Here is a 56807-nt window from a genome sequence, read left to right on the forward strand (position 1 = left end):
TCTCTTGTCTGGACGCTGTAATGATCATCCGAAAGTTGCTCCACAACAGAGTTGATAAACGAGGTATGCCGAGGATTCTTTTCAATGGCCAGCACCTCCTTAGCCCCCCTTGAGAGTGCCTCCAGACCGATACTTCCACTACCTGCAAAGAGATCGAGAAAGCGAGTCTCCTCCCAATCAATTCGATTCTGAAGGATATTGAATAGAGCCTCCTTTGCCACTTCTGTCGTGGGTCGACCTCTAAAGTTTTTGGGAAGTTCAAAGCGACGCTTCCCATATTTCCCGCTTATAATCCGCATAGTATGTGTAATCGCTCCAAGGGGTGTACTGCCACATTATTATTTACTTCCTTACTACCGTCGGTGGAGTAGTCGTTGAGGACAATGTTTCCAAGACTTTCCTCAAGTAGCTGCTTGATACTTGGCTCGGGATTGTAGGTGAATAAGTATAGGGGCACTGCGTGAGGATCAAGCTTAAATTGTCGGTACAATGCCGTAATGTAGTATAGACAGTCTGCATCGGAGACCATCTTATAGAGATTTGCCAGTAGCAGCTCCCCCGACTTTGCTACCGCCACTTGGATGAATCCTTTGCTGATGTAAGCGGTAACGACCTGAGGGTGCTCTCGGCGAGATTTGCGTAGGGTATAGGTGATTTGTGTGGAGATATGGTGCTCAAAAGTGGGGAGGGAAAAGGACCTTTGGCAAAAGTCAAATAGCTCTCTATTGACCGAATAAATAATGTAAAGGTGCTCCTCCTCAATCGCCTTCGTCAATACTTTTCGCCCCTCTAGCTCAGTGGTCAGAGATAGCCAATTCTCTGGTGAGGCACTATCCATTAGATCCTCAGGGACAATGGCAAAAGGCGACCCATCCTCCACCAGAATAGTAGAGCTCCTGAAGGGAAGAGATAAAAGTGGATGATCCCAAAATAACTTTTGCATACCACCCTCTTCGGAGCTGGTTAAGGAAATACTCGTGGCCAAGATGGGCTTGTCGTTTTCTTGGGTTGTAGCCAAGACAAATATCATCTCGCTCCCTAGAGTAATGCGTGCATCAATGCCAAGAGCTTCATCTGCTGATAAGCTCTTATCTCCTTCACTTGCGTGGATCTCCTTTATCTCTCTCATAAGGGTTGCAAAAAAAGCACACTTCCTCAGCTATGTAGATAGAGAGGAGTGTGCTTTATGAATGAGTGGGGTATATAGCTTACTCCCAGTTACCTGCGTTGTTATTGATCTCTGTAAGCGAGCCAACCTTTAGCCCAGGATACTTACCGATCTGATTCACACGATCCTTAAGGTTGATGAGCTCAGTCTGATTGAGGTCGCCAAGATAGGTGTCGTAATCTACTTTGGCCTCGAAGATCCTAATAAAGATGTCGGAGCTAGTCTTTACACTAGCGGTATCCATCTCAAAGGTAGCACCATTGGAGAATGGGACAATACCCAGCTTGCTGGTATCATAGTCGGCACCGAAAATTGCCTCCTTAGCATTTACGAATGTGGTGTCACGAGTAAAGGATACACGCTCACCATTAACGATAGAGGATAGACCAGCCTCTTCAGCTTCCTTCCAATTGCCAGTGGCTCTTGCTTTCTTTACGATATCCCACGCCTTTTGCTCAGTCATACCATCTTGAAGCTGCTTCTCTGAGAGCTCCATCACCTTACGTACCGACCTTACATTGCCGTTCTCTAGCCAATTGCGAAGCTCCTCAAAGTTGGCAGCATGGACGTTATTCTCCTGCTTGTATGCCACCTGTGCTGTACGGATATCTATCAATTCCTTGATGACCTCCTTCTCCCTTTGGGTCTTTGTATTCTCAAAGTTAACAGGTACACGTATGCTGTTGTATACCGCCCAACCAAGTCCAATAATAGCTAGGACCAATAAAACTCTCGATAAAATTTTCATACCTTCAAATATATTTGTTATTTTGCATTCAACATTAAACGTACCAAGCTTCTTGAATATAGGTTACTTGTATGTAGTCTCTACAAAAGTAGCAACTTTTATTCAGACTGCCATACGAATCGGCGTTCAAATATAGCTATTTTCGGACAATATGAGTAATAATCGCCCTGAGATATTAGATTTTTTTGGTTTTACCCCCACTTCTAGCCAAAACGAAGTGATAAAGGAGCTACAAAACTTCTTTGCCCAAGCTCCCGAGCACTCCATCTTTTTATTGCGTGGGTACGCGGGAACGGGTAAAAGTAGTCTTGTAGGGGCTTTCTCTCACATGCTCCAAAGCTTCCTCTACCCGCAGATGTTACTTGCCCCTACCGGTCGTGCTGCTAAAGTGCTTGAGGGGTATTGTGGTTTGCCCGCCTATACCATTCACCGAACCATCTACCGGCAGAGGATTTCGGGCGATGGAGTCTCGTACGAGGTGGGGTACAATCAGCACCAGCCCGGTACCATATATATAGTAGATGAGGCCTCGATGATCAATAATGCCAATGATGGGTACGGCTCCTTTGGAAGTAATCGTTTGCTCGACGACTTAGTGGACTTCTGCTTTAGCATCGAAGGGAGCAAGCTACTACTGATCGGCGACGATGCCCAGCTTCCGCCTGTCGGTACCGAGATGAGTCCTGCACTAATGCCGGAGTATCTTGTAGGCTTTTGCTCCACACTATACCAAGGTGTCCTCAAGGATATTGTCCGTCAGGAGGAGGGCGGGGAGATTGTCTATCTTAGTTATCTCTTGCGTGGGCGGATCCTCGACCTACAGAGTGGCGAGGATTGGCACGAGCCCCTGCTCCCTCTGCCCGAGGTGAAGGGCGAGGTAGAGATCATCTCGGGCTACGACCTCCCCGAGCTGATGGAGGACTCGTATCGGAGGGTGGGGCAGGAGGAGACCTTGCTCATCACCCGCTCCAATAGAGATGCCGAGGAATATAATAAGTCGATTAGGTACCACACCCTTTACTACGACGAAGAGGTGGTGCCAGGAGAAAACCTCATGGTGGTGCGCAATAACTACCTTCACTTTCCCGTTGATGAAAAGGGGCAGGCGACAAGCACCTTCATTGCCAATGGGGAGATCCTAAAGGTGCTCAATAGCCGAAGGGAGCAGGAGCTCTATGGCTTTACCTTTAGAGATGCCGAGCTGCGTGATACCCATGGGGGCTTTGTCTCCGCCAAGGTGCTGCTTGATAGCTTATTCACGCAGGCCCCAAGTCTTACCCCAGAGCAGCGGGAGCGATTGTATCAAGGGGTGTGCCAAGACTATCCCGATTGCACCTCACGGCGGATGCTCTATCAAAAGCTACGGCAAGACCCTTATCTCAATGCCTTGCAAATAAAGTACTCTTACGCGATGACTTGCCACAAGGCACAAGGCGGACAGTGGCGGGAGGTCTACCTAAGCTTTGGTTATCTCACCCCCGAGATGATTGACCTCTCCTTTTGTCGTTGGCTCTATACCGCCATGACACGTGCTACCGAAAAGCTCTACATTATCCAACCACCGGCCTTTATTTTCGGCAATTTAGAGCTCTGAAATAGCCCCTTCATAACTATTTGATTTTCACCTAGCTATCAACCCGAAAACTGAGATGCAACTAAGCATTTGCTTTGTTGCATCTCGCCGATCGCTTAGTTGCATCTCGCCGATCGCTTAGTTGCATCTCGCCGATCGCTTAGTTGCATCTCGCCGATCGCTTAGTTGCATCTCGCCGATCGCTTAGTTGCAACTAAACTTTTGGCTACTTACACTGATGATTTTGACGGTATGTTGATCCCCTTTTTGGTTTTTCCGATCTAACCTTAATTGGCTAGGTTGTTCAACTATTTATTTGTCTTTACATTCCGCGTTTTTATTGCAGGGGTTACGCATTAGAAAGTTCTTACCGCGAGACATTCATCAGAGAGTCAATGGGTAAGGACCTCCGCGAGGAGGTCCGATTTGTCGTAGCTGTAAGTTTGCAGGTAGCCCGGGCGAGTTTATCGAGCCCGCCAAAATCAAACAAAAAAAGTTAAATTCAAATGCGTAGATAAAGGGTATATCAAAGATGAAATAGCCAGTAAAAATAGTCTAATAGCGAGACTAATGTCGTATCTTTGTTGTAGAAAGATAGCCATTAGTCGATTAGGTGAGAAACCTTAATACCGTAGCGAGGTCATAGAACCTATTGGGGGCAGTAAGGACACCTAATCACGCTGTTGGATACTATATAGATTGTTAGGATTTCACTCCTATTTACAGCTTGAGTACAAACAGCTATCGTTCGACTAATGGCTATCTAATCACTACATGTACAAAGTTATGAATAAAAAATTATTTGTGGGAATTGATTTCTCAAAAGAAACATTTGACGCAGCTATCCTCAAGGTATCTGAAGAGAGCTCTATTGATCCAAAGATCATTGGTAATGAGCAGTTCAAAAACGATGTGCCGGGTTGTAAGCGATTTGTAAAATGGCTGAATAAGACTTGTGCATTGTCTGGCGACTATTCCTCTGTTCTCGTAGGTGGAGAAGATACAGGTAACTATAGCATCACGCTGCCTAAACAGCTTTATGTGCTGGGGATTGATTGCTCCTTACAAAATGCTTATTCGATCAAATGTGGTAGTGGCAAGATTGTTCGCGACAAGACCGATAAGATAGACGCAGAAAAGATCGCTTACTACTTCTATCGCTTTCGCGATCAGATTAGGCTCTATAAGCCCCTATCTAAGGATATGGAGAGCTTAGAGAGACTTTATTCATACCGATATGGACAGGTGAGAGAAAGAGCGCGATTGAAGTGTCAGATAAAAGAGTATAAGCATATTCTTAAGTCAGAACCCAATGATGAGACGCTAAAGTTCATGATCCAACGCTTAGAGAAGCAGGAGAGGTTTCTGAAGAAAGAAATCAAAGCTATTGAGGCTAAAATGGTGGAAATCATCAAAGCCAATGAGGAGCTTAATGAGATCCATAAATGCCTACTGAGCATACCAGGTATCGGGAAGATCACAAGCCTTCTTTTGATCGTTGTTACTCGAGGGTTTACAAGGTTCGATAACCCCAAGCAACTTGCCTGCTTTTTAGGGGTCTCTCCACACCCGAATCAGTCAGGTACATCCGTCCAAAATGGCAATCATAGGAGTTGGTTTGCCGACCCTTATTTTGCAAGTCTTTTACATATGGCGGCACTCTCTGCGAGCAGATTCAACTCGAAGTTCATAGACTACAAGAAAAAGCTGAAGAGCAAAGGCAAGCCACATTTGCTCATTATGAACAACATCAAAAACAAGCTACTTACGGTTGCCTTTACAATCGCCACGAGAAGGACCAAATTCTATTCTGATTATGACGCAAAACGAGCATAGGTCGAAATAACACTTTTTAACCATATAAATTTGGTGGTGATCATAGATTGCCCCCATTCGAGGCTCGTAGAGCCGATGAAGGGGGGTAAAGAAGGCAACCAAAATTTACGACCCCTTGTGGGTCGGACAACCCCAAGGATTAATTTTTGTCTTGTCCTAGAAAAAGTTGACTCATAGATAGATTTTTATGAGTAAGTTTGTAAAAAGGAGTCAACTCCAGAAGATTTATTTTGACCGAGTTATTCACCTCTATTTTGAGGAAAACTTAGGTTACACCCAGATTTCACACCTTGTTCCTATTGGTAGGACTACGATCCTGGAGTGGGTTCATAGGTACCTAGATTCTGGGTTAGACGAAGTTATAGAGATGAAGGCGAAGAAAAAGAAGAGACAAGAAGAGCACCGCGGATATCGTAGGTATTATTATTCGGATGTGGCGTCAGGCGGGGCGTCTGAGAAAAGATCAGTTGATTTAGAAAGAAGGGTTCAAGAGCTTGAAGAACAGCTCTTTAGGCAGACTGTTTTGGCAGAAGCATTGAATGAATTAATCAATGTAGCAGAAGAGAATTTCCGCATCCAAATAAGAAAAAAAGCTGGCACCAAACGGTAGATCGCTTGCACGCACAGGACCTGAAGAAATATACAATACAGCTCCTTTGCGACCTGTTTGGTGTAAGTAAGCAAGCCTATTACAAGCGAAAAAAGTCAAAACTTCATGCCAATATGGCACTTGAAGAGATGGCTGTTGAGTACGTTCTTGAGACCCGAGAGAAAGCCCCTGGCATGGGCGGTAAGAAGCTGTGGCATATGTATAAGCGAGAGTTTAAGGAGGGGACTCCACTAGGGAGAGACCGTTTTCTTGACACTCTAGACAAGCACGGCTTGAAGCTAAGGCAACGTAAAAGAAAGCCGAGAACCACCAACTCCAATCACGGTTTTAAGCTCTATGGTAACCTCGTAAAAGATCTGATACCAGAAAGGGCTAATCAGGTATGGGTGAGCGACATAACGTATATCCCCATCCATTATGACGGAGTACATCATAAGTTTAGCTACCTATCCGTGATCTTAGACTCATACTCAAAAGAAATTGTCGGGTGGAGCCTAGGCGACAGCCTAGACACCAAGTACCCTATTGAAGCTCTAAATCAGGCACTTAAGAGACTTAAAGCGAATGGTAAAGCGAGCAATAAGCTCATTCATCACTCAGACAGAGGCTGCCAGTATGCCAGCCACCAGTATGTGGATATCCTTAAAAAGAATGACATAGATATAAGTATGACAGAAACCCCAGACCCCAAAGATAATGCACAGGCAGAGAGGATCAATAACACTATAAAGAACGAGCTCTTAAAAGGCAAACGTTTTAAAAACATCAAAGAGGCAAAGGTTGAACTAGCCTCAGTCATAGAGTTTTACAACACAAAAAGGCCTCACATGAGTCTCGACTATAAGACACCTGTTGAAGCCTCAAAGTGCAAAGGGAAAATCCCCAAGAGGTGGAAAAGCTATAGAGAGGAGGTTCATCCGACATTTCGTGTGATACGGCAGTCATGTAGTGCAAAAAGTCTAAGTTTGAAATAGTCATCATCTCTATATCCGTAAGCATTTCTCTTCATCACTTTAATTTTATTGTTTATGCCCTCCACTTTGGCCGTTGATAGCCGTCCATAATACCAAGCGAGTATTTCCTTTTTAGCAGCATTGATTGTATTTGCTAATGAGATTAGAGGTTTTGAATCTGTATCTGGTGCCATTGACACCCAGCTGTTTAATCTTTCCTCTGCCTCATTAATGGTTCGTTGATTATATATTTCTCTCAGGTCCTCCTTGAGGTAATAGGCTTGAGAGAGGGGTTCGTTCATTGCGAGTGCTTTCTGGAGCTTCGTTCTCCCTTTCTCATCAATCATCTTTTCCCCGTTGGCAAGTAGGAGGTATCTTGTTCCCTTGATTAGTTTTTTCTTTCCCTCGTCCACCTCTTTTGCCACTAACTCTCTTCGCACTTTATCAAGGGTATCATTCATTAGCTTGATGACATGAAAGTGGTCAAATACGTGTATGGCATCAGGGGTATTCTCACGTACTGATTTTGAGAAGGCTGATGACATATCTGTCGCCACATACTTTATCTGAACGTTCTTCTTCCTTACCCTTTTCCAAAACGTTGTAAGAGCATCCGCCCCCTTTCCATCGCCAACATGAAGGATTCTTCCTGAGATTAGGTCCACTACGATTGTCTTATAAACATGTCCTTTTCGGACAGCGAACTCATCAATACCTATGCACTGCACCCCTTGTAAGGAGGGCTTGCTGTAGTGTCTCTTAAGATAGGTTGTGTGAATATCCTTTACTACATCCCAACTAACACCTAGCCTTTTTGAAACCTCCTGAATAGTCATTGCCCTTAGCAAATCAACCACGTACTTGGCAAAGCGATTAGAGTACGACCTATTGCCTTTAACAAAGCTGACCCTCTCGTAATCATCGTTTCCGCATTCTTTGCATTTGTATCTTTGTACACAGAAGTTACGAAAAGAGTGTAATTTATTGGAAATGAGCGTTGGTTAATCGCTCTTGATAGTAATAGGTTACGATTTAGTTAGTTATCTACTGCATTATCCTTCTGCGCGTTGCGTAACCTTCAAAGAACTCTTCGTATGCAAAAGTAGCTATTTAATCCGAGATTTTGATATAAACTCCCAGATTTTTATCCCCTCATTCATAAGATTTTTCCGTAAAAGCGGTATTATCCGTCGGCACACCATTGCCCAAAACGAGTTTGGAACAAACGTGTGCCAACTACCGCATAGCCGGAGAAAAGGGCATTGCCTCACGCCTAAACGATGTTTAGACAGATGAAGCAATGCCCCTTTCTTTTGCGCCTATGCCAAGAGGTGCTTTTACGGGTTTTCAGATGATTTTTTTTTTTCGCTGTCCCTTTTGCCGGAAGCGGAAAGTGAATGCAGAGTGTGTCCGCCTGCCCCATGAATGAAACAGGTAGCCACACACAGCGGGCAATCCGGGAAGAATGATTGTTGTCGCCCGGCTGGACAAGTCCTGTCGGATCGGAAAACAATCATACTTCCTTTGTAGTGGTTTGCCCTTTTCACGCTTCCGGTGATGTCTTTTTCCTTTTGGTGATTCCTTTTTTACGGATTTTTCCCTGAAGTTTTTTCTACCCAATCAGCCTCTGTTTTCGTTTACCTCCATTTTTGCGCCTTTCAGTGAGCCGCATCAGGCAGTCATTTCCGTTCTGGGCGCAAAGGTAATTCCGGGATTGGACGGGAAAGCAAGGTCAAGCCTCCTGTTTTCGGTAAAAATCTCCAGCCCTGCGGGTAGTATTTTGACCGAAAAACCTTGCATTCCCTAATCCCTACCTTTTCAAGCACCCGAAACGAAAACGACCGATGCGACAGAAAGACGCATAAAAAAAATGTCGGATAAACGAGAGGCAGATAAGATAGTTTGAAACTCAACTCCCTCAGCTCTTGAATCCGCATAAAAAACAAAAAAATCAAAAACAGCGAAGATATGACAGCAACGGCAAATTTCAGACAAGTGGCGCAATACATCGGGTTGGCGATATGCGGCTTGATGATGCGCACCGCCTTCGGGGTGTTCGGCATCCTTTGGGGCATCATCAGAGAGATTGTAAACGGAGTGTTCCGAGTGGCGATAGGTGTAATCGTGGCTATCCTTTTCACCATTGCCTTCTTCGGCTTCATCCTTTGGTTATTCACCCTTTAACCCTTACCGACATGGCAAAGAGAAACTGCAAGACGGTAGCGCAGCAGTGCAAATATTACGAGGTGGACAACATCTTCGTGTATATGGTGGAAACGTACATCAACGGCAATTTTAGCACTTTCCGAAGATTGTACCACGAACTGAACAAGGACGCACGGAGGGACTTCATGGACTTCCTTCTCAGCGAGGTAGAGCCGACCTATTGGAGAGAGATACTTAAACAGACAATCTAAAAACGACAGCGATATGAAAGGAACAGACCATTTCAAAAGAACGATACAAATGTATCTGGAACAGCGGGCGGAGGAAGATACGCTCTTTGCGAAGAAGTACCGCAACCCTGCCAAAAACATAGACGAGTGTGTGACCCACATTCTGAACTATGTGCAGAAAAGCGGTTGCAGCGGCTTCACGGACGGAGAGATATTCGGGCAAGTCATCCACTACTATGAGGAAAACGAGATAGAGGTGGGCAAACCTATGAACTGCCAAGTGGTGGTGAACCATGTTGTGGAACTCACGGAAGAGGAAAAGGCGGAGGCACGTCAGAATGCAGTCCGCAGATACCAAGAGGAGGAACTCCGCAAGTTGCAGAACCGCAACAGACCGTCAGCGAGAAAAGAAACCCACCCCCAACCCTCATTATTTGATTTAGGCTTATGAAACCGAAGACCAAGATACAGAAAGAGGTGGCAAGACTTTCAGCCAACCTCCGCCCCATATCAACGACACAAATTGAATGGGCATACCGCCACTGCATTGAACATATAGGCTACCGCACCAAGAAAGGGAACATCACCTGCTCCGACTGCGGTCACGAGTGGCACAGCGACAGCGTACTGTGCGACACCCTTGAAGGTTGCACCTGCCCCAAATGCCATGCCGAACTCAAAGTGCAGGACACACGCAAACGTATCTACAAGGAAACGCAGTATTTCAGCGTGATAACCACCTGCAAAGGCTATCAGGTAATCCGTGTGGCGCAGGTCAGATGCGAGAGCAGGAAAGGCGAGCCGATGCACTTCTATTGCCACGAGGTTGTGCAGCGTTGGATTTCACCCGACGGTAAGGTTACGGACATGGCGTTGCTCCGTGGCTTCACATTCTGTTACTGCGATGTATGGGCATTGTGCAGCGCGATGGAGATAAGACCGCACAACAGCCTATACGATGATGTTGTGGCAAGAAGCTGTGCATATCCCAAAATGAGGGTATTACCCCAACTCAGACGCAACGGCTTCAAGGGCGATTTCCACGGCATTTCCCCCGTGCGTCTTTTCAAAGCCTTGCTTTCAGACCCAAGAATTGAAACCCTTATGAAAGGCGGTGAGATTGAGGTTATGAAACACTTTCTTTTCAATGCCCGTACTGCCGATGAATGCTGGGCATCATATCTGATTGCCAAGCGTCACAAGTATCTGATAGACAACTTCTCCATGTGGTGCGACTATCTGCGTATGCTCAACAAACTCGGTCAAGACCTCCGCAACCCGAAGAACATCTGCCCCGAAGATTTCATGGCGGCACACGACAACGCAACCCGAAAGATTGAAACCATACACGAGAAGGAACGAGCCGAGCAACGCCGCCGCTGGGAGATTGAAAGGCGTGAGCGTGAGCAACAGCGGCAACTGCAAAGGGAAAAAGATGCGGAGGATTTCATCGCCAACAAATCCAAATTCTTCGGATTGGTAATCACGGACGAGGAAATAATCATCAAGGTGCTTGAAAGTATAGACGAGTATTACAGCGAGGGCAAGGCACAGAACATCTGCGTGTTCGGCAGTGAATACTACAAGAAAGCCGACACCCTCATACTCTCGGCAAGGATTGGCGGTGAGATAATTGAAACCGTAGAGGTGGATTTGCGGACACTCAAGGTGGTGCAGTGCCACGGCAAGTACAACCAAGACTCCGAATACCACGAGCGCATCATAGACCTTGTGAATAAGAACGCCAACCTTATCCGTGAGCGGATGAAAGTGGCATAGCATCAACCCTAAAACAACATTGATATGGAAGTAAGAATTGAAAGCATGATTTGTGTGTGGGACGATAAAATCCCTGCATTGTTCCTTGAATTTGTAAACCTCCTCACTCTCACAACGAGTGAGGGGGAATTGAGAAAGAGCGTAAAGGAGTTTGCCGAGAAGCACGAACTTGACAAGTTCTTCCTTTACGGCTTCGGCTCACACCATTTCTACCTGCACCAACGCTACACGAGCAACCCCGAAATGGTGATGAAGAACAGAGTTCTGTCAGTACATTTTTAACCATCTAAAAAGCAACATTATGGCAACACGAATGACCATCAACGGAGTAAGTACCTGCACGGAAGCAGGTACGGAGAAATACGAGCGTTTCCAATCGGGTATCGGCAGACGCAGGCGGACACTTGTGCAATACGACTACCGCCACACGGACGGAGAATTGTTCGCTTGTGTAAAAACCACATTGGACGAGTGCCGAACCGCAAGGGACAAGTGGCTGAACGCAAAGCAGGGAAAGGAGGGCAACCGATGAACACGACCTATCAAACGCTGATAGTCAAATTCAGCGAACCTATCACGGCATTGGACGGTATCTTTGACGATGCCCAAGCGTGGGGAACTGACACCCTCAAAGGGTGGATAGATGATTACGAAAGCACACGTTTCACCGCCACCGACAGCCATACGGCAGTCATCACGAGCGAGTATAATATGGAATGTGTGAAAGAGTGGCTGCAACGGCAGACACCCATTGCCGAGATGCGAGAATTTTGAACAAGTTGGCGGTGCGGACACCGCCAACACTTAAAACCCTAAAAACAACGGTTAATGATAGCACAGACGATATTACAGCAGATAGGCGGAAGAAGATTTACCGCCATGACGGGTAGCCGTGATTTCATCGACATGGGCAACGGCTTACGGATGAGCCTTACACGGAACAAGACAAGTGCCAACCGCCTTGACATCATCTATGATGCGGGGGCAGACCTCTACAATATGCGGTTCTACCGCAGGACATTCAGCAAAAAGACTTTCGAGTGCAAGGAAAAGTACATTGCCGTACACGAGGGCATCTATTTTGATATGCTGGAAGAAATATTCACGATGGTGACGGGACTTTACACACGCTTTTGAGTTGCGGCGGCGAGAGCCGCCCTACTTTCTTTCGGTGAGCATGATGGCGGACAAAGAAAGTAGCAAAGAAACCTCTGTGCCAATCTGCGATATTATTCACAAAAACAAGTTTTTATTATGGAAACAATCAGGCAGGACGGAAAAATCATCTTGCACGGCAACGACGGCATAAGCATAAAGATGATTTTCAAAAACCTTACGGGAAAGAATTTTCAAGGTAGGGAGTATGCGGACTATATCCGTCACATCGCAATCGGGAGCATGGGATTTACACCCGGAAGCATCGAATTTTGCAGGGATGGTGACGTGATAGATACGGGTACAATCCCGAATGTATGAAAAGCGGAAAATCCGATGAAGTTGGCGGCTTCATCGGATTTTCATTTACAGTCACGGGATATACAGCAGTGCAAACTCCGCCTTTCTCCGTTTGAGCAGCATGGCGTGGCGTTTTCCTTTGTAGTTGCAGAAGGCTACATACTCCCGGTAGATGTTCCTGTCGCCAGCCTCCAGCTTCTTTATCAAGGTGCTTTTAGGGATTGTCTTGCTACCCAAAAGCCGGTATGGACCCACGTTGTAAGCAAGCGTGGCAAGTAAAAGACTATCCTTCCCGAACTGCCGGAACATCGCGCAGAACTTCCGCAGGTCTTTCCGCAGGAGCGCGTCCGCCTGCCGCTTCGTCATGGTTCGTGCCGAGTACCTTTCGCCCGGCAAAATCTTGTGACCCCAACCCACGTATGGGTGGTGCTTTTCCGAGTGCCATCCCTCAAAATACTTCGTGCATCGTACCGCCCTCTCGAATAGAGACAGCCGGTAGATTGCCGCCTGCCCGTCCGTTCCCTCTTGGCGGCTGATCTGTGCGGACACAAAACAGACCGTCAGAAGCGAACAGAGCATTGTCATGAATACACGCATCATTTTAGCAAGGGGCTGAAGTTGCCGATGGGAACGATGGTCAAACCGTCATCCTTTGCATTCCGGTTGTTGAAGTCAAATTCCAACTCGAAAGAGTTGCCGAAGTTGTCCTCCACCACCACAATAAAGTTGTGCGCCTCTTCGCCCTCCGCCGTGTAGTACAGGCGGAACTTTTCGTTCTCCAGCAGGTAGCGGTCGTTAGGCAGGAAGGTGATGCCGTTATCCATTTTCAACTTTCCTTCTCCCTCAAACTGAAAATAGCGGATGGTGTAAAGCGTGTTAGCGAAGTCGCCCTCCTTTTTCAGCTCACAGCGGATTTCCACCGTCTGCCCCTTCGTCACCTTGTTCGGCACGGGCATGACCTCCACCGTGAAGGGATAGGACTGCTGGATGTCCATGTCGTCATCGCACGACACGATGGTGAATGACACAGCGGCTATCAGGCATAACGCCACCACCTTAAAGATATTTGTTCTCTTGTTTCTGTTGTTCAGTATGTTCATTTTTCTTCGATTTTTAGATGGTTGTTTTTCTGTTTTTTCGTTGTCTGTTGCAGATACTCGTTCAAGTCCTTGCAACCGCCATAGAGGGAGGAACGGTCGGCGACATGCGCCCCATACCGTTTGGCAAGAGCGTCAAGCGTCCGCCGTCCGGCTTCGTCACGGTCAAGGAAGCATCCGATGCGCCCGTAGCCGTCCAGCAATCCCGCCGCCTTCTCCACGTTGGCGACAGAGTTCAGTACAAGGCAGTCAGCGTTACCGGTTACGCCAAGCGTCACGGCGGAGAGAAAGTCCATGAAGCCCTCAAACACGAGGCACTCGTCAGCCGGGATTTCCTTCGTCCTTGCCAAAGACACATCTTTTGGCGGGATGCACCCCTTGAAATATCGGCTTCGGACTTCATATCCACCTGCCATATTCAGGAAACCGACAGCGAAATACCGTTTTCCACGCACACTGTAGTTCAGGCGGCAACAGTGGCGGGATGCTACTCCGATTGGTATGCCTCGTTCCTCTAAATACTCCGTCAGCGGTGAACGAAACAGCGGAGCGACCTCCACATCCTCAAAGACAGGTTCGGTCGGCTTCGGGAGATAGGCGGGCTTTTCCCATCCGGCAACCGTCATATTGGCGGCTTCCGCTATGAACTTCGCTTGCTTCATGAAGTCATCGCTTTGCAGAAACTCCCCGGCAAGCGTGAAGATGTCACCGCCCTTGCCCAAACCGAAGTCGTACCAAAGCTGTTTCGCCACGTTCACACGGAAAGAGGGGGTGCGCTCGCCCCTGTACGGGGCGATATACCACAGCTCGTTACCGCTCCTTCTGACAGGCTCATGCCCCAACCGTGCGAGAAAATCCGCAAGCGGCATCCTTCTGATAGCATCTATTTCCGTCCGTTCCATGCCCGTGTCAGTTGATGATGAACTTGACGCCGACCCCGAACTGCGTGTGGAACTTCCGCGTGTCGCCACCCCACAGGCAACGCTCACGCAGGTTGGCAAGCAGGGCGATACGGTCTGTCACGTAGCACTCCACATCGAGCGTCAGCGCACCGCCGTAGATGAAGGCGTCCCGGTCGTGCAGCGTGGAGCCGTCATGCAGCACCTTATTCCCCCAATTCACCGATTCATATCCGGCGAGAGCCGAAGCCCCGGCATAGACGAACACGATTTTTCGGGCGTCCGACAGTATCTTGAAGTAATATCCGCCCTCCGCCGTGAACTGCGCCACGGGTATCTTGGTATCCTTGTAGGGATTGTTTTTCAGGAGGTATTCGCCACCGAACACCCACTTGTTCCCCCTCTTCGTGTAAGTGGAGAGAGCCGCCCCGAAACTGTACCCGCCGTCCTTGCCGCCGGGATTGAAGCCGTCCGCCATGTCCGCCCTCACCTCGATGCCCTGCATCTTCGGCAGACACCGCTGGGCGTGCGCCTGCCCTGTAAAAAGGGCAAGCGACGCGATGATTATTGCGATGTACTTTCTCATGGTCAGCGCACTTGAAGTTCGTTGATGGTACCCGCACGTACCAAATCCTCGTTCTCAATCACGAAGGACTGGTGACGGCCGCCGTTCTTCTCGTTCAGCTCCACCACGAGGCACTTGTCATCGGGGATGGTGAACTTCGCCATCGTGAAGACCGTGCGCTCGCTCTTTTTGCCCGGCACGAGGGTGGCGTAGTTCTGCGCGCGGAGCGGCAGGATGATCTGCTCCTGCACGGCGGTACGCTTCGCCACCTTCTTGTCCACGATTTTCCAAGTGATGTAGTCCACATCGAAAGGCACGTTGCTCTGGTTCTTTATCTCCGTGTGGAAATAGAGCAATCCGTTGTGCGTGTAGATGCCTTTGAGAAGATACTGGATGCCGAAACGCTTGCAGCCGATATGCTTCACCTCGCGCTTGTTCTGTTTGTGGATGGACTTCATGATAAGTCGCACCAGCATCGGGCTTTCGCTGCCCAGCTCTTTCAGATAGATTTCCTGTGCGTTATTCGGGCGGTTCACCGTGCTGCCGTCATGGATGAAGTCGCACATCTCCACATTGAGCAACAGCGGTTCGGCGGCGTACTTCACGTGTAGGCTCGGCAATGGGCGCCTTGCCACCTTTCGGTGGTAGGTTTCCCATGGCCTGCCCCCGAACCGTACGTGCAAGTCTCCCTGCATACGGCTCTCCACTGGTAATATCAGTTTATTTGTCATGGACATGAATTTTTGCATTACAATGTTTGCATACAGCCAATGTCTTACGCCATTTCTTAATCATCAGTCGGTGCCATTCAGTATCGGTATTTATACCTCTGAGCTTACGGACTTGATACATTATGGTCTTGACATTAGTTGCTCCACACAATTCACATTTGCGCTCCATAAGTCTCTCCGCAAGAGTAGGGAAAGGAAGTACAAATGTGTTAGGTAGATTATCGCAGGTTGCGTCTTTGTCCGGCTCTTGCCTCGCAAAGCCATCATTATAGAATATTCGGAACTTGGTTTCTCCTTTCTTTGCTTGATAGGGTATCGCCAAGTCATGGTCTCTTCTGTACTTTCGTATAACCTTGGCAGTTGATGAATTTAGTTTCTTTGCCAAAGTTTTGCAGAAACTATATCGCATTATGTAACCGAATTTACTTCCTGCATAAGAGATGTTGTCCGCAATCCTATAATATTGGTACAAACCTCTGATTTCAGTTGTATAGCGTGCGCAGATTGTAGCAGGGTCTTCTTTGGTCAGGTAATTGCGTGGCATGGCATACCAAATTTCCTTTCCATTGATTACCCTAAGTTCCATTGCTTTCAGTTCCAATAATTTCTTTTGGACTGTGGCAATAGGCAGAGTCAGCATTATGCGTCCGCTGAACGGTCTCTTCAACCATCCCAGCTTATTTCGCTTCATGGCCTCGGATTTTCTGATAGAGATTTCATACCCAAGAAACTTTGCAGAATCCTGTGCATTAGTGATTAAGGTCTTTTCTTCGGATAATTCAAGTTTTAGCTTGTCTCTCATGAAGTTTGTAAAGTCCTCTTTCATTCTTGCGCAATCTGCTTTACTACCAATTACACCGATTAGAAAGTCATCGGCATATCTGATATATTTAAGTCTCTTGTAGTTACTATCCATTGCCATAGATGCCGGCACTCTCCGTGTCTTTGCTTCCATCTCTTTCAGTTGTGTCAGCAATTCACGTTTCGTGTCTTCATCAGTGGCGTTTCGGATAGCCTTGCGTAATCTTACAGCCTTTCGACTATAACTTGCGTGGAGTGGGTTTTCCCGCCTTTTCTTACCCTTGTCAAAAGATTCCGCATATTCACGCATGTATTTGTCGAACTTATCAAGGTATATATTAGCCAAGATAGGACTTATTATCCCTCCTTGAGGAGTTCCCGAATACGTCTTGTGAAATGTAAAATCTTCGATATAGCCTGCCTTTAAGAATTTCCATATCAGTCGAAGAAATCTTTCATCTGATATGCGCTCACGAAGAGTTTCAATCAGAATATGGTGGTCAATATTGTCGAAGAATCCTTTGATGTCACCTTCGATAAACCAATTCGCACCAGTGAAAAGAGTTTGGATGGAACGCAAAGCCGTATGACAGCTTCTTCTTGGTCTGAATCCATGCGAGGTATTCTCAAAATGCCCCTCATAGACAGCTTCAAGAATAAGTCTAACGACCTCTTGCACCATCTTGTCTTCAATTGATGGGATGCCCAATGGTCTTTTCTTCCCATTCTTTTTAGGTATATAGACTCTTCGGGCAGGCGTTGGCATGTAACTTTCATCCTTTAGCGCAGCTATCAGATGTCCTATTCTATCAACACTCATTCCGTCAATGGTCTTGCCGTCTGAACCAGGTGTCATGTTGCCCGGTTTCGCATAAATGCGCTGGTAGGCTACATAAAACATCTGTTCATTGAATAGGATGCGGTACAACCTTTCGTACTTGTAATGCACATCTTTGCTATGTGCAGATAAACTGTTTAATATGGTCTCTGGATTTCTCATACGTCTCACACGTTATCGTTTGACAATATTAAAATTACCGAGCTGTTCCCCTTTGCCATGTACGTGGCTTTCCCACGCTCAGACTACTACGGGAACTCCGTTGCCATGCGGAGTTTTCAGAGCCTATGCTCATAGCCTTTCGGCATCTCCGTGTAGGCAATCCCCATTTAGTGGCCTTGATAACTTGGCTTGACAGACTGTCGGATGCAACGTACATCCTTTTCCGTTCTCTGACGGATATGTCGCAGTAAATTCCTTGCCCATCACTCCATTCAATAAGCGTGGGTACTGCGAGGCAACGTATGTAACTGCTTTCCGTTGCCACCTCTACATTAGTCATAGGACTATTGTTCAACCAATCAGGCTTCATCCTTGTGTCTGTCTTTTCCCATAGCAATTCAGTCGCAGTTTAGCAATTAACTGACTTATCGCATTACCGACATGCTTCACTCCCCGTTTGGTTTCCCATTCGGATAAGTCGGTATGGGATAGGTTTATAAATTGGAATACTAACCTAATCACTTGCCAAAGTGATTATTATCAAGCCCCTATTATGGGCGCACTGAAGGTGTAGAAACTGCCGTCCTCCGTGATGACGGACATATTCGTTTCGTTGGGAAAATTCCTTACGGTAGCCTTCACGCGGATGACGTTCTCCGCTCCGTCGGCTTTCCCGGCAATCAGGTCGGGCGAGCCTAAATCGACATAGCGCACCTCCGCCGGAAAAATGACGTGGACGGTCTTGTCGTAGGTCACTTCCAGACCGTGCGGCGGTATCATGCGGTCGAAGGTCAGCTTGCGCGACAGACCGTGATACAGGTCTCCGTCCGCCTCCTTCTGCGGATAGACCTCCTTCGTCAAGGTCGGCTGTTCACTTCCGTTGGTCGTTTCAACGGTTACATTCTCCTGCGCGTTGGCAGTTGCGATGCCCATAGCGAGGGCAAACATGATGATTACTTTTCTCATTACTTTTGGATTTTAGTGGTAATTTTTTTATTGATTTCAATCTTTTTCTTGGTAAAGCATGACCCTGTACCCGGCTTTCAGATGCACCTTGACGGTGCGCATCTTCCCCGCGATGTACTGGCTCGTTCCTTGTATCAGCCCCTTGCCCAAGTCGGAGGCGAGCTGCGCCCCGGCATTGGTGGAGATATTGATGCTGCTACCCAACGAACCTCCCATGTTGGCGGCGACCTCTCGGACGGCGTTCATCTCCATCGAGTTCGGGATGAAGATGCCGGGCTGTCCGTCCGTGTCATAGACCGCAAGCTCCACGGGGATAATCGTGCCGTCGTATTCCAGCGAGGTGATCCCGATGTCGAGTCGTTCACCCTGTATCTTGCCCGTGCCGACCACCACCGCACCCCGTGGGATTGTCCTGCCCGCCACCGCCATAGGCTCCAGCAGGCGAAGCCTTACCGTCTGCCCGTCCGTCACGCTCTGCGCCTCATGCACACACGCCGGGATGGTGTTCCTGTCCGATACCTCCGCCGTGCCGACAGCCGTGTTGAAACCCCGGTTGCGTTCCTGTGAGAAAGTGGCGACAAACTCCGCGTTGCTCATGGGCTGTGCAAGGGAGGAAACGACTTGGCGGGTCACTTGCCTTACGGGTGTCGCCGTGTTCTTCTTTCCCTTCTGCACGGTGGCAGGCTCTGCCGCCTGTTCCGGCTTCCCACCGTTCTGACCGCCCATGTACTTTGCCGCCAGCTCATAGGACTTCTCCATAAGTGCCACCTGTTCGTCTATAGATGAAGTCCTGCCTTTTTCACTTTCCAGTTCCGATTCCAACGAGGCGATGCGCTCCAATAGCACATCCATCTCCGCATTGTCATTCTTCGGCTGTTCGTAAAAGTTGCCGAGGGTGGCGTTCAGGTCACGGTAGGCGGCTGCGGAGGATTGGATGGTTTGCGGCGTGGCAGGCTTTGCCCTTTCTTCCTTGCCGCCCGGATTGGCGAGGTCGAAGTCCGTACCGTCCTCCGTTCCCGCTATCTCGCGGTCGAACATGTCGCCCAGCTGCCCGATGGCACGGTTGCGGCTCTCCAGCCGCTCTTCCATCCCCCCATGCTCGTAGGCTTTCAGCTTGTCGCCGATAATCTGCCGGTTCGCCTTGTCCGCGTCTGGCATCTCGGTGTTGTAGCCGTCCGTTCCCGGCGGTTGTTCCTTGCCGGAGGAAGGGGCGAATATCAACCACATCGCCCCGATGAAGACCAGCACCATAGCAGGCAGGACTATCATCTTCTGCCGTTTCAGCCGCTGCGCCTCTGTCAGCGGTTCGCGCTCCTTTTTCGGCTTTCCCGCGTCGGGAGCGGCTTTGTTCTCTTTCGTTGATTCATTCTTCGTCTGTTCCATATAAATAAGGTGTTAAGTGATTGTCAGTTTCCACCGGGGTCGGTAGTTCCACCCGTCCGGCATGTCCCGTATCCATACGTGAGCCGTCGTTTCTGCCGATGTCATAGACGGCTCTGCCGAAGGTGTAGAGGGCAAGCATCGCGAAGGCGGCGAGCATCCCCAGCACGATGCGGCGGCGTGTTTCCGGCGGCAAACCGTCCAGATACCCTTTGAGCCTTGCCACCAGCCGTTTCCGTTTGTCGTGGAGTTTCCAATACATGCCCCACATTGATTTTCTGATACTTTTCATGTCCTGTTACCGTTTGATTGTCTGTAAATCCTTGTTCTCGATGATGGTGAACCCCTCGATGGTGAAACCGTTTGGGTTGTCGTCCGACCGCGATGCGTTCAGCAGGCGGCAGGTGGTCACGAGGCTGCGCTCGGTGACGTTGCTTTGCCGGATGATTTTCTGCGTGGCGTAGGTCACGGCACGGTAGGGATAGGCGTTGAAGTCGCACACCACGCTGTCCACTTTCAGCACTTGGTTGATGTTCCCGGCGATGATGCGGTTGTAGTACCCCTTCTCCGCGAAGTCCGAATAATAGTGGTACACGCTCTTGTCCGCCAGCAGCAGGGCACGTTTTACGTTGTGTTCAATCGCGCTTTTTTCAGGTGACAGCGTGAAGAAAAGCTCGTGGAAGCGGCGCACATGCTCCCGTGCTTCCGCCGGGCGGTTCTGCGATAAATCCTGAGAGAGAGCCAGCATCAGCGACTTGCCGTTGTCCAGCACATAGATTTTCTCCCGTTGCTTCTCTGCGAAACGGTAGGAGTTCCACACGCTCCACACCGTCACCACAGCGCACAGCGAGAGGAAGACGATACCGAACAGGCGTAGCTGCCTGAACGATGATTCGATGTTTCTGAGTGACTTAAATTCCATTCTTAATTCTGTTTCAATGATTCTACATGATTGTTATTTCAGCAATTTGCCGGCACGTCCCATCATATTGCCTGTCGCAGCTCCGGCAACACTGCCCGCCATTCCTCCGGCACGTCCCGCCATCTGGTTCACGTTGCGACCGTAACCGCCCATGCCTCCGGCTTGGATAATCCAGCCGGCAACGGTGGGAATGGTGAAGTAGCCGATGATGCCGATGCAGAGGAACACGATGTACACCCCGTCGCTCGAATCCAGCGAGAAGTTCGGGTCTGCCTGCATCCGCTCGATGTCGCTTTGCAGCATCAGCACCTGTATCTTCGCCAGTATGGTGCTGAACATGTCCGACACCGGCAGCCACAGATATACCTGTATGTAGCGGCATATCCACTGCGTGAGCGTGCTTTGGAAACCGTCCCACACCGATATGGCGAAGGCTATCGGACCGAGTATCGCCAGCACCACGAGGAAGAAGGTTCGGACGGTGTCTATCACGAGGGCGGCGGCTTGGAACAGCAATTCCAGTATCTCGCGGAAGAAGTCGCGGATGTTTTTCTTCATGTTGTACATTCCCCGGTCGATATACATCCCCGCCATCGTCACCATGTCGGAGGGCGACCAGCCGAGTTCCTCCAGCTGCTTGTCAAACTCCTCGTTGGACACGAGGTAGGCGGTTTCGGGGTTGCGCATCATCGCCTCGTATTCCAATTTGTCCTTCTGCTGGCGGTAGGTGTTCATGTCCAGCGTTTCCGCCTCCAGCATCTTTGCCGTGCCCTGTACGACGGGTGAGAGGATGCTGTTTATCGTGCCCAGCACCATAGTCGGGAAGAACATGATGCACAGACCGATGGCAAAAGGACGGAGCATCGGGAATACGTCTATCGGTTCGGCTCTCGCCAGCGACTGCCATACCCGGTAGGCGACGTAGAACAGCGCACCCAGTCCGGCGATGCCTTTCGCCACACCCGCCATGTCTCCGCACAACGGCATCATCTGCTCGTAAAGCGAACGTAGAATCTGGTGAAGGTTGTCGAAATTCATAGGCTACCAGTATCTTTCGTTCATGTTTCCGTACAGCCCCATGATGCGGTCGAGGTCGTTCTTCTTTTTCGCACGCAGGTAGCTCACGGAGATGTTCTTGTTCGTGTAGTAACTTACGAGGTTGCGGTAACGCTTCATCTTCGAGTGGCAGCGTTCCACCACGTCCATGCGCTCCTTGTCGGTCATGGAGAGCGTGGTGATGTTCACCACATTCTTCAGTTCCGTCAATACTTCGTTGCTCTCTTCCAGCAGTTTCGTGTAACCGAAAGCGATTGCCGACAGCTCTTCTGGTCTGAAATTTCCATCACGGAGCATCCTTTGGAAACTGTTTACATAAATGTCGGTGATGTCGCCTACCATCAGGATGGTCTGCTGCACCTTGCGGGCGTCCTTGACGAGATTGTTCACCGATTTGAGAGCATCGTAATACTTTTTGCCCTGCTGATAGATTTTCACCGTTTCCTGAAAGTTGCTCACCATGTTCGTGGCAGTCTTGGAGGTATGGATGATGTTTTTGGAGGCATTGATGATACCCTGCGCCAGATTGCCCGGATCGCTTACGACCCACTGTGCGCTTGCCCTGCCTGCGAAAAGCAGGCACAGGCAGATAATCATTGTTATTCTTGTTCTCATGTTACTTTGGATTTTAGTGGTTGTTATTCTTCTGTCGGGTGTCCCGGCTGCGGTTTCACCCGCACATAGTCGCCGCCCGGCGAGAAGGTCAGCACGTCCGTGGCCTCGTTATAGGACACGTCGATGCGGAAGCCGGTGTTCATGAACAGGTTGCCGGTTTTCTCCTGCAAGAGATAGGTTTCCGGTTTCAGCTTGCGGCGCAGACCGCTCCGGCGGAACACCGTCACCTTGTAGGCTTCGCCCTCCTTGTAGATAAGCACGTCGGGCTTCCCCTCCACGCTCTCCCAGTTCCCGCACAGCATATCACGGCGGTTGTCGGCCACGTCGCAGGATTGCAGCATCATGACCGCCAATCCGATCAGACACTTGCTGACTTGCAGCATTTTCACTTTTGGTAAATTCATATGCGTTTTCCTTTTTTTGTTGATACATTCTGTTTTAGTTATTCCTTGTTCCTCCGCCTTTCGGCAAGCTGCCGGATGGCGGCTTCGATGTCACCGCCCAGCTTCTCCGCCAGACGGTAAACCTCCACTTTTTCCGTTTCTTCGGTAGTGTACGCCAGATACTCTTCTGCACTGACCTCGGTGGCATAGACCGCCGATTGTGTGCCACCCAAGCCTATCCACACCTCCTTGTAGAGCCGTGAAGGGTTGTTCGCCATGTTGATGGAGAGTATCTGCGACTTCTCCTTTTCCGTCAGTCCGAGCAACGCCTGTATCTGGTCGAACTTGTTCATATACTTGCGCTGGTCGAGAAGTATCTTGCAGTCGGAGTTGTTGATGATGCTCTCCTTGACCACCGGAGAACTGATGATGTCGTCCACCTCCTGCGTCACCACGATTGCCTCGCCGTAATATTTTCTGACCGTCTTGTACATATAACGTAGGTATTCAGCCATGTTTGCCGAAGAGAGGGCCTTCCAAGCCTCCTCCACGATAAGCTGTTTCCGCACCCCTTTCAGCCGCCGCATCTTGTTGATGAAGGCTTCCATGATGATGATAGTCACGACGGGGAACAGTTCGCGGTTCTCTTTTATACTGTCAATCTCGAAGACGATGAACCGCTTGCCGAGCAGATCGATGTTCTCCGTGGAGTTGAGCAGGAAGTCGTAACGTCCGCCCCGGTAATACTGCCGCATGGTGGTGAGCATGTTGTCGATGTTGAAGTCGGACTTCTCCACCTTGATGTCGCGCTGCGCCAGTTCCGTGCGGTAGTCGTCGCGCATATACTCGTAGAAAGTGTTGAACGACGGCACGATGCTACGGTCGGATTGGATACGCTCGATGTAGGCACTCACGGCACTGCCCAGTTCGCCGCTCTCCGTCTTCGTCACCTTGTCGTCCTCCGATTTCCAGAGCGTAAGAAGCAGGGTCTTGATGCTGTCCTTCTTCTCCACATCGAAGATGTAATCATCGGTGTAGAACGGGTTGAATGATATGGGCTTCTCTTCCGTGTAGGTGAAATACACGCCGTCCACTCCGCCTGTCTTGCGCCGGATCATGCCGCACAAGCCCTGATAGGAGTTTCCCGTGTCCACCAATACCACATGTGCGCCTTGCTCATAATATTGGCGCACGAGGTGGTTCATGAAGAACGACTTGCCGCTGCCCGAAGGACCCAGCACGAACTTGTTGCGGTTGGTCGTGATACCCCGCTTCATCGGAAGGTCGCTGATGTCGAGGTGCAGCGGTTTCCCTGTGAGCCTGTCCACCATCTTGATGCCGAAGGGCGAGAGCGAGCTGCGGTAGTTGGTTTCCTCCGTGAACAGGCACACCGCCTGTTCGATGAAAGTGTGGAAACTCTCTTCCGCCGGGAAGTCCGCCGCATTGCCGGGTATCGCCGCCCAGTAGAGTGTAGGGCAGTCGATGGTGTTGTGGCGCGGCACGCACTCCATGCTTGCCAGCTGGCTGCCCACGTCGTTCCTTATGTGCTTCAGTTCCTCCGCGTCGTCGCTCCACGCCATGACGTTGAAGTGCCCCCGTACCGAGGTCAGCCCGTAGGACCGGGCTTCGTTCAGGTATTGGTCTATCCACTCGCGGTTGATGCTGTTGCTCCTTGAATAGCGTGAGAGCGACTGCATGTTACGGGCGGACTTCTCGAACTTCTGCAAGGCTTCCTCGCTGTTATTTATCAGCACATACTGGTTGTAGATATGGTTGCAGGAGAGCAGCAGCCCCACCGGGGAGGCGAAGGAGAGGCGGCAGTCGCTCCGGTCGGTGGAGAGCTTCTCGTAACGGGTGTCGGTAGCCACCTTGCCCGGCAGGTCTTCCGCGTCGGAGAGGGTGTGCAGACACAGGCGGTTGTCGCCGATGCGCATCTCCCTTGCCGAAAGTTCGATGTCCTGCAAGGTGATGTCACCTTCCGGCATGAGCGAGAAGTAGCGTTCTACCAGCCCCGCCTTACCCTCCGTCCCCACAATCTCGTCGGTGGAGAGGCGGCGCAACCTGACAAGCCCGCTGTCGTTCATGATACGCTCGAACTGTTCGCAGGCTTCCATGAACTTGGTCGTGGTTTCCCTGTCCAGCTCTTTCGGGATGATGTGCCCTCGGCACAGCGTGCTGAAGTTGCTCTGCATCCGGCTACGCTCCTTCGTCGTCTTGGTCAGGTAGAGGTAGCAGGTGTGTTTCAGGTACGGACGCTCGTTGAAGTGACGCTCGAAGCTCCGTGAGAGGAAACTCATGTCGTCCTTCTGAAGCTCCGGCTTGTAGCGTTCCTTGATAAACCAGTCCTGCTTGTGAACGACGGAGTAGTCCGGCAGCACCTTGATTGCCTTGCACCAGCAGCCGTGTATCGCCTCGTACTCCGCGCCCGTCACGGTGTAAAGCTCCGGCAGCTCCACCTCGAAAGCCACCGTGATGTCGGCGTCCTTTGAGATGATGCAGCCATGCTCCACCGCAAGCAGGGGAAACTTGTTTTCCAGTGTTGTCATTTTTGATGTATTCCTCATGTCGTTTCTTCCTTTCGTTGTCGTTTGAACAGACGGGTTATCCGCCGCCGGTTGATAAGGTATCGGGGATGGCTCCGTGACGCTCCCAATTTCATCAGCCCGTGTTCGCCGTACCGGGCGTTCAGCGCGAAGGTCTGCCACACAAGGAGGGAGGACGATGCCGCGCCGAAGCCGATACATATCCACTGGTCGATACCGACCATGTAGAGGATGACGAACAGGACGAAGAGAGCCAGCAGACCTCCGCAGAAAATGAAGAGGTACTGTGCCTTCAAGCCCTTGAACTCTACCGGACGGCCGATACCCTTGTTTACCGGGTATTCAGCCATACATTATTACATTAAAGGAAGAATGAGCGCAGGATGGTGGCGGCTACAATCAGGAAGATACACGCGCCGAACCAGCTTGCTGCTGTTTTTGAGGTGTCGGGGTCACCCGATGAGAATTTTCCGTACACTTTCACGCCCCCGATAAGCCCGACGACCGCGCCGATGGCGTATATCAGTTTAGTTCCGGGGTCGAAATACGAACTCACCATAGAGGTGGCTTCGTTGATGCCCGCGATGCCGTTTCCTTGCGCGAAAGCGGAGGCGGTTGCGGCGATGAAAAGTGCCGCGGATAGGATTGCTTTTCTGTTTTTCAAGATGTTCTTGTTCATGAATTGTCCTTGTTTTTTGCCGTCGAAAGGGTGGATAGTCCTTTGTCGGGCGGTTGTTACTCTGTTACTTTACTTTGGTTTTAGTGGATGCCCGTTTGTTTCCACAGACGTGGGCGTGTCCGTTGCGGACGGGATACGCCTTGCGTTTCCTTGCCGCGTGGGTTGATGTCACTATTTCATGTCCATTCCTTTTTCAGTTGTCATACATAGTTTCGGATGTCGAAATCCTCGATGTTGTCCGGCACGATGAACTCCTTTTCGGGTTTCTTCAGCCGGATCTCGATAAGCCCCTTGATGCGGATGCCTATCTCCGAAGAGCCTTCCATCATTTTCTCGTACAGCTCCGTGCCTTCCATGTCGGTGAACACCTTCGCCGCCTTTTCACGTTCCGCCTGTGTCGCGTCCGGGTTCATGGCGGTCTTGCAGGCGTCGTCAATCTCGTCAAAGCTGCTGCCCGAAGCCCGTGGCGTGTCCGAAGCGTCTTCATCCGGTTCGTCCTCCCCGTATCCCAGTTCCTCCGGCGGCATGCTCGTGAAGGTCTCATCGAGCTTTTCCTCCGGGACTTGCGCCGGGCGGGACGCGGTTTCCGTGTTTCCGTCGTCAAAAGTAGCCTCTTCCTCCGACAGCTCAATGCCTTTTTCCAAAGTGGCGGCTTCTTGCGCCGGTATGGCAGCGATTGTCCGGGTGGATGCCATTTTGAAACGGCTCTTGCCGATGATGTCCCCCTTTGCCGTGGAAACTTCCTCATGTGCCGCTACGCTCTTTGGCCCATTCCTGTCCAACGACCGCCATAATCCGGCGATGCCCTTGAAGAAGCGGACAAGCCGCATGTCCATGATGCGCTCGTAAAGGAGCAGGAACAGGAACCATAGGTTGCAGCCGACCGATACCGCCAGCAGAATGTCTGTCATGCTGATTGTTTCATTCATATACTTCCGGTTTTAGTTAGAATACTGAATTGTAATTCCGGGCGTAAAGGCTCTTTATAGCGTCCTCGCACTGGTTGAAGTGGTGCGTCAGCACATGGTCGATGTAGGCGGACAGTGTAAGCCTATCATGCCCGATTACACGGGTGATGCGCATGATACGCTCGTGGTACTCCGGACGCACATACGCCATCTTGCCCTCCCGCGCCTTTACTTCCGGGTCGCGGATGAATAGACGTTCATAGTCCTTCTCGCAGCATTTGCCGCTCACCGGGACGGGCGACAGTATTTCCACGCTCGCCTGCACTTGGGCAAGCATGCCTCCGCAGTCCTGCTGCGGTCTTTTTTCATTCGGTGTCATTTCTTTTTCCATTTTCAAATCAGATCTTCACGTTGTTTCTTGTACAGTTCGTTGATTCTCTCCTTGTGCTGTTCCAGATGCTGGCGCAGCACGGTATCCACATAGCCGCCCACAGAGATTTCCCCTCCGGCGATGTCGTTCACGATTTTGAGGATCTTGCCGTGTACGTCGCGGCTGATATAGACACACTGGCGGGTCTTTATCTCGTTGCGGCGCAGGAACAGCTCGTTATAGTCCTCGTCCTGCCTTTTCCGGCGGCCGCCTTCCCTCTGCGCTCTCTCCCGTGTCACGGGTTGAGCCGGTGGCGGCTCCGGTGCGGCGGTGTCCTCTCCGGTCGGTACGGCTGCGGGGTCTTCCTGCGCCGGGCGTAGTGTCCCGTCCTGTGTGCGCCGCCCGATAGATGCCAACAGCAGTTCCTCGTCGATGCCTTCCGTGTTTACTTTCCTGCTGCCCATGCTCACTGCGGTCTGATGATGTCGCTTATCTCTTCGGAAAACTCACGGATGCCGCTCCCTTTCAGCAGTGCCGTGTCCATCGGGAAGATGGTGGAGCGGAAAACGCTCTTGCGCTCTTCCGAAAGGTCGCGGCGGAACTTCTTGCTGTCGGGCAGGCGGGTGGAAAGCACCGGGAAGCCCATTTCGGCTATCACTTCCTCGTAGATGCCGTACAGGTCGTTCCTCTCCCTGCCGTCCACCATCGTCCAGAACAGATGCAGCCCCTTTGTTTTCGCTTGCCCGGTTGTCATCAGCCTGTCGCGGAACATCGTGACGAATTTCAGGGTACTTTCCACGACAAAGCGGTCGGCACTCAGGGGCGTGAAGATGTAGTCCATCTGCGAGAGCGTCTTTATCACGCCGTTGCTCCGGAGTGTCCCCGGCATGTCGAAGAAAACCACGTCGGGCTTCACGACCTCGGCGGCGATCATCCTTTCCGCATCGTCGAGGGCGTTCACCGCGTTGCTCTTGATGACCGGATAGGCGTTCTTCTTTATCTTGCGGAAATGGTCGCACGCGAGAGCCTTGAAGTAGATGCTCCTGCCGATGAGTGCCGTCTCATGTTCGCGCAGGCCGTGGATGCTGTGCTGCGGGTCGTCGCAGTCCACGACGGCGACATTGTAGCCTTTCACGTTGTGCAGGTAGCTGGCGGCGAGTGCCGTGACGGTGGATTTGCCGATGCCACCTTTCTGTGTTGCGAATGCAACGAAGATTTCCTTACTCATGGTTCTATTCAGTTTAATTGTTGATGATTTTGTTTTCTGTTTACATGCGAATTGAATTACCGCATTATCCGTTTCCGTGAACAGGCACACGGGCGGGTCACCGCGTATCCGGTTCTGCGGTGAAGCGGTGCGGCGGACAAGTGATGAATGACGACACTGCGTCATGAAGTCATTGAATCCATGCGTCACCGAATTGTCGGACAACCGGGTTTCCGACGGTTCGGGTATCCGTTTCGGCAAGTGTCCGCCGAAGCGGTTGTCCGGGTATTTGAATATTCCTTTCCTCATATCTTCAAACCGTTAGTTTCTTGAATCATGCTGCAAATAAACAAGTATATTTTTGAACTTGTATCACTTCCCAAGCAAGTGGCGGCATGTTGCGCCGGTTGGCAGCCATTGGCCGGGTCAAGTATCTGTTCGTTACCGCTTTAAGAGCGTAACTTTGCACCCGGACGGCAGGGTTCGCCGATGGCGCGCGGCCCGGAGTCCTGAAAGGTATTTTCCCAATCCGTCCCCTGACGGATTTTTATGTTCACCTGAACATAGCAAGGTATGTTTTCAGCCGCTCAAAATATTTTGAGCATCCCGGAAAACGCCTTGCCCTTGCAGGGGGCGGGCTTTCCCTCCGAAGTCGGGAAGCCTTTCAGAACTGCGGTGCCGTGACCCGAAGCGGCGGCTTATGCCGTCAATCCGCTAAATCCAAAGTAATATGAAAGAGAAAAGGAAAAGCAAAGCAGGGAGAAATCCCAAACTTGATCCGGCGGTGTACCGGTACACCGTCCGTTTCAACGAGGAGGAACACAACCGTTTCCTCGCCATGTTCGGAAAATCGGGTGTCTATGCGCGGTCGGTTTTCCTCAAAGCGCACTTCTTCGGACAGCCGTTCAAGGTGCTGAAGGTGGACAAGACGTTGGTGGACTATTACACCAAGCTGTCGGATTTTCATGCGCAGTTCCGCGCCGTAGGTACGAATTACAACCAAGTCGTGAAGGAACTGAGGCTGCATTTTTCAGAGAAAAAGGCGATGGCGTTGCTCTATAAATTGGAGCAACACACCGTCGAACTCGTGAAACTGAGCCGTCAGATTGTGGAACTGTCAAGGGAGCTGAAAGAGCAGCGAGAGCAGAGCCAAACTTGTTTGGACTCTGCCGAGTCGCGTTTGAAGAAGAGTGAAACTCAAATGGAGGCGAAATGGTCGCAAAAATCAGTGTAGGCAGCTCGTTGTACGGCGCGATTGCCTACAACGGGGAGAAGATTAACGAGGCACAGGGGCGGCTTCTCACCACCAACCGCATCTATAATGACGGTTCGGGGAAGGTGGACATCGGCAAGGCGATGGAGGGCTTCCACACCTTCCTGCCACCGCAGATGAAAGTGGAGAAACCGGTGGTGCATATCTCGCTCAACCCGCACCCGGAGGATGTGCTGACCGATGCGGAATTGCAGGACATCGCCCGCGAGTATCTGGAAAAGCTCGGTTTTGGCAACCAGCCTTATCTTGTATTCAAGCACGAGGACATCGACCGTCACCATCTGCACATTGTGACGGTGCGGGTGGATGAGAACGGGAAATGTATCAGCGACAAGAACAACTACTACCGCAGCAAGCAGATTACTCGTGAGCTTGAAAGGAAATACGGGCTGCACGATGCGGAGCGCAGGAACCGCCGTCTTGACACGCCGCTATGTAAAGTGGACGTATCGGCAGGCGATGTGAAGAAGCAGGTAGGCAATACCCTGAAGGCTCTGAACGGGCAGTACCGTTTCCAGACGATGGGCGAATACCGTGCGCTCCTTTCCTTATATAATATGACGGTGGAGGAAGCGAGGGGTAACGTGCGCGGACGGGAATATCACGGGCTGGTCTATTCCGTCACGGACGACAAGGGCAACAAGGTCGGCAACCCGTTCAAGTCCTCGCTTTTCGGGAAGTCCGCAGGCTATGAAGCCGTGCAGAATAAGTTTGCCCGTTCCAAGCTTGAGATTAAGGACAGGAAACTCGCCGACATGACGAAACGCACCGTCCTTTCCGTGCTGCAAGGCACTTATGACAAGGACAGGTTTGTGTCCCTGCTCAAAGAGAAAGGCATCGACACCGTGTTGCGCCATACGGAGGAAGGGCGCATCTACGGGGCTACTTTCATCGACCACCGCACGGGGTGCGTGCTGAACGGCTCACGCATGGGCAAGGAGCTTTCGGCGAATGCCTTGCAGGAACATTTTACCCTGCCATACGCAGGACAGCCGCCGATACCGCTATCCATCCCTGTGGATGCTGCGGACAAGGCGCACGGGCAGACCGCATACGACCGTGAAGACGTATCGGGCGGAATGGGCTTGCTCACTCCCGAAGGTCCGGCGGTAGATGCCGAGGAAGAGGCTTTCATCCGGGCGATGAAGCGCAAAAAGAAGAAAAAGCGCAAGGGCTTGGGTATGTAATCGGAGTATCAACAATTAAAAAATCAATGTATGTCACAACAAGAAGACGATTTGAGGGCATTGGCGAAAATCATGGATTTTCTGCGTGCCGTGAGTATCATTTTAGTGGTCATGAACGTGTACTGGTTCTGCTACGAAGCCATCCGGCTGTGGGGCGTGAACATCGGTGTGGTGGACAAAATCCTGATGAACTTCGACCGCACGGCGGGGCTGTTCCATTCCATACTGTACACGAAGCTGTTTGCCGTCCTGCTGCTTGCCCTGTCCTGTCTGGGTACGAAGGGTGTCAAGGGAGAGAAAATCACTTGGAGAAAAATATGGACGGCACTCGCCATCGGGTCCGTGCTGTTTTTCCTGAACTGGTGGATACTGGCTCTGCCGTTGCCGGTCGAAGCGGTGACGGGGCTGTATATCATTACCATCGGTACAGGCTATGTCTGCCTTTTGATGGGCGGTCTGTGGATGAGCCGTCTGTTGAAACACAATCTGATGGAGGATGTTTTCAACAATGAGAACGAGAGTTTCATGCAGGAAACAAGGCTCATCGAAAGCGAGTATTCGGTCAATCTGCCCACACGCTTCTATTACAAAAAGCGTTGGAACAACGGCTGGATCAATGTGGTGAATCCCTTCCGTGCGTCCATCGTGTTGGGTACGCCGGGCAGCGGCAAATCCTACGCAGTGGTGAACAGCTTTATCAAGCAACAGATTGAAAAGGGCTTCTCAATGTATGTGTACGACTTCAAATTCAGTGACTTGTCCACCATAGCCTACAACCATTTGCTGAACCACCCGGAGGGCTACAAGGTGAAGCCGAAATTCTATGTGATCAATTTCGACGACCCGCGACGCTCACACCGTTGCAATCCCATACACCCGGATTTCATGGAGGATATTACGGACGCTTACGAGAGTGCCTACACGATAATGCTCAACCTCAATAAAACGTGGGTGCAAAAGCAGGGCGACTTCTTCGTGGAGTCACCTATCATTCTGTTTGCCAGTATTATCTGGTATCTCAAAATCTATCAGAACGGGAAATACTGCACGTTTCCCCATGCCATCGAGTTTTTGAACCGCCGTTACGAGGATATTTTTCCGATACTGACTTCCTATCCCGAACTGGAGAATTACCTTTCCCCGTTCATGGATGCTTGGCTCGGAGGGGCTGCGGAGCAGCTCATGGGGCAGATAGCGTCGGCAAAAATTCCGCTTTCGAGGATGATTTCCCCGCAGCTCTACTGGGTGATGTCGGACAGCGAATTTACGCTGGACATCAACAATCCCGAAGAGCCGAAAATCCTATGCGTGGGCAACAATCCCGACCGTCAGAACATTTACGGGGCGGCTCTCGGTCTGTATAACTCCCGTATCGTGAAACTCATCAACAAGAAGGGGATGCTGAAGTCGTCGGTCATCATCGACGAGCTGCCCACGATATACTTCAAAGGGTTGGACAATCTTATAGCTACCGCCCGAAGCAACAAGGTTGCCGTGTGTCTGGGCTTTCAGGATTTCAGCCAGTTAGTGCGCGACTACGGCGATAAGGAAGCAAAAGTCGTGATGAATACGGTCGGTAACATTTTCTCCGGGCAGGTGGTAGGAGAAACGGCAAAGACACTATCGGAGCGGTTCGGGAAGGTGTTGCAGAAACGGCAGTCTATCTCCATCAACCGGCAGGATGTTTCCACCTCCATCAACACGCAGATGGACGCGCTTATCCCGCCGAGCAAGATTTCCGGGCTTACGCAGGGTATGTTTGTCGGTTCGGTGTCCGACAACTTCAACGAGCGCATCGAGCAGAAGATTTTCCACTGCGAGATTGTGGTGGATGCCGAGAAGGTGAAGCGGGAGGAAAGTGCCTACAAGAAAATACCTGTCATTACCGATTTCACGGACGAGGACGGAAACGACCGCATGAAGGATACGGTGCAGGCGAACTACCGGCGCATCAAGGAAGAGGTGAAGCAGATTGTGCAGGATGAACTGGAACGCATCGCAGGCGATGACAACCTGAAGCACCTGTTGCAGTAGAAATAAAAAAACAGAGGTGGCGGAAAATATCTCCGTCACCTCTTAAAATGAAGAACGCCTCCCAAGTATGCTGTCTTACGATGCGCCCAGGAGGTTTATTGTATTGCTTCTCTTTTTGTTTTTCCGCACCTGTAAACAGGCACTTTTTTCATTTCCAAATCGGCTCTTCTTTCCAGCGGTTGAAGAAGCCTATCTTGTAGATGGGCACATCCGCATACTCCTCAAACAATGCCAGCAGTTTCTCTTTGAACGTATGCCCCTCGTCTATGGCATTGCAGAGATATAACATTGCCGTAATCACATAGAACGGTTTTTTCTGCTGTACCTCGGTCAATGGACGGGAAAGCCATGTCATTCGCGGATTATGAATTTCACAAGGCCGTTTGACCATGTTCCGACTCCATATTCTGGAATGGTGCGCGATTATGTTGCGCATATATGAAATGGCTTCAAGCCATCCCGAAAGTTCATTGTGTAGATTCAGCCCCATATCATTGGCTATTGCTGATTTTTCGGGCAGTTGGTGGTTAAGGTTCTTGTATATCTTGGAAAGTGTGCCGAATGTGGCCACTTCAAATATAATCCACGCATCCGGGTGTTCGTCAAGCGTCTTTTCACCGCTTGCATCAGTCACAAGGTGCTTGCGCCTGTAGTCTTTCACAAAAATCTCATTGCTCCGTAAGAATTCTTCTATCAGTTCTTTGAGGTGCTGTGTGTGAAAAGCGACATCAGCAAACAATCTCGGGTCACGATACCACAGCCCTCCGTAGGATTGTGAAAGATGATAAATCATCTTTGTGCGTAGCGTGATTTCTATTGTTTCGATGGCATCAAATAAAATAAGGCGCAGTTCCTTGTCGAAATAATAGCGTGTGATTACATCTTCCAGTTTGGAATCCGGCTGAAACAGATGATTGGCTCTATCGGACTGCATGTCCCACCAATATCCCTTCAAACGATAGTAGCTGATATGAGCCAAATGTCGGGCAGCGAAACCTTCATCGCCGACAAGCATTCCTCTTTGTTTGAGCAGTTCTAATTGTTCATCAATGGAACGTGATTCCTTATTTGCCATACCGTTATAAAAAAGAATGACCCGCCGGCAGATCTTACGGTATGCCAAACGGGTACTGTTATCGTTGAACACGGTCAGAACCGCATGTCTTCTTAATTGTAGATGCAAAGATAAGACTTTTTTATGTAACGACAAAAAATAAGCCGATTTTTCATTCAAACGATGAAAAGGTATAGAAATACTTACCGTCTTTTTATTTCCAGTTCCTCATCGCGCATCATCCTCTCATTCAGTTTCTCCTGCATCCTGTCAAGGAAGTAGGTGCGGCTTTCGTTCTTCCGGCGTTTGATATCGGTGTAGAAGCGGTAGCAGTCCTTCGACTCAACCCCGAATATCTTGTAAAGAAGCGGGGCAAGCTGTTTGAGCGGCATATTGCCGTTGTTGATACAACCCATCTCGTCGATGCCGTAGATAAGCTCCACGAGGTCTATGGCGTTGCCCGTCCATTGCAGGAGGCTGGCGGTGTTTTCAGTTGCGTTGTTGGCGGATATTAGTGGCGGCACTTGGGGCGTGGCAAGGAATTTTTGCATCTTCCTGATGAAAGACAGGGCCTTGCTGATGTAGGCGGCAATCTCTTTTCTTTCTTCTGATAGATTGCGCACGGGATGGTGCTGCAACTCGATTTCGATGTAAGCAAGCGCGATAATGGTAAGGTTCGCATCCATGCCGCCGTTACACAGTTCAATCACTTGGGTGGCGAAAGCCGTATATGCCGTTTCCATATTGCAGTCACCGGCTTCGTTTATCAGGCGGAAGAAGTCGGTTTCCGCCAGCAAGAAATAATTCATGGTTCTGTCAATTTTGAAATTTACACTTTGTTTTCTGCGTGCGCACATAAATATAATTGGCAAAACATGTGTCAGAAAGCAAAAAATCCGGCACCGGCTTTTTCAAGGTGCTGGAATTCAGTGGTATAAAATTCAATATTTTTCCAAAGGAATGAATTTATACGGGATTAAATTGTTCATAATCAGAACATTTCTTCTATTTCCGAAAACAAAATTGTATGACTGCCGTACATTTTGGCTGTCTTGCTTATTTGTCAAGGGTGTAGATACTTCGGCATACACCGTTAGGATAGCTTTTCACAGAGGAAAGCGTCCAGTGTTGCTTTGGCAGAGCCGATTTGAAAAAATGCCGCCCACTTCCTAAAATGAAAGGAACGTTGTATAGTATGATTTCATCCACAGCGTGCATACGCAGTAGTCCGTTTATATAATCTGCCGTATCCGGTGTGGCTTCCGCGAGGTAACGGATGTTTGTGCCGTCTTTTCTCCATTCGTGCAGCATTGAAATGGAATAGTCCGGTGTCACACGGTAAAGGGCTTTCTTCCTGATTTCATCAAGACCGCAACGGTCAAGGCACAAATCCTGATGTGTTTTATCATATAACTCTGAAGAAAGACATCCGTCCATCGTCAGTACAGCGAGAATCTGAACTTTACCCATAATCGTTTCTTTTCGTTAGGCAAGGGTAAAAAAGTAGCGTGCAATTCACACTACCTTCAAGCGATGGCTCTGGTAAAGCCTTTACGGAGAGTACGTGAATGCACGCTATGCGTAAGCATAGCATAAGCATCACGCAATCGTCTCCGTAGTTCCAATTTACCAGATTTTCGCTTGAAACGCCTTGCGGTCTTATCCTATATGTTGGCGGCGAAAAGCTCCTGCCAATCGCCGTTTTTCTCAAATGTTATGCAAAGATAGCCAAATTCAGTGAATTACAGGCTATGATTGCTTGAATTTATATTTAAGTCCATACTCTTCAAGTTTGCTGTATAGTGTTGTCCTGCCTATTCCGAGCAGTTCGGCGGCGACACTCCGGTTGCCGTTTGCCTGTTTCAACGCACGCAATATCCGCTCCTTATCCTCCGCGTCATTGCGCAAGGCGAAGCTGACAGTAGAGGTCGGTTTCGTCACGGCAAGTTCCAGATGCTCTTTCATGACAACACCTTCCTGCGCCTGCAATACAGCACCCATAACTTTCTGCCGAAGTTCCCGCACGTTGCCCGGCCATGTGTGGGTCAGTAACGCTTTTCGGGCTTCGGAACTGAAACCGCTCACATTACACTCCAGTTCCTTGTTGGCTATCTCGCGGAAGAACTCCGCAAGCGGCATGATGTCCTCCTTACAGTCACGCAAAGGCGGCACGGTTATCACGAAGTCATGCAAGCGGTAGAGTAAATCCTGTCGGAAACGCTTTTCATTCACCGCTACTTCCAAATCCTCGTTGGTGGCGGCGATGATGCGGACATTGAAACTCCTGTCCGATTTGTCACCAACCGGGCGATACCGCCTCTCTTGTATGGCACGGAGCAACATCTGTTGGGTTTCCAACGCGAGGTTTCCCACCTCGTCCAGAAACAACGTGCCGCCTTCCGCTTCATGGAAATACCCTTTCTTGGTGCTGTCCGCACCTGTAAACGCTCCCTTGACGTGTCCGAAGAATGCCGACGGCGCAAGTTCTTTTGAGAGTGAACCGCAGTCAACCGCCACGAAGGGTTTGCCCGTACGTTTGCTCTTGTCGTGCAGGTGGTGGGCGATATGTTCCTTGCCCGTGCCGTTCTCTCCGAATATCATCACGCTCATGTCGGTTGCTGCTACCAGCCTTATGCGGTGCATGATTTTCTGAAAGGCGGAACCTTCACGGGCGAACACGGGCATACGGGATTGTCCCGCCTGCCGTTCTTTCTGTATGGAACGGAGAAGAGGGACAAGTTTATCCTCCACAAGTTGTTTGGGGATATAGTCTATCGAACCGAGCTTCATGCTTTCCACTGCGGTATGCACTTCGGCATAGTCTGTCATGATAATGAAAGGTTGCATCTTTCCCTCCTTTCGCATCCAGCGCAAGAGGTCTATGCCGTTACCGTCAGGCAGGCGCAGGTCGGCAACCACGATGTCATTATCCGTCGCCTGTTGCAGATGTTTCTTCGCTGTTGACAGGTGGTAAGCCTTCACGGTACGGTAGCCCTCCCGTGACAGCATGTTGCAGACAAACTCGCAGTACACGATGTTGTCTTCCACCACAATTATTTTTGTCTTATCCATTTTCGTATTTTCTCCTTTCCTCTTCTGCCAACCGGATTATTTCCGCTCCCTTGTTCAACACGGCGATCACGGCATGGCTTAACACTTCTTCATCTGGGATTACATCGCTATGAAGCAATCTGTAAAGTTCCCTCAACGGTTGGTCAGCACGGAGTATCTCCCATGAGCTACGCAGGTGGTGTGTCAGGGAATCTAACTTTCGCAGGTCTTTTTCTGTTGCCGCTTCCCGTATTGTCTGCATCTCCTTTTCGGTTTCCGTCATCAACTTTTCCAGCATAACGGCTTCATTGCCGTAGGACAACAAGGCTGAAAAATCCGGTTTCCCGTCCGGTGTTTCTTTTATGGCACACCTGTCGGAAACCTCCATCAACTCCGATATGGAGAACGGCTTGAACAGGCATCCGGCAAAGCCTTTTGCCAATAGTTCCCCTTTGTTACAACTGCCCGAAGCGGTTGCCACAACCACCGGGATTGTTGGTGAATTGCCCACGTTGGACGAACGCAATAGTTCCAGCAATTCGAAACCGTTTATACCGGACATATTCAAGTCTGTCAGCAACAGGCTGTATTCTTTCTGGCGTATCATTTCCATCAGTGCCGCAGCATCGGTGCAAGTGTCGCAGTGTATTCCTTCTTGGGAATACATCTCTTTCAGCATCAGAAGTAATACCTCATCATTGTCAATGGCGACAACATCATGGAATTTATTGTTATGATAAACAGGTGTATTGCTTGTATATCCAAGCTGTTCTTCAGCTTCCTGCATAGAGATTTCAACTGTGAAACGACTGCCTTTCCCTTTCTTGCTGTCCAAACGGATTGTTCCGCCAAGCATCGACACAATATTACGCATTATGGCAAGCCCAAGCCCGAAACCCTCCTTTGCGGCGGCATTTGATAGACGTTCAAACGCACCGAACGCTTGTTTCTGTTCCTCTTCTGTCATGCCTGTACCTGTATCTTCAACGACCAGTGTCAGAACTCCATTGTCATATTCAGTAATCAAAGAAACACCGCCTTCTTCTGTGAACTTGACAGCGTTTGACAGCAGGTTATTCCCGATTTGTATTATTCGCTCTTTGTCGGTCAATACAATGGCATCGTGTCCAGTCTTCACGGACAAGGACAACCCTTTGTTCACGGCAACAGGCATGAACTCCGTTTCAAGTGTGTGCGTGATTGCAGAAATCCGGCAGGGTGACAGACGGGGCTGTTCCTTGCCGTTGTCCAGGCGGAAGAAGTCAAGCAAAGTGTTGAGCATATCCCGCATACGGTCGGAGGATTGCAGTATATTTTGGATATATTGCCCATTATTACCGCTATTGCATTCTTTCCGCAAAAGTTCGGTATAGCCGGTTATTGCCGTCAGTGGTGTACGCAACTCATGGGTAATAGTATGTACCGCTTTCTTTCGGGAGGTTATGAGTACCTCATTTTGTTGCACGGACTGTTCCAATTGCTCGATCAAATCCGTTGTCTTGCGTTTGTATCGTTTAATGTTCTTTGCATCACGGTGTATGATGATATCGGAAATGACCAACAGCAAAAGAACAAATCCCATCAAGCCGCCTATCTGCATAAATGATTTTTTACGCATGGCTGTTATCTCGCTTTCTCTATTTTGTAAATCAGATTGTACCTTCTTTTCGATTTGGCAAATCAATCCTTGCAGTTGTCTGTTAAGTTCTGCATTACGGGCAGCAAGACTATCGGCTTGTTCTGACAATCGACGGCTCTGCGCTTTCTGTTCGTTGACCATGTTTCTATTGGATGAACGGAGCGTAGTCGTTGTTGTCGTTGGCTTCGTTCCCTCTTTTTTGCCGAAGATGCTCAAGAAACCTTTTCGTTTTGGCTTTTTGGACTGTTCCTGCACACTTTTCTGCACAATAACCGGAATTTGATTGGCTATCTTCTTGTTAATAGATTGTTGTTCATCCATTAACCGGACTATCTGGAACATCTGTCGTTCCTTATCCTCTAAAAGACTGCGCACACTATCGATGCGCTCTGCTGGATAGGTGGCCTTGAAACGGCAGAGCATACTGTCCATTGCCATACGCCGTGCATGGTAATGCTCGATATCTTTATCGTTCCATTCCAGTATTGTTTCACCCAATAGAGAAAATTTTATCATTTGAATATTGATATTGTTTATTTCTTTTCGGAGCTCGTCTATTTTTTTATTGCCAAGTTCTAATGCTTCTATCTCCTGCCATTCATAGAGGCTATTATATGCCATACATCCGATAAGAATGGAGATAAGTATATATCCCAACCGTATTGCCTTATAGAAATTTCCTGACCGCTCCATTATTTTGATGACATTGATTTTTGAAACATGAATAAAAGTTTATCTTTTTCGTTCATACGGATATTATCAGAATAATCGCCTTTTGTTATTTGATACCCGCATGGCTTAACCATAAAAACGCCTAAGCCCTTAGTGTATGAACTTACTTCTGAGGCGTAGTCTTTACTTGTATTTAATGGAACTTTCCCTTTAATATGACACCACTCATTATTGCAACTGATGTCTTCAATCTCAGACATCATTTTTTGCAAATCTGTAATAGCTTTGGAACTTGCCGATTGGGGTATCTGCAACTCAAAATAGAGCATCGGTTCGAGGATGTCCACACCTGACTGTTGCAAGGCCAGCCTGAAGACATAAGGGGTCAGCTGTCTGAAATCAGCAGGTGTACTTACCGGGCTATAATACTCGGCTTGAGTAAAAGTTACTTTCAGATCAGTCACTTCCCATCCATGTAAACCAGATTGGCAAGACATACGAATCCCTTCAAAAACGGCATTTTGAAAAGAATGGTTCAGATAACCATAGGAGATGTCACTTTCGATTTGCAACCCTGTCCCTAACGGTAAGGGTTCAATAGTCAGCCCTATTGTGGCCCAATAAGGGTTGGGCGGCACTTCGATCTGAATAATCTTATTCACCTTTTTTATAGGTCGTTCTTTGTAGATAGTCTTGATCTCATCAAAATGGACCTTGACGGAAAATCGTTCTTCCAGCAATGTCTGTATGATTTCCTTTTGTGTCAAACCATATAACGAGATTTCCAATTCATCACTATATGAGTTTATGGAAAAGGACAAAGACGGGTCTTCAATCCACAATGTATTCAGAGCGGATATCACCTTGCTTCTCTCTTCGGGCCTGTCTGGCCGGACGGAGGATTTGAGAGCGGGATGCTGACGAGATAACCCTTGAATCAAACAAGGTTTAGCACCTAAATAATCTCCGATTCGAAAATCTTCCATATCTTCTACAATCGCGATATCATTGGCCCCCACTTCATCAACATTTATCTCTCTGCCCTGATAAATAGTCTTTAGATTTTTAATCTTGATGAATTTTTCCGAATCGTTGATTCTTACAATGTCTCGAAGTCTCAGACTTCCGTCAATTATTTTTAGAAAACTTCTTTTATGTCCTTTGGGGTCATGCTCTATCTTATAGAGATAAGCTGAAAGTCTGTTTGAGACTGATTCTGGAGGAAGTATAAAAGAAGAGATGGCGTCCAACAACTCATTGATACCGATATTGAACATTGCTGATCCATGTAGTACCGGATAGACTTTGGCTTTTGCCACAAGATCGATTATCGTATTCCAATAATCAGCCGGTGAAATTTCGCTATCCGCCAAATATCGTTCTAATATATTGTCGTCATGGTTGCATACAAATTCTTTGTATTCTTCCTTTATATATGTTTGGGAGCAAATCGGATAAACCAATCCATCGACAATAGTTTGCATAAACAGGACATCTTGAGACAGATTTGTTTTTATATCCAGATACAAACGCTCTAAATTCACACCGTCACGGTCAATTTTATTGATAAATATAATTGTCGGGATTTGCAGTTTTTGTAAAGTATTGAACAGCAACTTTGTTTGCGCTTGTATGCCTTCCTTTGCGGATAAGATGAGGACTGCTCCATCAAGCATTTTGAATGTCCGCTCCACTTCCGCAATAAAATCCATGTGTCCCGGAGTGTCAATGATATTGCATTTCACACCATTCCTGATAATAGATGTCGTAGAAGCCCGAACAGTAATTCCTCTACGTTTCTCTATATCCATAGAGTCTGTTATGGTGTCACCATTATCCACACGGCCGCACTTTTCCGTTGCTCCACTGGCAAACAGCAGATTCTCGGTTACGGAAGTTTTTCCTGCATCAATGTGAGCAAGAATTCCTAAATTTATAATATTCATTTGGATTAAGCAATAATATACTACAATAGATGCATTGTCGAAATGCACCTTTTAATACCTCCTCGTAGCATGTGAGAACTACAGGATTACTAACTCGTATTAATATGTATATTATTACTGCCGCATAACGATTACAAAATTACACAAAAAAATATATCTAACAAAAGTGGGAGGATTTTTTAACTTTTTACCATAGACATTTTATTAGGGAAGCGTAGGTTCAACTGGCAAGTACAAATAAGTAGAAATGTTTGAACAACACCGTTTTAGGAAGTTGAAAAATCAAGTTTCTCTCTCGGTATAACGTTTATTTTGGCCAATATCTTCTTTAGTTTGGCATTTGAGTATTTCCCATTCGTGTTCTATTTAGCTCCTTATTATGAGTATGTAGCAAGTTGCTTATCAAATTCAGCCTCTTTGAGGGTCAAATATGGTTTTGCAAATGGTGACTGACAAGACATAAACAAGGTCAGCAGGATTTTTTACATAAATGAACATGAATGTATATAACCTAAAATAAGAATAAATTTTAATAAGGGCTGCCCAAAAAGAAAAAAATGCAGTTGCCATCCTACAGATACTTGCAGAAAGGATAAAATTTACTTTTAGACCTTTTGGGATAGCCCTTATTAATACTTCAGATAAAATTCCTAAGGTTATATTTTCAATCCTTTGGACCGGGTTTCCTCCTTGGCATACAGTCCTGGACGCCCGATTATGACATGGTTGGCAACGATACTATCCGCCGGACTGCGTATCTGCGGCGGTGCATTTTCGGGATATTGCACCTGCCTGTTCCGCACATCTTCCGCTTCCGGTTTGACCTGTTGCCCCTCGTTCTCCTTTTCGGCGACTTCGGGCGTGGGCGGCGCAAGCTCCAGCTGTATCTTGCGGTCAAGGGCGGCAAGTTCGGACTTCAACTGCTTCAACTCGTCCTCCTTCTTCCACACCTTGCCAGCTATCTCCTGCAACTGCGGTATCTCCCTTTTCAGTACCTCGTTCTTCGCCTTATACTGGTCGATGATTGAGGGTATCCTCTCAATCGCGTTGAGGAAATTGCGGGCGGCAGCCAACGGGTCAGCCAGCGCCAGATGCCCGTTGTTGTAGGTGTACTTGTAGTTTCCCTCTATCACGAAACGGTTGTCGGTAAACTCCAATCCCTCTTTGAGTATCCTTTCGCTCACCACCTTTATCGGAAAACCGTAAAGCTCTCCGACCTGCGTGTAAAGCCCGCCCGTAGTGGCGTTTTTCGCTATCTCCTGCAAACGCTTTCCGATAACCTTCTCATCGGCGGAATCCACACCGTCCACCTTAATTATATTAAGGCGGTTGCCCTCCTTGTCGGTCTGCACCACCGACAGGAAGCGGTTCCAGTCCTCCGTCATGGCATCTATGAAAGCCGTGTTGTTGCGCAACTCGCCGGTCTTTGACTCCAGCTTGAACTCCGAATCACGCTTGCCCTTGTTGAACGACTTGCGTTCCCCTTCGAGCGATGCGATCCGCTTCTCCAGTTTCGCCTTATCCAAAAGGTCGGTGTTGCCGGATAACAACGCCATGTACTCCGAGAAGTTCATGCCCGATTTCTCGTCCATTGCCCCCTCGTCGATGGTACGCGCCCCCATAGCACCGCTTTTGAGCTGCGAGATGAAAGTTTGCTTGCAGTGCAGGAGGTTGAACTTGTAGCTGTCCAGTGACTTCTCCACCGCGTAGATGATTACATCCACGTTGTTCCCGGCGAAATGCTTGGCAATCTCATTTCCTGCCCTAACTCCGCGTCCGTCACGCTGTTGCAGGTCGGATGGCCGCCACGGTGTGTCCAAATGATGGATTGCCACACACCTTTTCTGCGCATTCACACCCGTTCCGAGCATGGAGGTGGAGCCGAACAGCACACGCACCGTTCCGGCATTCATGGCGTCTATCACCGCCTTCCGCGCCTTGTCGGTCTTGCACTCCTGAATGAAGCGCACCTCGCTTGGCGGTATGCCGTAGTCCTCCGTCAGCTTGCGCTTGATTTCCGAATAGACGTTCCACCCATCGCCCGGCTGATATGTCCCCAAGTCCGAGAAAACGAACTGCGTTCCCTTTTGCGCGTCGTATTTTTGGTAATATTCCGCGATCATCTTGGCACAGTGGCTCGCCTTGTTGTCGGGATGGTCTTCATAATTCGGGTCTATCATGCGCATGTCGAGTGCCATTTTCCGGGCATAATCAGTTGTTAAGAATCAAGGGAAACAGAGGGAAAAGCAAGGAATGTAACTATTTGAAATATCATCATTTAGCATTTTTATGCCATTATCGAGTTAGGCGAAAGGAAGCATCAAACGGCAGGAGTTCCGTTACCAAATCGTAACCCATCAAGGAAAAAGCAAAAAGGGGTTACGAATTGAAGGTAAACAACTGTATCATAGGTTTTTATTCTTCATCTTTCATTTTTCTGCATCGCTCAGGAATACTTGTTCATCTGTACCTTTGCAAGCAAAGGAAATTTTGAAAAAACGACAGAAAAAAATGAAGGAAAACAAACTCAAAGTATCGTTCTTCGTTCAGGCGAAACGAACCGACAAGAAAGGACTTGTGCCTGTCATCGGGCGCATCTCCGTTGGCAGAACCCATTCGGGCTTCTCCACCAAGTGTAAGACTCCGCTCGCTCTTTGGGACAGCCGCAAGCAAAGGCTTATCGGCAAGAGCAGCATGGCTGTGTCCGTCAATCAGAAACTTGGTGAATGCACTGCACTTATCCACACACGCTTTCACGAACTCAGTGAAAGAGAAGAATCCTTTACAGCCACAGACGTGAGGGATGCCTATCAGGGGCAAATCCACCGCCAAACCCTGCTCTTGGAGAGTTTCGGGGAGTATCTCACACAGACAAAGGAGCGCATAGGCATCGACCGAGCCTTGAAGACGTTCAAACTTCGTACCTACCAGCTCTCCCTGCTCCGTGAGTATGTGCAGAAAAAGCATAAAGTAAGCGATATACCCCTTTCACAGTTGGATAAAGCATTTATCGAGGGATTCGAGTATTATCTCACCATCGAACGCAGACTGAAACGCAGCAGCATATCGAGTACCTTGTCTACTTTGCAGACCATTGTCCGCATAGCGGTAAAGAAAGGTGTGCTGGACTTCTATCCGTTCTTGGGCTACAGTTACGAGCGACCAAAGGGTGAACCGAGAAGCATTACGCAGGAAGAACTTGAGCGCATCATCAACTTGGAGATTGAATGGGAGAACTATCGTTTTGTCCGTGATTTGTTCGTCTTTTCTTGCTTTTCAGGGCTTGCCATCTCCGATGTCCGCAATCTGAGAGAGGAAAACATTGTCTTGGAAGAAGGCAAACTCTGCATCAAGGGCAGACGCATGAAGACCAAGACCCCGTATCGTGTACAGGTGCTTCCCCCTGCGCTGACTATCATGAATCGTTATAGAGGGATAAGGGCGGGCTTTGTCTTTGATGTGCCGACCACCGACATTGTCCTCAATGGTATGCACTACATACAACGAAACATCGGCATGGAAACTCCGCTAACCTTCCACATGGCTCGCCATACCTTTGCTTCGCTTATCACGCTCTCGGCAGGCGTTCCTATCGAAACGGTGAGCCGTATGCTCGGACACACCAACCTGAGAACGACACAGGTATATGCAGCGGTTTCCTCCGAAAGAATCCATCGGGATATGCAAGCGATACAGCAGCGAATACAAGATACATTCACCTTAAAACTTTGACATTATGGCACGAAGTACATTCAAGACACTCTTTTATATCAATCGCTCCAAAGAGAAAAAGAACGGCAGCTGCCCAATTATGGGGCGTATCACCATAGACGGAGAACAAGTACAATACAGCACGGGCAAGGAGATTGCTCCTGAACTTTGGGACAGCCATAAGGGACGGTGCAAGGGAACAGGTGAAGAAACAAAGGAAATCAACCGCTACTTGCAAACCAAAGAGGAACAAGCCAAAGGCAAATACCAAGAATTAGTTTGGCAACGTGGCTATATCACTGCCGAGTTGTTGAAACGTGAACTCATGGAAGAGGACAATCCCAAAGGCTTTCTTTTGGAGGAAGCCCGACTATTTATTGAGGAAAAGCGTCCATGCGTAGGACTGACGATTGCCAAGCCTACCTTTGCTAATTACATCTACGCCACACAACTCATAGAGGCTTATCTGCGTGAACGCTTAGGGCTGGAGGATATTCGCTACTCCCTGTTGGACTATGGCTTTATTGAGGGAATGGACTTCTATCTCAAATCAGAACGCAACCTCTCTCTTGCCACTATTCAGGTAGTGGTCATCTTCCTTAGAAAACTCATCGGCATAGGTCAGCAGAAGAAGTATATCCGCATTGATCCGTTTGCAGACTACAAAGCAGAACTTCCACACCGCACAAGGCGTTATCTCACTACGGAGGAGCTGCAACGAGTATTGCAAACGCCCATCATTGACAAACAGTTCGAGCGAGCAAGGCAACTCTTCATTTTCTGCGCCTTCACCGGTTTGGCTCGTGTGGATATGCAACGGCTCAAACCGAAGCATATCACCCATAATGCTGACGGCACGGAGGAAATACGCATCAAAAGGCAGAAAACGGATGTAGAGGCGATTATTCCGCTCCTGCCTATTGCCAAACAAATCCTTTCGCTCTATATCAAGGACAAGAAAGCGGACGACTTGATATTTCCCAATCTCACAATAAGGAAAGCATCCTTTGCGTGTGTGAACATCGGGCAGATATGCCGGATAGATAAGGGCTTGACCTTTCACATGGCTCGCCACACATTCTCAACCACGATATGCCTATCCAATGGTATTTCGATGGAAACGCTCAGCAAGATACTCGGACACAGCAATATAGGTACGACACAAATCTACGGAAAGATAACCGACCACAAGATACAGGAGGATATGACTGCACTCACAGACAGGGAGCATACTGTATTTGAAGGTTATTGTGAGTCGATAGCACGGCAGAACGTGCCACTGCAACACGCATAAAAAGGAAGTAATTACCAAACATTTATTATTCACGATTGAAAACCAAATGATTATGAAAAAGAACAACAAACAGGAACTTTCTTACTTTCGATTGAAATTAAGAAGTTACATGAGTGAGCATCACCCTGAGAGATTGAAAGATAAGGAGTTTATCACTGCACGGGCAGATATGGCTCTCACAGCTTACTGCGATGCCGTGACACAAGGTTTCACGCACCCCGAAGCGGAAAGCATGGCAAGCGAGGTTTTGTATCAAGGCTTGCACTTTTCCAAGTATGATACGCTTGTATCCGTGTTTGAGAATGAGTTTGAAAGGGAACTGCCTGCACCTCTCCCAGAGAAACTCGTACCTATATTGTTGTCGAATAAGGCTATTCAAGCCACATTCGACAAGTTCGGTTTGACGGACACATTTGCTTCTGACGAGCAATACGACCGTCTTTACACCGAACTCACAGGCACGATAGTGCTGCTTACCAAGAGCAATCATTTGCCAATAATCGGTCAGACGGAGGGGTAAGCCCAAAGGCGTTGTAAGCAAAGGCACACGCAAAGTCCCTGATGCCGTTTCTTATCGTGCAAAGGTACAACGGCAGCCAATCTGCCCTGACAAGGTCAAGTCCTGCGGATGGAGAGAAGAATCTCCACCGCAGGATTTTTCTTTTCAAGTTGGTATTGCCATTTTCAATATTCGTGCGGTCGTATTCATCTCTCCCAACCTTGCAGGGCTGGGCTGCCGTAGAGAGTATAGGCACGACAAGAATACGGCATACTCAGGCTCTTTGGACGCAAGGCGTAACAGCCAACAATAGATAGGACTGACTATAACACGGACTATCTGTTGTTTGTACAATTTATTGTCATGACTATCTGTTGTCATGACTATCTGTTGTCATGACTATCTGTTGTCAAAACTATATATCGTCAAAACTATATATCGTCAAAATAATCTATCGATAAAACTATCTATCGACACTTCGACATCTCGATTTGTCGAACTATCGAATTATCGATAAAACAACAAAATAATAAAAGGAAAGAGCCGGCACCTCATCTCATTACCGCAATAACACAAATGGATCTCCTTTGGTCTTTTCTCTTGTTTTCTCTCTATTTCCCTGCTTATCCTCATTTCTTGCAGCGGTGCTTCCGAGGGTTTACTTTTGCACTCGATAAGTACGGCAATGGACTGCATAACAGTTTGTTTGCCGAGTAACAATAAAGTAATCAAAACAAAATCAAGGCAATGAAACTCATTATCATCGACCGCAAAGCGTGGGAGCGGCACTGCTCCGAATTTGCAGACTTTATCCACAGTATTGAACAGCTTATCGGCAATCCGCCCGAAACGGACGAATGGCTCGACAATGAAGCCGTATGCCGCAGGCTCGGCATCAGCAAACGCACCCTGCAATCCTATCGCGATACGGGTAAAATCCCCTTCTCCATCATTGGGCATAAATGCTATTATAAGGAGAGCGACATCGCAGAGTTACTGAATGCAAACAATTAATGAAATCAAACACAGAATGAACTATGGAAGAGAAAGAAATCATTACACAGCAAGACCCTCAAATGCAGATGTTTGCACAGTTGATGGAGGGAATATTGAAGAAACTGAAGCGTTATTGTTCTACAGCCCGTCCAATGTTAGGCGGAGAGGTTTACCTAACAGGCGAGGAGGTTTGCAGCCAATTACGGCTCAGCACACGCACGCTCCAAGAGTACAGAAACTTAGGAACGCTTCCTTTCTACAAAATCGGAGGGAAGATACTATACAAGCAGAGCGACATACAGACAATGCTTGAAAGGCATTATAATCCAATACCGCAAACAGGTAAGTTATGAGTTAAGTTAAGAAATCAGTCGCGACTTAAGTCAAATGGTCAATTGTGACTTTGGTCAAGAAATTAGTTTCGACCTAAGGTAAAATTAACTTTAGTCAAAAATATGTCAGCTCATAAAGTCAGTAAGTCAAGAGATTAGTCTAAACTTATCTCTTGACTTACTTCTTGAACTTTGAACTCTCGCACCCCAGAAAGGTTACTTTATGGAACATAACAAACTATCTCTTTCTTTATACTGGCAAGGTGTGTTTTTGTGACACAAACTGCCGTTTGTACCACAAAGACCCTTGCCCCGAAAGGGGATTAAATCACTCCAAAGTCGTGATTAGAAGAACAAAAACAAGAGAATATGGCAAGCGATAAATCAAGGAAAAGGGTAGCGAAAAAGTATGGTGATATGCCCGACAAGTGGGACGATTGGCACGTCCGCCTGCCCGACCCGAAAGAGCAACTTCGGGTGATAGAGCTCTATCACAGGTCTGGTTCAAAATCCAAGTCAGAGTTTGTGCGTGCAAGGCTTTTGGGTGAGCATTTCAAGGTGATAACGGTGGACAAGTCCGCCGTGGAGTACCACCGCAAGCTCTCTGAACTCACAGCCCAAGTACATAAGATTGGAGTGAACTACAATCAGGTGGTGCGACTGATGCGCCTTTATACGGCAGAGAAAAGCATACAGGCATTGTTGCGGGAGCTTATCGGTTTGACACAAGAACTCACTGCCTTGCAAGAAAAAGCAGTGAGTTTAACCATTGACTATCGAGAGAGATAAGGAATGTGCGATGGAATTATATGTCCCCAAGCATTTTTTGTAGCAGATTGCCCGATGTTCGAGTTATCTGGAAATCCACCGTTTGGTTTTCCACAGTTTTTATGTCGGCTGACTTGAAACGGCATAGGGCTTTCTGACGCTCCAATGTGTCACGGACGGAAGAAAGGTCTTGTATCTGTCCTGCAAATGTTCTGTAGGGAGATTGTAGATAAATCATTTGTCCCTTCGTATCTTCAGGACGCTTATTCTCGAACTTCAATAAGATGGTTATATCCGTACTGTCCGCCGGTGTTGCGGTTGTTACTCTGTGTATGGTAGCCGTTCCTGAATACACCTGCTTATAGGGCAGGAAATAGGCTATGGCTAACAGACAAAGCAACACAGCCCCAATGGCGGTGATGCCGTATCGGACAAGCGAGGAGGGTATCTGTCCCACGATGCTGCGTACTTTCTCGCTGCGAAGCTCAAAACTCCGTTCCTGTTTCTTTGCTTGTTTGTCCATATCAGTTGCCCAATTCTAATTGATTCTTCACTAAGGCAAAGTATTTGCCACGTTTGGCGGTCAGTTCTTCGTGTGTACCCACTTCTGCGATTTTGCCTTCGTCAAGCACTACTATCTGGTCGGCATTGCGGACAGTGGAAAGGCGATGTGCCACCACGATAACCGTTTTCCCTTTGTAGAAATCCGAGAGGTTTTCGGTAATGGCTCGCTCGTTGTTGGCATCGAGGGCGTTGGTGGCTTCGTCCAAAAATACGAACATCGGGTTCTTATAGATTACCCTTGCAATAAGGATGCGTTGCCGTTGTCCCTGACTGATGCCCTGCCCGTCCTGTCCTATCATCGTGTTGTAAGCCAATGGCAGGGCTTCTATATAGTCGGCTATGTTTGCCACACGGGCAGCATGGCGGATACGCTCGATATCGGGTTCGTCGTCCGAAATGGCAATGTTTCTCGCAATGGTATCGGAGAAGAGATAGCCCTCCTGCATCACCGCTCCGCATTGACTCCGCCACCAACCGAGATTGTATTCGCTCAGATTGGCATTGCCTATCCGAATGCTTCCATTCAGGGGTTCATAAAATCCCAGAAGGAGTTTTACAAGCGTGGTCTTTCCACTTCCGCTCGCTCCCACGATTGCGGTTACTTTGCCGTTGGGTATGTAGAGATTGATGTCGGAGAGAATATCTTTCGGACTGTAGATGTCGTATTTAAAGGATAGGTCTTTTATCGTGAGGGAATGTCCCTCGGCTGTTTCGTCCGTATAGGCATTTTGTGTCCTATCAGCATTTTCTTCGTTGGTTTCGGTATGTATTTCGTTCATGCGGTCAAGGCTGATGCTTACGTCCTGCCATGAGTAGATAAACTGGATGAGTTGTTCCACAGGACTGTTGAGCTGTCCGATGATGTACTGCACCGCCAGCATCATACCGAGCGTCATGTTTCCGTGTATCACGGCAGTGGCGGCAAGAACGGTAATGAGGATGTTCTTCACCTCGTTGATGGTGATGCTTCCTGCCTGCTGTACTTGTTGCAGATTGAGGGATTGCAGATTGACCTTGAACAGGTCGGCTTGCACGTCCTCCCATTCCCAACGCTTGTGCTGCTCGCACCCCTGCAGCTTGATTTCCTGCATACCGCCTAAAAGTTGGTAGGTGACGTTGCGGTTGCGTCCTGCCTGCTCAAAATACTTGTAGTCCAACTGCCTGCGCTTTTTGAGGAAGAGAATAATCCAACCTGCATAAAGCGATGTCCCCAAGAGGAAGACAAGGAAAATGCCAAGATTATAGACAGCAAGGACGACACCAAAGACAAGGAAGGTGAAGAACGAGAACAGCAGATTCAGGCTGCTTGATGTGAGGAACTGTTCCACTCGTCGATGGTCTTCAATGCGTTGCAGGAGGTCGCCCATCAGTTTGGTGTCGAAAAACTTCATCGGCAGTTTCATCAGTTTGATGAAGAAATCCGATATGAGCGAGATGTTGATGCGTGTGGAGATGTGCAGGAGTATCTTTGAGCGGATAAACTCGATGGCGGTACGACTGAAAAGGAGCATCATTTCTGCCAGCAGCACCAACCACACAAACCCGATGTCCTTTCCCCCGATACCTGTATCTACAATAGCTTGGGTGAGGAATGGAAAGACAAGTTGCAGGAGTGAGCCGAGCAACAAGCCGAGAATGAGTTGTGTAAAGAAACGCTTGTATTTCTTGAGATAGCTCCAGAGAAATTTCACTCGGCTTTGAGTCGGCACTGCTTCCGTATCGTTTTGAGCATAGAATTGTTCTGTTGGTTCGAGGAGAAGAGCAATACCTTTCTCCTCGCCATTGGTCTTGGTGCTTATCCAATGTTCGCAAAACTCCTCTTTGGTATAGGTAACATGTCCTTTGCCCGGATCTGCCACATATATGGTATATTTTCCTTTATTGTGATTTTTTATCTTATAAACAACAACAAAATGATTCTGATTCCAATGGACGACGCAAGGTAGAGGAATTTCATGGGCGAGGGTATTGAAACTCAAACGTCCTCCAATAGTTTTGAAGCCGATGGTTTCAGCGGCTTTGCTGATACCAAGAAGAGAGACCCCGTCTTTGCCTAAGGAACAAATCTTCCGTAATCCATCCCTATCAACCTGTCGTCTATAATAGTTGACCACTATTGCTAAGCATGAAGGACCACAATCCATAGCATCGCGTTGCTTGATATTGACGAACTTGGTTTTCCGCATCATAAATTAAATTTTAATGTGAAACTTTTCCTCAGACATAATGATTTCTCTTGCAGGATATATTGCATATCTAAGAGCATTGTCTTTAAGTTCTTCTATTTGATCTGGAGATATTTTCCAAAAACGGCGAAAACTAGAACTATGAACAATTTGACAAATATCAATACATTTGTCAAATTTTCCATATGTTTCAGGTAAATACAAATCATTTCGGATGAATCCAATTTTGTCTATTGCCATTTTATTATTATAAAAGGTATTATAATGAAAAGCCTCAGCAAACATAGCTCGATTAATGATTAATCTATCAATCGGCCATTTCTTCTGTGAAAAATATTGAAGTGTTCCTTGAGTTGTTAGAACATCATCCGCAAAAGATAATTCCCGAGTATTACAAATAATTATTTTATTTACCTTTTTATTAGTTTCAGTAATTTGTGTAGCATCTTTAACACGAAAATGCTTTCCATCAATATATAGGATAATAGACCTCAGACACGACACTCGAAAAAAATTCAAAAAAAATGAAACAAATTCATTTGTAATATCATTTCCCAAAAATCTTATCTCTGCATGTTTACAATGTAATTCTTCTATTGCCTTAGCAACTTCAGATAAATTATAATTTGAAGTAGATGAATACTCCAACTGTAATCGTTTTATATGCGAAGGTGAAAATTGGGGCAAGATTTTAGGGTAACAAAAACCTGAGATGTCAGATGTTAAAAAGCCAATTCCTATTTTTAGAAAATATGCAACCCAATTATATATAACCTCCGAATTATGATAATTCGAAGCTACTGAACCTATGGTATCATTTTTCAATAAATGAAGTAGCTCAAATGCATCTAATGGTAGTATTTCTATTCTGTTGCTATTTAGTAAATAGACAGCGCATCTTTTAGAATCAGAGACTGGGTAACAATCTCCAAATAAACAGAAATACTTATTATAGAATTTACTATTTAACCCTTTCATTGCAATCGGAATCTTCTATTAATATGTTTGACATTGGTACAGAATCCAAATAATTGTTTAAACTCTTGGTTTGAAGTTGAATAGAAGAACTAAATTTAACATGCATATAAAGTTCTCCAATTTCATCTGTTTTCTTTACTTCAAGAAATCTAAAAACCAATGGAACTTTTTTAAGATCCTTATTATATATTAATTGTTCAAAGTTATGTCTTTTTTTATCAGCCATTCTGCAATATTTTTTTCAACACAATAACCACAAGAAATTGAAGGAGACAAATATTGTCCAACAGGATTCACTTCGAGAAAATAATATTTTCCATCTATTCCTTTTAAAACATCTATAGAGCCTGTGTTAAGGTTAAGAGTATTCATTAATTTTCGGATTTTTTCCTTGAATTCATCTGGGAAATTATAAGGTACCCATCTAGAAGATTGATAATTTTGTTTTACATCTACGGTTCTCTTCCTACCCTTCTTTTGGGGGACAATTGCGGAAGAATAAAATTCACCATCCAAATAAAATGTTCGAATTTCATATTCCGATTTTATCCGTTCTTGAAATAAACTAGGAAAAAATCTATTGGGAAGAGAAGTTAACACTTTTTGATTGATTTCTGTTACATAGGAAGAATACGTTTGTTCTCCAATCGTATAATAAGAAAAACCGTTTAATGGCTTATAGATTATAGGAAATTTTGCGTAAAATTTTAATAAATCGTCTTTCGATGTTGAAATCAAAGTTCTTGGAGTATATAATCCGCACGACTTTGCAATAGAAAGAACAATTTCCTTATTGACTTCTAAAACTGATGGCTTTGGTAGCCAATTCTTGTCTTTCAGTAAATAAAAGAACAATTCTGATAAATGTGCTAGTTCACTATTTGTTTCAGCATTAAGGCGTCTATTTATTTCTCCCAAATTATATGAAAGACGAAAATCAAAATTCACCTTAAATCTCCTATAAAAGATAGAGCCAATTTCTTTTGTAAGATTTAGAGAATTATAAAGCACCTCCTTTGTCGTACTATCAATTGATAAAGTATTAGTTTCGTTAATAAAATCTTTTAAACATACTTTGACGTAAGGATGCTTAAAATACTCCAACCATTCTGTTACAGGGTCAGTTCCTTGTTCGTAAAAATTATAAGTCAATATTAATACCATAAAAGAGGAAGGAAAACAATCTGTACACGCTACATAATAGTAGCGTGTACAGATAAAATTAAGGGTTACGAACAACCATTAAATACCATTTAGTTCTTGCTGAGAAATGCTATCATAGCTTTCGCTGTGATCATGATGGTTGGACGTGTCATTGTGATTCGAAGTATCATCATGGTCTGATGTGTCATCAGAATCAGATGATACCGCCACTTCAATAGGACTAAATGCACCAACAAGGTGAATTTGTTCGTTAGCACTAAGAGACTCGAAGTCTTTCAAATCTAAAATACTTTTCATAATTACATTAAAATTTAGTTAAACAATTTTCAGTTCCTTGTTACATTATGTATAATAGAACTGAATTTCTTTACTTTATTTCTTGAAGAAAAATGATATACAAGTTGAATGCCAACTCTTCTCGTATCTGTATTATTTTTTCTATATTCATTAAATCCATTAGCATATATTCTTGATTGCATCTGATTTTGTTTGAAAATATCATTAGCAAATAACGATATTCTGAAAGCATCATTTAATGTTGAGAATGTATATCTAAATGATAAATTCGACCTTGGTTCTTCTTTTGTATTCTCGAATTGTGAAATAGGAAAATAGGAAAAAGTAATATTTACCCTGTGCTTACGATAATTAAAGCCAAAAGGTAAAGAAACAGCAAGATACTTATTATTATATTGAGAATTATTCTCTGATATCTTGAAATTCCCTGTTTCTAAACTGATATTGGGAGAGAGGTAAAAAAACTTCCAATATTGTGAATAATAAACACTTGCAGTAAACATATGTGAAATACCAAGACTTGTATATTTATAAAGGAATTTATTGTTTTGATAGGCAGGAAGAAGAATCCACCAGTTTGCACGACGACATCCTCCAATATTAATCCCCAAATTCCCTCTTCGGTATGATAAATTCAATTGACTGTTTCTATATGGTTTAAGGTCGCTATTGCCTGTAATATCTATTCCTTCATTTTCTTGTTTTGTTATGCCAGCAAGTTGCCCAGAAAGAGGTCTTGATGTATTTTGATCATACCTTATACTAAATTTATGACCTTTTATTTCATAACCAAGCAGAATATGAGGATCCACATAAAAATAATGCGTTTTATGACTGGTTGAGTAATCAAAAGTAATTCCTGCGTTAAACTCAAATTTTCCTAAAGAACCATTCAAATACATATCTTGCCTAAATGTGTGTTCCCAAAAGTCCTGTAATTTGATGTTATGAAATACATCTTCAGCCGTTAAAAACATGTAAGAGTAAGAACTGAATGAGCGAATCTTGAATTTAGGGTTTCTGAATGTGTATGTATAATCAACAGAGGCGTTAGGCGTGATATTATAGCTCTTCATACTCTGAAGTAATGTGTTGTTAGTATTTCTCAATTTGTATTGGTCATTCTTGTTGTTAAATGCCATCTCTAAATGGAGTTTATGCTTGTTCTTCTTCAAATCAAAATAGACTCCGGTAGTGAAAAAACGATAAAATTGAGATGCATCCATATCAGAGACATTACCAAACACATTTGAAGTTCGAACTTCTTTGTTGTTAGACACAAGGTAATTTATTAATACTCCTGCATTTACTTCTTTTGAAAGGTTATAATTATTAGCGTAATCAACATAAAAGTCTTTCGTTTTTTTCTGTTTAGCATCCTCAATGTCTTTTACAACACCATTATCAAAAACATATTGCCTTGTAGAAGAAGTCGGAGAACGATATGGATTTGTCCTTAAATAAAGGCTATTTGCTAATTTTGCAGTATTTAACACGCCACGAGTGTTGATAGTCCCATAATCACCTTCTCCTCTTGAGTATTCTGCGGTAGTTGTAGTTTCAAATCCTTTTATAATTACAGAATTTACAATAAGTTCATAACTATTACCTTGCGGTAATCTTTTAAAAATTATAGATGAAACATTTTCAGCAAACAAACTCTCAAGCATTTGCAACATATCTGCTGTCAGTTGTCTGCTTATCCCTTGACTGCCAAATCTTACAGATACCACAGGAAGAGATTTATAAGTTAACTGACTGCTATTCTGAATAAATCCAGGAACTTTTTGCAATATTTCAACCATATTGTTATTTTCAAAAATCGTAATACCCTTTATTTGTATTTGATCTTCCATAAGTTTGCTTTTTACGATAGGTCTCTTGCCTAGTACGATTATTTCCTCCAACTTTTTTTCCAGCTTAGTTTGGAATGTAAGATGAGATTTTACATCGTCACACCCAACAATTGTATCAAGAACCTGTTCTCCAAAATATGCGATAGTAAAATGATAAGGACAATCATTTCCCTCAAAAGAAAAATTCCCGTTTGGTGAGTATAATTTCAACGAGTCCAACTTTGAAGCCCCCACCACTTTCAATGTATAATTTATAAAAGGTTTACCGTCTTCATCAATAACATTTCCTGTTATCATTGTTTGTGAATACAGATTCAGAGAAATAAAAGCTATTGGTATAGCGATGAAAAATTTAAGATGTTTCATACTTAACTACTTATTTGTAACACCAAAATCAAAAGGTTAAATTTTTTTCAAAGATATGAAATATATATTGTATTTGCAAGAAAACCACTCATTATTTTTTATTAGGCATATCTTTTCTCGTTAAAGTTAATAGTCTTTCTTAAAAAAACATTATATTTGCGGCAATAAATCAAGTGTTCTTTGAGGCATTGCAGAATAAAGAAAGGAAAAGTAATCCGCTCGTTTCCAAGTCGTAACCCTTTTCTTCTTTATTTGTTGTCATTTCATTGATTATCTGAAAGATATAAATTTCTAAAATCT

58 protein-coding genes and 3 pseudogenes (1 of these 61 cut by a window edge) are annotated in these 56807 nt (G+C 47.1%); 22 read left to right on the forward strand and 39 right to left on the reverse strand.

Translation table 11 applies throughout. The annotated features are described in order from the left end of the window. The 3 genes from rsmD to MWL85_RS01160 form a co-directional block, all read right to left on the reverse strand. Window positions 1-299: the 5' portion of a 16S rRNA (guanine(966)-N(2))-methyltransferase RsmD gene (gene rsmD, locus MWL85_RS01150; protein ID WP_018028282.1), read on the reverse strand. The gene continues 256 nt to the left of window position 1, outside the view; only the first 299 of its 555 coding nucleotides appear in the window; it begins with the start codon at window positions 297-299; the stop codon falls past the left edge of the window. After that, window positions 287-1129, reverse strand: coding sequence for a DUF3822 family protein (locus MWL85_RS01155; protein WP_244401079.1), 843 nt, complete (start codon window positions 1127-1129; stop codon window positions 287-289). The genes rsmD and MWL85_RS01155 overlap by 13 nt, the downstream gene beginning before the upstream one ends. A 79-nt stretch (window positions 1130-1208) precedes the next feature. Beyond that, window positions 1209-1916 (reverse strand): hypothetical protein, encoded by a 708-nt coding sequence (locus tag MWL85_RS01160; RefSeq protein WP_018028284.1) that lies wholly within the window; start codon window positions 1914-1916, stop codon window positions 1209-1211. A gap of 151 nt (window positions 1917-2067) precedes the next feature. Here MWL85_RS01160 and MWL85_RS01165 point away from each other — a divergent pair, with 151 nt between their 5' ends. The 4 genes from MWL85_RS01165 to MWL85_RS01180 all read left to right on the forward strand — a co-directional run bounded on the left by MWL85_RS01165 (window position 2068) and on the right by MWL85_RS01180 (window position 6909). Next, window positions 2068-3510: an ATP-dependent DNA helicase gene (locus MWL85_RS01165; protein ID WP_070707833.1), complete on the forward strand. Its 1443-nt coding sequence runs from the start codon at window positions 2068-2070 to the stop codon at window positions 3508-3510. Between the two features lie 765 nt (window positions 3511-4275). Then, complete coding sequence (locus MWL85_RS01170) at window positions 4276-5325, forward strand: IS110 family RNA-guided transposase (protein WP_244400173.1); 1050 nt, start codon at window positions 4276-4278, stop codon at window positions 5323-5325. A gap of 187 nt (window positions 5326-5512) precedes the next feature. Next, window positions 5513-5935 (forward strand): transposase, encoded by a 423-nt coding sequence (locus tag MWL85_RS01175; protein WP_021902868.1) that lies wholly within the window; start codon window positions 5513-5515, stop codon window positions 5933-5935. A gap of 5 nt (window positions 5936-5940) precedes the next feature. After that, complete coding sequence (locus tag MWL85_RS01180) at window positions 5941-6909, forward strand: IS3 family transposase (protein ID WP_244401081.1); 969 nt, start codon at window positions 5941-5943, stop codon at window positions 6907-6909. Here the strand turns inward: MWL85_RS01180 and MWL85_RS01185 are convergent. After that, window positions 6849-7880: an ISL3 family transposase gene (locus MWL85_RS01185; protein WP_244401839.1), complete on the reverse strand. Its 1032-nt coding sequence runs from the start codon at window positions 7878-7880 to the stop codon at window positions 6849-6851. The two genes, MWL85_RS01180 and MWL85_RS01185, sit on opposite strands and share 61 nt — an antisense overlap. Before the next feature lie 976 nt (window positions 7881-8856). Here MWL85_RS01185 and MWL85_RS01190 point away from each other — a divergent pair. From MWL85_RS01190 to MWL85_RS01230, 9 genes are all read left to right on the forward strand, one after another. Further along, window positions 8857-9072, forward strand: coding sequence for a hypothetical protein (locus MWL85_RS01190; RefSeq protein ID WP_008126037.1), 216 nt, complete (start codon window positions 8857-8859; stop codon window positions 9070-9072). An 11-nt stretch (window positions 9073-9083) separates the two neighbouring features. Beyond that, window positions 9084-9305, forward strand: a complete 222-nt coding sequence (locus MWL85_RS01195; protein WP_004371749.1) for a hypothetical protein — start codon at window positions 9084-9086, stop codon at window positions 9303-9305. Between the two features lie 13 nt (window positions 9306-9318). Continuing rightward, the gene (locus MWL85_RS01200) at window positions 9319-9735 is read left to right on the forward strand and encodes a PcfK-like family protein (RefSeq protein WP_004371748.1); all 417 of its coding nucleotides are present in this window, start codon (window positions 9319-9321) and stop codon (window positions 9733-9735) included. Further along, window positions 9732-11063: a PcfJ domain-containing protein gene (locus tag MWL85_RS01205; protein ID WP_244401083.1), complete on the forward strand. Its 1332-nt coding sequence runs from the start codon at window positions 9732-9734 to the stop codon at window positions 11061-11063. Before MWL85_RS01200 ends, MWL85_RS01205 begins: the two co-directional genes overlap by 4 nt. A gap of 24 nt (window positions 11064-11087) precedes the next feature. Continuing rightward, entirely contained in the window at window positions 11088-11345 is a 258-nt protein-coding gene (locus MWL85_RS01210) for a DUF8466 domain-containing protein (protein ID WP_004371745.1), read from the forward strand. A 19-nt stretch (window positions 11346-11364) separates the two neighbouring features. Further along, on the forward strand, window positions 11365-11595 hold the full coding sequence (locus MWL85_RS01215; RefSeq protein ID WP_004293898.1) for a DUF3873 domain-containing protein: 231 nt from the start codon (window positions 11365-11367) through the stop codon (window positions 11593-11595). After that, window positions 11592-11837, forward strand: coding sequence for a DUF6956 domain-containing protein (locus MWL85_RS01220; RefSeq protein ID WP_008126028.1), 246 nt, complete (start codon window positions 11592-11594; stop codon window positions 11835-11837). Before MWL85_RS01215 ends, MWL85_RS01220 begins: the two co-directional genes overlap by 4 nt. 54 nt (window positions 11838-11891) lie before the next feature. Next, a complete protein-coding gene (locus tag MWL85_RS01225) occupies window positions 11892-12200 on the forward strand; it encodes a hypothetical protein (protein ID WP_004371741.1) in 309 nt (102 codons plus the stop codon). 117 nt (window positions 12201-12317) lie between these two features. Further along, on the forward strand, window positions 12318-12539 hold the full coding sequence (locus MWL85_RS01230; protein ID WP_004371739.1) for a DUF7688 family protein: 222 nt from the start codon (window positions 12318-12320) through the stop codon (window positions 12537-12539). Between the two features lie 51 nt (window positions 12540-12590). Here the strand turns inward: MWL85_RS01230 and MWL85_RS01235 are convergent, their stop codons facing one another. The 20 genes and pseudogenes from MWL85_RS01235 to MWL85_RS01330 form a co-directional block, all read right to left on the reverse strand. Then, entirely contained in the window at window positions 12591-13118 is a 528-nt protein-coding gene (locus tag MWL85_RS01235; protein ID WP_004371737.1) for a glycoside hydrolase family protein, read from the reverse strand. After that, window positions 13115-13618, reverse strand: coding sequence for a DUF3872 domain-containing protein (locus MWL85_RS01240; protein WP_004371735.1), 504 nt, complete (start codon window positions 13616-13618; stop codon window positions 13115-13117). Before MWL85_RS01240 ends, MWL85_RS01235 begins: the two co-directional genes overlap by 4 nt. Continuing rightward, window positions 13615-14517 carry a DUF8464 domain-containing protein gene (locus MWL85_RS01245; RefSeq protein WP_004371733.1) on the reverse strand — a complete coding sequence of 301 codons (903 nt, stop codon included), beginning with the start codon at window positions 14515-14517 and terminating at the stop codon, window positions 13615-13617. Before MWL85_RS01245 ends, MWL85_RS01240 begins: the two co-directional genes overlap by 4 nt. Window positions 14518-14524: 7 nt before the next feature. Beyond that, window positions 14525-15100 carry a conjugal transfer protein TraO gene (locus MWL85_RS01250; RefSeq protein ID WP_004371731.1) on the reverse strand — a complete coding sequence of 192 codons (576 nt, stop codon included), beginning with the start codon at window positions 15098-15100 and terminating at the stop codon, window positions 14525-14527. A gap of 2 nt (window positions 15101-15102) precedes the next feature. Beyond that, window positions 15103-15693, reverse strand: a pseudogene (gene traN / locus MWL85_RS01255) (conjugative transposon protein TraN); the annotation flags it as partial. 106 nt (window positions 15694-15799) lie between these two features. After that, window positions 15800-17611 carry a reverse transcriptase/maturase family protein gene (locus MWL85_RS01260; protein WP_244400287.1) on the reverse strand — a complete coding sequence of 604 codons (1812 nt, stop codon included), beginning with the start codon at window positions 17609-17611 and terminating at the stop codon, window positions 15800-15802. 561 nt (window positions 17612-18172) lie between these two features. Further along, a pseudogene (locus MWL85_RS01265) lies at window positions 18173-18577 on the reverse strand (DUF4138 domain-containing protein); the annotation flags it as partial. 36 nt (window positions 18578-18613) lie between these two features. Further along, the gene (traM, locus tag MWL85_RS01270; RefSeq protein WP_244401085.1) at window positions 18614-19960 is read right to left on the reverse strand and encodes a conjugative transposon protein TraM; all 1347 of its coding nucleotides are present in this window, start codon (window positions 19958-19960) and stop codon (window positions 18614-18616) included. Further along, window positions 19941-20228 carry a TraL conjugative transposon family protein gene (locus MWL85_RS01275; RefSeq protein WP_174362025.1) on the reverse strand — a complete coding sequence of 96 codons (288 nt, stop codon included), beginning with the start codon at window positions 20226-20228 and terminating at the stop codon, window positions 19941-19943. The genes traM and MWL85_RS01275 overlap by 20 nt, the downstream gene beginning before the upstream one ends. Window positions 20229-20255: 27 nt before the next feature. Then, window positions 20256-20879, reverse strand: coding sequence for a conjugative transposon protein TraK (gene traK, locus MWL85_RS01280; protein WP_004371727.1), 624 nt, complete (start codon window positions 20877-20879; stop codon window positions 20256-20258). 33 nt (window positions 20880-20912) lie between these two features. Then, window positions 20913-21917, reverse strand: a complete 1005-nt coding sequence (traJ, locus tag MWL85_RS01285; protein WP_244401087.1) for a conjugative transposon protein TraJ — start codon at window positions 21915-21917, stop codon at window positions 20913-20915. Window positions 21918-21920: 3 nt separating this feature from the next. Then, the gene (locus tag MWL85_RS01290; protein ID WP_025072698.1) at window positions 21921-22550 is read right to left on the reverse strand and encodes a DUF4141 domain-containing protein; all 630 of its coding nucleotides are present in this window, start codon (window positions 22548-22550) and stop codon (window positions 21921-21923) included. A gap of 23 nt (window positions 22551-22573) precedes the next feature. Next, window positions 22574-22954: a DUF3876 domain-containing protein gene (locus MWL85_RS01295; RefSeq protein WP_004371724.1), complete on the reverse strand. Its 381-nt coding sequence runs from the start codon at window positions 22952-22954 to the stop codon at window positions 22574-22576. A gap of 38 nt (window positions 22955-22992) precedes the next feature. After that, window positions 22993-25497, reverse strand: coding sequence for a TraG family conjugative transposon ATPase (locus MWL85_RS01300; protein WP_244401089.1), 2505 nt, complete (start codon window positions 25495-25497; stop codon window positions 22993-22995). Beyond that, window positions 25494-25826, reverse strand: a complete 333-nt coding sequence (locus MWL85_RS01305; protein WP_004371722.1) for a DUF4133 domain-containing protein — start codon at window positions 25824-25826, stop codon at window positions 25494-25496. Before MWL85_RS01305 ends, MWL85_RS01300 begins: the two co-directional genes overlap by 4 nt. A gap of 11 nt (window positions 25827-25837) precedes the next feature. Then, window positions 25838-26155: a DUF4134 domain-containing protein gene (locus MWL85_RS01310; RefSeq protein WP_004371721.1), complete on the reverse strand. Its 318-nt coding sequence runs from the start codon at window positions 26153-26155 to the stop codon at window positions 25838-25840. Between the two features lie 200 nt (window positions 26156-26355). Continuing rightward, entirely contained in the window at window positions 26356-27084 is a 729-nt protein-coding gene (locus MWL85_RS01315; protein WP_004371720.1) for a hypothetical protein, read from the reverse strand. 16 nt (window positions 27085-27100) lie between these two features. Then, on the reverse strand, window positions 27101-27454 hold the full coding sequence (locus tag MWL85_RS01320; RefSeq protein WP_004371719.1) for a DUF3408 domain-containing protein: 354 nt from the start codon (window positions 27452-27454) through the stop codon (window positions 27101-27103). A gap of 2 nt (window positions 27455-27456) precedes the next feature. Further along, the gene (locus MWL85_RS01325; protein WP_004371718.1) at window positions 27457-27897 is read right to left on the reverse strand and encodes a DUF3408 domain-containing protein; all 441 of its coding nucleotides are present in this window, start codon (window positions 27895-27897) and stop codon (window positions 27457-27459) included. Between the two features lie 2 nt (window positions 27898-27899). Next, window positions 27900-28949 (reverse strand): ParA family protein, encoded by a 1050-nt coding sequence (locus MWL85_RS01330; RefSeq protein ID WP_081040383.1) that lies wholly within the window; start codon window positions 28947-28949, stop codon window positions 27900-27902. Window positions 28950-29370: 421 nt separating this feature from the next. Here MWL85_RS01330 and mobA point away from each other — a divergent pair, with 421 nt between their 5' ends. The 3 genes from mobA to mobC are packed head-to-tail and all read left to right on the forward strand — an operon-like array spanning window position 29371 to window position 33134. Then, window positions 29371-29874 carry a conjugal transfer protein MobA gene (gene mobA / locus MWL85_RS01335; protein WP_004371716.1) on the forward strand — a complete coding sequence of 168 codons (504 nt, stop codon included), beginning with the start codon at window positions 29371-29373 and terminating at the stop codon, window positions 29872-29874. Continuing rightward, the gene (mobB, locus tag MWL85_RS01340) at window positions 29853-31100 is read left to right on the forward strand and encodes a conjugal transfer protein MobB (RefSeq protein ID WP_008125997.1); all 1248 of its coding nucleotides are present in this window, start codon (window positions 29853-29855) and stop codon (window positions 31098-31100) included. Before mobA ends, mobB begins: the two co-directional genes overlap by 22 nt. Window positions 31101-31130: 30 nt before the next feature. Continuing rightward, a complete protein-coding gene (gene mobC / locus MWL85_RS01345; RefSeq protein ID WP_004371714.1) occupies window positions 31131-33134 on the forward strand; it encodes a conjugal transfer protein MobC in 2004 nt (667 codons plus the stop codon). Between the two features lie 148 nt (window positions 33135-33282). Here mobC and MWL85_RS01350 read toward each other — a convergent pair whose 3' ends face one another. The 7 genes and pseudogenes from MWL85_RS01350 to MWL85_RS01380 all read right to left on the reverse strand — a co-directional run. After that, the gene (locus MWL85_RS01350) at window positions 33283-34209 is read right to left on the reverse strand and encodes an Abi family protein (protein WP_244401091.1); all 927 of its coding nucleotides are present in this window, start codon (window positions 34207-34209) and stop codon (window positions 33283-33285) included. Between the two features lie 182 nt (window positions 34210-34391). Beyond that, window positions 34392-34997 (reverse strand): RteC domain-containing protein, encoded by a 606-nt coding sequence (locus MWL85_RS01355; RefSeq protein ID WP_008125994.1) that lies wholly within the window; start codon window positions 34995-34997, stop codon window positions 34392-34394. Window positions 34998-35244: 247 nt separating this feature from the next. Next, window positions 35245-35658: a dihydrofolate reductase family protein gene (locus MWL85_RS01360; RefSeq protein WP_004371710.1), complete on the reverse strand. Its 414-nt coding sequence runs from the start codon at window positions 35656-35658 to the stop codon at window positions 35245-35247. A gap of 279 nt (window positions 35659-35937) precedes the next feature. Beyond that, complete coding sequence (locus tag MWL85_RS01365; RefSeq protein ID WP_004371709.1) at window positions 35938-37260, reverse strand: sigma-54-dependent transcriptional regulator; 1323 nt, start codon at window positions 37258-37260, stop codon at window positions 35938-35940. After that, a complete protein-coding gene (locus MWL85_RS01370; protein WP_004371708.1) occupies window positions 37253-39571 on the reverse strand; it encodes a hybrid sensor histidine kinase/response regulator in 2319 nt (772 codons plus the stop codon). Before MWL85_RS01370 ends, MWL85_RS01365 begins: the two co-directional genes overlap by 8 nt. Next, window positions 39571-41496 carry a tetracycline resistance ribosomal protection protein Tet(Q) gene (gene tet(Q), locus MWL85_RS01375; RefSeq protein WP_004371707.1) on the reverse strand — a complete coding sequence of 642 codons (1926 nt, stop codon included), beginning with the start codon at window positions 41494-41496 and terminating at the stop codon, window positions 39571-39573. Before tet(Q) ends, MWL85_RS01370 begins: the two co-directional genes overlap by 1 nt. Window positions 41497-42152: 656 nt before the next feature. Beyond that, window positions 42153-43718 (reverse strand): annotated as a pseudogene (locus tag MWL85_RS01380) (helicase-related protein); the annotation flags it as partial. A 289-nt stretch (window positions 43719-44007) separates the two neighbouring features. On the opposite strand from MWL85_RS01380, the gene MWL85_RS01385 reads away from it, so the two are divergent. From MWL85_RS01385 to MWL85_RS01395, 3 genes are read left to right on the forward strand one after another with little or no spacing between them, the layout of a single operon-like run. Continuing rightward, window positions 44008-45228 carry a site-specific integrase gene (locus MWL85_RS01385; protein ID WP_025064855.1) on the forward strand — a complete coding sequence of 407 codons (1221 nt, stop codon included), beginning with the start codon at window positions 44008-44010 and terminating at the stop codon, window positions 45226-45228. Between the two features lie 4 nt (window positions 45229-45232). Beyond that, window positions 45233-46501 carry a site-specific integrase gene (locus tag MWL85_RS01390; protein ID WP_004348459.1) on the forward strand — a complete coding sequence of 423 codons (1269 nt, stop codon included), beginning with the start codon at window positions 45233-45235 and terminating at the stop codon, window positions 46499-46501. A gap of 52 nt (window positions 46502-46553) precedes the next feature. Then, complete coding sequence (locus tag MWL85_RS01395) at window positions 46554-47021, forward strand: DUF1896 domain-containing protein (RefSeq protein WP_130829998.1); 468 nt, start codon at window positions 46554-46556, stop codon at window positions 47019-47021. A gap of 486 nt (window positions 47022-47507) precedes the next feature. Here the strand turns inward: MWL85_RS01395 and MWL85_RS01400 are convergent, their stop codons facing one another. Next, the gene (locus MWL85_RS01400; RefSeq protein WP_232724652.1) at window positions 47508-47870 is read right to left on the reverse strand and encodes a hypothetical protein; all 363 of its coding nucleotides are present in this window, start codon (window positions 47868-47870) and stop codon (window positions 47508-47510) included. Between MWL85_RS01400 and MWL85_RS01405 the strand changes: the two genes are divergently transcribed. The 3 genes from MWL85_RS01405 (at window position 47763) to MWL85_RS01415 (ending at window position 49117) form a co-directional block, all read left to right on the forward strand. After that, complete coding sequence (locus MWL85_RS01405) at window positions 47763-48014, forward strand: helix-turn-helix domain-containing protein (RefSeq protein ID WP_232724653.1); 252 nt, start codon at window positions 47763-47765, stop codon at window positions 48012-48014. The two genes, MWL85_RS01400 and MWL85_RS01405, sit on opposite strands and share 108 nt — an antisense overlap. 23 nt (window positions 48015-48037) lie before the next feature. Further along, the gene (locus MWL85_RS01410) at window positions 48038-48349 is read left to right on the forward strand and encodes a helix-turn-helix domain-containing protein (RefSeq protein ID WP_004355529.1); all 312 of its coding nucleotides are present in this window, start codon (window positions 48038-48040) and stop codon (window positions 48347-48349) included. 348 nt (window positions 48350-48697) lie between these two features. Next, window positions 48698-49117 (forward strand): plasmid mobilization protein, encoded by a 420-nt coding sequence (locus tag MWL85_RS01415; protein ID WP_116617421.1) that lies wholly within the window; start codon window positions 48698-48700, stop codon window positions 49115-49117. A 16-nt stretch (window positions 49118-49133) separates the two neighbouring features. Here MWL85_RS01415 and MWL85_RS01420 read toward each other — a convergent pair whose 3' ends face one another. The 7 genes from MWL85_RS01420 to MWL85_RS01450 form a co-directional block, all read right to left on the reverse strand. Next, window positions 49134-49619 (reverse strand): hypothetical protein, encoded by a 486-nt coding sequence (locus MWL85_RS01420; RefSeq protein ID WP_028901967.1) that lies wholly within the window; start codon window positions 49617-49619, stop codon window positions 49134-49136. 1 nt (window position 49620) lies between these two features. Further along, on the reverse strand, window positions 49621-51846 hold the full coding sequence (locus MWL85_RS01425; RefSeq protein WP_116617423.1) for a peptidase domain-containing ABC transporter: 2226 nt from the start codon (window positions 51844-51846) through the stop codon (window positions 49621-49623). Between the two features lie 6 nt (window positions 51847-51852). Further along, window positions 51853-52824 (reverse strand): hypothetical protein, encoded by a 972-nt coding sequence (locus MWL85_RS01430; RefSeq protein ID WP_025877542.1) that lies wholly within the window; start codon window positions 52822-52824, stop codon window positions 51853-51855. Then, entirely contained in the window at window positions 52808-53050 is a 243-nt protein-coding gene (locus MWL85_RS01435) for a hypothetical protein (protein WP_004362754.1), read from the reverse strand. The genes MWL85_RS01430 and MWL85_RS01435 overlap by 17 nt, the downstream gene beginning before the upstream one ends. Next, window positions 53014-53988 carry a grasp-with-spasm system ATP-grasp peptide maturase gene (gwsG, locus tag MWL85_RS01440; RefSeq protein ID WP_025877539.1) on the reverse strand — a complete coding sequence of 325 codons (975 nt, stop codon included), beginning with the start codon at window positions 53986-53988 and terminating at the stop codon, window positions 53014-53016. The genes MWL85_RS01435 and gwsG overlap by 37 nt, the downstream gene beginning before the upstream one ends. 78 nt (window positions 53989-54066) lie before the next feature. Further along, entirely contained in the window at window positions 54067-54285 is a 219-nt protein-coding gene (locus tag MWL85_RS01445; RefSeq protein WP_025877538.1) for a hypothetical protein, read from the reverse strand. A gap of 29 nt (window positions 54286-54314) precedes the next feature. Further along, the gene (locus tag MWL85_RS01450; RefSeq protein ID WP_025877536.1) at window positions 54315-56507 is read right to left on the reverse strand and encodes an outer membrane beta-barrel protein; all 2193 of its coding nucleotides are present in this window, start codon (window positions 56505-56507) and stop codon (window positions 54315-54317) included. Between the last annotated feature and the right edge of the window lie 300 nt (window positions 56508-56807).

It is taken from the genome of Porphyromonas somerae (genome assembly GCF_022845615.1).
GTDB classification, from domain to species: domain Bacteria; phylum Bacteroidota; class Bacteroidia; order Bacteroidales; family Porphyromonadaceae; genus Porphyromonas_A; species Porphyromonas_A somerae.

What these genes read in the sequence shown, in the direction of transcription:
- MWL85_RS01235 (WP_004371737.1), bottom strand. Translation starts at nt 13,118, where the DNA reads ATGATGCGTGTATTCATGACAATGCTCTGTTCGCTTCTGACGGTCTGT.
- MWL85_RS01385 (WP_025064855.1), top strand. Translation starts at nt 44,008, where the DNA reads ATGAAGGAAAACAAACTCAAAGTATCGTTCTTCGTTCAGGCGAAACGA.
- MWL85_RS01155 (WP_244401079.1), bottom strand. Translation starts at nt 1,129, where the DNA reads ATGAGAGAGATAAAGGAGATCCACGCAAGTGAAGGAGATAAGAGCTTA.
- MWL85_RS01220 (WP_008126028.1), top strand. Translation starts at nt 11,592, where the DNA reads ATGAACACGACCTATCAAACGCTGATAGTCAAATTCAGCGAACCTATC.
- MWL85_RS01330 (WP_081040383.1), bottom strand. Translation starts at nt 28,949, where the DNA reads ATGAGGAAAGGAATATTCAAATACCCGGACAACCGCTTCGGCGGACAC.
- MWL85_RS01200 (WP_004371748.1), top strand. Translation starts at nt 9,319, where the DNA reads ATGAAAGGAACAGACCATTTCAAAAGAACGATACAAATGTATCTGGAA.
- traM (WP_244401085.1), bottom strand. Translation starts at nt 19,960, where the DNA reads ATGGAACAGACGAAGAATGAATCAACGAAAGAGAACAAAGCCGCTCCC.
- MWL85_RS01245 (WP_004371733.1), bottom strand. Translation starts at nt 14,517, where the DNA reads ATGGAACGGACGGAAATAGATGCTATCAGAAGGATGCCGCTTGCGGAT.
- mobC (WP_004371714.1), top strand. Translation starts at nt 31,131, where the DNA reads ATGTCACAACAAGAAGACGATTTGAGGGCATTGGCGAAAATCATGGAT.
- MWL85_RS01165 (WP_070707833.1), top strand. Translation starts at nt 2,068, where the DNA reads ATGAGTAATAATCGCCCTGAGATATTAGATTTTTTTGGTTTTACCCCC.
- MWL85_RS01175 (WP_021902868.1), top strand. Translation starts at nt 5,513, where the DNA reads ATGAGTAAGTTTGTAAAAAGGAGTCAACTCCAGAAGATTTATTTTGAC.
- MWL85_RS01395 (WP_130829998.1), top strand. Translation starts at nt 46,554, where the DNA reads ATGAAAAAGAACAACAAACAGGAACTTTCTTACTTTCGATTGAAATTA.
- MWL85_RS01450 (WP_025877536.1), bottom strand. Translation starts at nt 56,507, where the DNA reads ATGAAACATCTTAAATTTTTCATCGCTATACCAATAGCTTTTATTTCT.
- MWL85_RS01315 (WP_004371720.1), bottom strand. Translation starts at nt 27,084, where the DNA reads ATGAATGAAACAATCAGCATGACAGACATTCTGCTGGCGGTATCGGTC.
- MWL85_RS01290 (WP_025072698.1), bottom strand. Translation starts at nt 22,550, where the DNA reads ATGAGAACAAGAATAACAATGATTATCTGCCTGTGCCTGCTTTTCGCA.
- MWL85_RS01445 (WP_025877538.1), bottom strand. Translation starts at nt 54,285, where the DNA reads ATGAAAAGTATTTTAGATTTGAAAGACTTCGAGTCTCTTAGTGCTAAC.
- MWL85_RS01295 (WP_004371724.1), bottom strand. Translation starts at nt 22,954, where the DNA reads ATGAATTTACCAAAAGTGAAAATGCTGCAAGTCAGCAAGTGTCTGATC.
- MWL85_RS01170 (WP_244400173.1), top strand. Translation starts at nt 4,276, where the DNA reads ATGAATAAAAAATTATTTGTGGGAATTGATTTCTCAAAAGAAACATTT.
- MWL85_RS01390 (WP_004348459.1), top strand. Translation starts at nt 45,233, where the DNA reads ATGGCACGAAGTACATTCAAGACACTCTTTTATATCAATCGCTCCAAA.
- MWL85_RS01420 (WP_028901967.1), bottom strand. Translation starts at nt 49,619, where the DNA reads ATGGACAAACAAGCAAAGAAACAGGAACGGAGTTTTGAGCTTCGCAGC.
- MWL85_RS01350 (WP_244401091.1), bottom strand. Translation starts at nt 34,209, where the DNA reads ATGGCAAATAAGGAATCACGTTCCATTGATGAACAATTAGAACTGCTC.
- gwsG (WP_025877539.1), bottom strand. Translation starts at nt 53,988, where the DNA reads ATGGTATTAATATTGACTTATAATTTTTACGAACAAGGAACTGACCCT.
- MWL85_RS01325 (WP_004371718.1), bottom strand. Translation starts at nt 27,897, where the DNA reads ATGGGCAGCAGGAAAGTAAACACGGAAGGCATCGACGAGGAACTGCTG.
- MWL85_RS01195 (WP_004371749.1), top strand. Translation starts at nt 9,084, where the DNA reads ATGGCAAAGAGAAACTGCAAGACGGTAGCGCAGCAGTGCAAATATTAC.
- MWL85_RS01415 (WP_116617421.1), top strand. Translation starts at nt 48,698, where the DNA reads ATGGCAAGCGATAAATCAAGGAAAAGGGTAGCGAAAAAGTATGGTGAT.
- MWL85_RS01215 (WP_004293898.1), top strand. Translation starts at nt 11,365, where the DNA reads ATGGCAACACGAATGACCATCAACGGAGTAAGTACCTGCACGGAAGCA.
- traJ (WP_244401087.1), bottom strand. Translation starts at nt 21,917, where the DNA reads ATGAATTTCGACAACCTTCACCAGATTCTACGTTCGCTTTACGAGCAG.
- MWL85_RS01240 (WP_004371735.1), bottom strand. Translation starts at nt 13,618, where the DNA reads ATGAACATACTGAACAACAGAAACAAGAGAACAAATATCTTTAAGGTG.
- MWL85_RS01410 (WP_004355529.1), top strand. Translation starts at nt 48,038, where the DNA reads ATGGAAGAGAAAGAAATCATTACACAGCAAGACCCTCAAATGCAGATG.
- MWL85_RS01210 (WP_004371745.1), top strand. Translation starts at nt 11,088, where the DNA reads ATGGAAGTAAGAATTGAAAGCATGATTTGTGTGTGGGACGATAAAATC.
- MWL85_RS01360 (WP_004371710.1), bottom strand. Translation starts at nt 35,658, where the DNA reads ATGGGTAAAGTTCAGATTCTCGCTGTACTGACGATGGACGGATGTCTT.
- traK (WP_004371727.1), bottom strand. Translation starts at nt 20,879, where the DNA reads ATGGAATTTAAGTCACTCAGAAACATCGAATCATCGTTCAGGCAGCTA.
- MWL85_RS01160 (WP_018028284.1), bottom strand. Translation starts at nt 1,916, where the DNA reads ATGAAAATTTTATCGAGAGTTTTATTGGTCCTAGCTATTATTGGACTT.
- MWL85_RS01230 (WP_004371739.1), top strand. Translation starts at nt 12,318, where the DNA reads ATGGAAACAATCAGGCAGGACGGAAAAATCATCTTGCACGGCAACGAC.
- MWL85_RS01250 (WP_004371731.1), bottom strand. Translation starts at nt 15,100, where the DNA reads ATGAGAAAGTACATCGCAATAATCATCGCGTCGCTTGCCCTTTTTACA.
- MWL85_RS01435 (WP_004362754.1), bottom strand. Translation starts at nt 53,050, where the DNA reads ATGGCTGATAAAAAAAGACATAACTTTGAACAATTAATATATAATAAG.
- MWL85_RS01225 (WP_004371741.1), top strand. Translation starts at nt 11,892, where the DNA reads ATGATAGCACAGACGATATTACAGCAGATAGGCGGAAGAAGATTTACC.
- MWL85_RS01300 (WP_244401089.1), bottom strand. Translation starts at nt 25,497, where the DNA reads ATGAGGAATACATCAAAAATGACAACACTGGAAAACAAGTTTCCCCTG.
- MWL85_RS01430 (WP_025877542.1), bottom strand. Translation starts at nt 52,824, where the DNA reads ATGAAAGGGTTAAATAGTAAATTCTATAATAAGTATTTCTGTTTATTT.
- MWL85_RS01205 (WP_244401083.1), top strand. Translation starts at nt 9,732, where the DNA reads ATGAAACCGAAGACCAAGATACAGAAAGAGGTGGCAAGACTTTCAGCC.
- mobB (WP_008125997.1), top strand. Translation starts at nt 29,853, where the DNA reads ATGGTCGCAAAAATCAGTGTAGGCAGCTCGTTGTACGGCGCGATTGCC.
- MWL85_RS01370 (WP_004371708.1), bottom strand. Translation starts at nt 39,571, where the DNA reads ATGGAGCGGTCAGGAAATTTCTATAAGGCAATACGGTTGGGATATATA.
- MWL85_RS01320 (WP_004371719.1), bottom strand. Translation starts at nt 27,454, where the DNA reads ATGGAAAAAGAAATGACACCGAATGAAAAAAGACCGCAGCAGGACTGC.
- MWL85_RS01275 (WP_174362025.1), bottom strand. Translation starts at nt 20,228, where the DNA reads ATGTGGGGCATGTATTGGAAACTCCACGACAAACGGAAACGGCTGGTG.
- mobA (WP_004371716.1), top strand. Translation starts at nt 29,371, where the DNA reads ATGAAAGAGAAAAGGAAAAGCAAAGCAGGGAGAAATCCCAAACTTGAT.
- MWL85_RS01365 (WP_004371709.1), bottom strand. Translation starts at nt 37,260, where the DNA reads ATGGATAAGACAAAAATAATTGTGGTGGAAGACAACATCGTGTACTGC.
- MWL85_RS01310 (WP_004371721.1), bottom strand. Translation starts at nt 26,155, where the DNA reads ATGAACAAGAACATCTTGAAAAACAGAAAAGCAATCCTATCCGCGGCA.
- MWL85_RS01305 (WP_004371722.1), bottom strand. Translation starts at nt 25,826, where the DNA reads ATGGCTGAATACCCGGTAAACAAGGGTATCGGCCGTCCGGTAGAGTTC.
- MWL85_RS01260 (WP_244400287.1), bottom strand. Translation starts at nt 17,611, where the DNA reads ATGAGAAATCCAGAGACCATATTAAACAGTTTATCTGCACATAGCAAA.
- MWL85_RS01425 (WP_116617423.1), bottom strand. Translation starts at nt 51,846, where the DNA reads ATGCGGAAAACCAAGTTCGTCAATATCAAGCAACGCGATGCTATGGAT.
- MWL85_RS01190 (WP_008126037.1), top strand. Translation starts at nt 8,857, where the DNA reads ATGACAGCAACGGCAAATTTCAGACAAGTGGCGCAATACATCGGGTTG.
- MWL85_RS01355 (WP_008125994.1), bottom strand. Translation starts at nt 34,997, where the DNA reads ATGAATTATTTCTTGCTGGCGGAAACCGACTTCTTCCGCCTGATAAAC.